Source organism: Pseudomonas sp. KBN10P06128 (assembly GCF_037574945.1).
GTDB lineage: Bacteria > Pseudomonadota > Gammaproteobacteria > Pseudomonadales > Pseudomonadaceae > Pseudomonas > Pseudomonas aeruginosa.
The window spans coordinates 4,390,950-4,445,070 of the sequence record NZ_JBBELR010000001.1 but is presented as its reverse complement, the minus strand read 5'-3'; the positions used below and the strand labels follow the sequence as shown (position 1 = coordinate 4,445,070).

The window sequence follows — 54,121 nt, the reverse complement described above, 5'->3', positions numbered from 1 at the left end:
GTGCGATCCTGGTGGAGAGCAACGACGAGCTGAACTCCCTGGCCGTGGCCAAGCTGCTCAAGGCCGTGGTCGACAAGGAGCAGCCGCAGCTGGTGATTCTCGGCAAGCAGGCCATCGACAGCGACAACAACCAGACCGGCCAGATGCTCGCCGCGCTGACCGGCTACGCCCAGGGCACCTTCGCCTCCAAGGTCGAGGTCGCTGGTGACAAGGTCAACGTGACCCGCGAGATCGATGGCGGTCTGCAGACCGTCGCGCTGAACCTGCCGGCCATCGTCACCACCGACCTGCGCCTGAACGAGCCGCGCTACGCGTCGCTGCCGAACATCATGAAAGCCAAGAAGAAGCCGCTGGACGTGGTGACCCCGGACGCCCTGGGCGTTTCCACCGCTTCCACCGTGAAGACCCTGAAGGTCGAGGCGCCGGCTGCACGCTCCGCTGGCATCAAGGTCAAGTCCGTGGCTGAACTGGTAGAGAAACTGAAGAACGAGGCGAAGGTAATCTAATGGCTATCCTGGTTATCGCTGAGCACAACAACGCGGCCCTGGCGGCTGCCACCCTGAACACCGTTGCCGCTGCCAAGGCCATTGGCGGCGACATCCACGTGCTGGTCGCCGGACAGAACGTTGCCGCCGTGGCCGAAGCCGCCGCCAAGGTCGAGGGCGTCTCCAAGGTGCTGGTCGCCGACAACGCCGCCTACGCCCACCAGCTGCCGGAAAACGTCGCGCCGCTGATCGCCGAGCTGGGCAAGAACTACAGCCACGTGCTGGCCCCGGCTACCACCAACGGCAAGAACTTCCTGCCGCGCGTCGCCGCGCTGCTGGACGTCGACCAGATCTCCGAGATCGTCGAAGTGGTCAGCCCCGACACCTTCAAGCGTCCGATCTACGCCGGTAACGCCATCGCTACCGTGCAGTCCTCGGCTGCGGTCAAGGTGATCACCGTGCGTACCACCGGCTTCGACGCCGTCGCCGCCGAAGGCGGTTCGGCTGCCGTCGAGCAGGTTTCCGGCCCGGCCGATGCCGGCAAGTCCGCCTTCGTCGGCGAAGAGCTGGCCAAGTCCGACCGTCCGGAACTGACCGCTGCCAAGATCGTGGTCTCCGGCGGCCGCGGCATGCAGAACGGCGACAACTTCAAGATCCTCTACGCCCTGGCCGACAAGCTGGGTGCCGCAGTCGGCGCTTCCCGCGCCGCGGTCGACGCCGGTTTCGTGCCGAACGACATGCAGGTCGGCCAGACCGGCAAGATCGTCGCCCCGCAGCTGTACATCGCGGTAGGTATCTCCGGTGCCATCCAGCACCTGGCGGGCATGAAGGACTCGAAGGTGATCGTCGCGATCAACAAGGACGAAGAGGCGCCGATCTTCCAGGTCGCCGACTACGGCCTGGTCGCCGACCTGTTCGACGCCGTACCGGAGCTGGAAAAGGCCGTCTGAGCCCGATTCCAAGCCGACAAGACCCGCTCCCCGGAGCGGGTTTTTTTATGTCCGGGCTGCGACGCGTGACCCTTTGGTCACGATTCCTGCCTTCGGTCCGCCCAAGCGGAGGTGTCTCATTTACAATGCGCGACGTCTCTAGCTCCTGAATGTGCTTTTCCGGCATCTAGCAACCGAGGTTTTCATGATCATCAAACCGCGCGTGCGTGGCTTCATCTGCGTCACTACCCATCCGGCAGGCTGCGAGGCCAACGTCAAGCAACAGATCGACTACGTCGAGGCCAAGGGCCTCGTCGTCAACGGACCGAAGAAGGTCCTGGTCATCGGTTCCTCCACCGGCTATGGCCTGGCTGCCCGCATCACCGCCGCGTTCGGTTCCGGCGCCGATACCCTCGGGGTGTTCTTCGAGCGTCCGGGCAGCGAGAGCAAGCCGGGCACCGCCGGCTGGTACAACTCGGCGGCCTTCGAGAAGTTCGCCCACGAGAAAGGCCTGTATGCCCGCAGCATCAATGGCGACGCTTTCTCCGACGAGGTGAAGCGGCTGACCATCGAGACCATCAAGCGCGATCTCGGCAAGGTCGACCTGGTGGTCTACAGCCTGGCCGCGCCGCGCCGTACCCATCCGAAGAGCGGCGAAGTGTTCTCCTCGACCCTCAAGCCGATCGGCAAGTCGGTCAGCTTCCGTGGCCTGGACACCGACAAGGAAGTGATCAAGGACGTCGTCCTGGAGGCGGCCAGCGATCAGGAGGTCGCCGATACCGTTGCGGTGATGGGCGGCGAGGACTGGCAGATGTGGATCGATGCGCTGCTGGAGGCCGACGTGCTGGCCGACGGCGCGAAGACCACCGCGTTCACCTACCTGGGCGAGAAGATCACCCACGACATCTACTGGAACGGTTCCATCGGCGCGGCCAAGAAGGATCTCGACCAGAAGGTCCTCGGTATCCGCGACAAGCTCGCCCCGCTGGGCGGCGATGCGCGCGTGTCGGTGCTCAAGGCGGTGGTGACCCAGGCCAGCTCGGCGATCCCGATGATGCCGCTGTACCTGTCGCTGCTGTTCAAGGTGATGAAGGAGCAGGGCACCCACGAAGGTTGCATCGAGCAGGTCGACGGCCTGTACCGGGAGAGCCTGTACGGCGCCGAGCCGCGCCTCGACGAGGAAGGCCGCCTGCGTGCCGACTACAAGGAACTGCAGCCGGAAGTGCAGTCCCGTGTCGAGGAGCTGTGGGACAAGGTAACCAACGAGAACCTTTACGAGTTGACCGACTTCGCCGGCTACAAGAGCGAGTTCCTCAACCTGTTCGGTTTCGAGGTCGCTGGGGTCGACTACGAGCAGGACGTCAACCCGGACGTGCAGATCGCCAACCTGATCCAGGCCTGAGGCCTGGATCCGAGCCGTCCTCGCGACGGCTCCCGCTCCCCCGAACCGGCGCCCAGGCGCCGGTTCGCGTTTTCAGCGACCGGCCACCTGGGCGTTCCGTACGCCGTCGAGGAAGGCCTGGTAGTGCTGCGCGGTTTCCTCCGGGCGTTCGACCATCGGCACGTGTCCGCAGTTTTCCATGATCACCACGCTGGGCCGCTTCAGCAGCGGACGCATCACCTCGATGCTGGAGACGTCCAGCACGCGGTCGCGGTCGCCCCATAGCAGCAGGGTCGGTGCCTCGATCTTCGGCAGTTCCGGCTCCAGCGGGATGTAGCGCTGGCGCAGTTGTTCGAATATCTGCGCGTTGAACGCCGACGCGGCTACCGCGCGTTCGCCGAGGTAGCGCTTGAGCGGCGCCGGCAGCGGCGGTTGCTGGACGAACACGAAGTCGAGCAGCTTCTGGAAGTCTTCCGGCTGGCGCACCACCAGGGGATTCTCGCCGCGCTCCAGGTCCTCGAACAGTTCGCTCTTGCGCGCCGGCATCACCCCGGCGTTGTCGATCAGCGCCAGCGATAGCACCTGTTCCGGATGGCGCGCCGCGTAGAGCGCGGCGATGTGCCCGCCCATGGAGTTGCCGGCCAGGTGCAGGCGGCGCACGCCGATGGCGGCGGCGAAATTGGCGACTCGCTCGGCCTGGGTGCCGACGTCGTAGCTGGCCTGTTGCGGCTTGCTGCTGTCGCCGAAGCCGGGCAGGTCGAGGGCGACCACATGGTAGCGTTCGGTCAGCGGCCGGGCGAAGCGCAGCCAGTTGTCCTTGTCGGCGCCGAAGCCGTGGATCAGCAACAGGGTCGGGTTCTTTTCCGAGCCGCCTTCCAGGTAGGCGATCTCCAGGTTGTCGACCTGCACGCTGTGCTCGCTGAGACCGGCGAGGCCGCGCTCGACGGTGCGTACGCTGGCGAGGAGGGTAGCCGGGACGAAGTAGAGGACGCCGGCGGCGACCGCCAGCAGCAGAACCAGACCGAGGAGGAATCGTTTCATGGGTGTCCGAAGGCTTCAGGAAAAAAGGGGCCAGCGCTGAACGCTAGCCGTGCCGGCCCGCTGTCGCAAGCCTTGCGACGAGTCTAGGCGTGCTGCCGGTGGTCGGCGCCGAACCTAAGGACGGCGGTTCATTCGCCGGGTCGATAGAGATGTCGATGCTCGGCGCGGTACAGCGAAGAGTCGGCGAAGCCTTCGGCGGCCAGCACCTCGCCGACCAGGATCAGCGCGGTGCGGCGGAAATTCCTGGCGGCGACCTTGGGCAGGATGTCGCCGAGGGTGCCGCGAACCTGTTCCTGGTCGGGCCAACTGGCCCGGTGGATCACCGCGACCGGGCAGTCGGCGCCGTAGTGCGGCAGCAGTTCCTCGACGATCTTCGCCAGGTGGGCGACGCCCAGGTGGATCGCCAGGGTCGCCCGGTGCCGCGCCAGGTTGCCCAGGCTCTCGCCTTCCGGCATCTTCGTGCGTGCGGCGTAGCGGGTCAGGATCAGCGTCTGGGACACTTCGGGCAGGGTCAGCTCGCAGCCGAGCAGGGCGGCACAGGCGGCGGTGGCGGTGACTCCGGGGACGATCTCATAGGGGATGCCGAGTTCGCGCAGGTGGCGGATCTGCTCGCCGATGGCGCCGTACAGGGAGGGATCGCCGGAATGCACGCGGGCTACGTCGAGGCCGCGGCGATGGGCTTGCGCGAGTAGCTCGACGATCTGTTCGAGGTCCAGCTCGGCGGTGTTCACCACCTGGCCGGCCTGGTGCCCCTCGAGCAGCGCTTGCGGAACCAGCGAGCCGGCGTAGAGGATCACCGGGCATTGGCGGATCAGGCGCTGCCCCTTGACGGTGATCAGGTCGGGGTCGCCGGGACCGGCGCCGATGAAATAGACGGTCATGGGAGTTCTCGTTCGGTGAGAAGACGTGCCAGGGCGATGCTCGCCCGATCATCGCTGCGTTTCGCCCCGAGCAGATCGGCGCGACCGCCACCCAGGCGTTCGGCCAGGGCCAGGGCGGCGGCCTCGGCGACGCTGGAGCAGCCGGTTTCGCGCAGCGCGACGGCGGAGGGGCTGAGCAGGCGCGGCTCGTAGTCGTGCAGGACGGCGGGTGCGAGGAAATGCACGGGGCGTTCGAGCAGCGTGGCCAGTTGCCGCAGGCCGGGTTCGTCGCGTTTGCCGTCGATGCTGGCGAGGGCGTCCAGGTCGGCCAGGCTGCGCCCGTGTTCGCCCAGCGTTCGCTCCAGCAGCGCGCGCAGATGCTCGGCGCTACAGCCTCGGCGGCAGCCGATGCCGGCGATCAGCAGGCTGGGGATGGGCAGGGGCATGCGCGGACCGGAGGAGATGGAAGGAGAGACACTATGGACCCGCGACCGGCAAGGGTCGCGGGTGGCAGGCGGTCAGGCGTCGACGCCGCCCCGGTTGCGCCGGAACAGCCAGGCAGCGGCCAGGCCGAGGGCGGCCCAGAACAGCGCATTGCTGACCAGCGAGGCGACCACGAAACGCTGGGCCAGGGCTTCCGGCGCCAGGCTGGCATGGACCTCGGGCTGCGGCGCGCCGAACAGGTGCGGCAGCGCCAGCAGGACGGCGCCGACCAGCTTCAGCGGCCAGTTGCCGCCGAACACCAGCAGGGCCAGGCCCACCGCGGTGGCGGCGGCAGTGGCGATCCACCAGTACTGGCGTTGCACCAGGTCGGCCGCGGCGGTACCCGGCAGCTCCGGCGGCAGGCCCAGCGACGGCGCAAGGCAGAACACCGCGTAGCCGGCCAGGCCCCAGAGCAGGCCCTGCCAGGTCTGGCCCGGCGCGCGCAGGGTGAAGAGGCCGGCGAGCATCAGGGCGAAGCCGACCGCCACCACCAGGTTGCCGCCGGTGGTGGAGAGGGTACGCTGCCAGCCGTCTTCCGGCTCCCAGGCCTCCTCGTCGTGGACATGGGCGGCGACGCCGGGGGCGTGTTCGTGGGGCTGGGCCGCGACCGGCTCGCTCTTCTCGTAGGTCTCCGCTTCGAGGATCAGCGGGGTGACCCAGAGAATCTGCAGCAGGGTCAGCAGCAGGGCGGCGAGCAGGCCGGCGAAGCCGGCGGTCTGGGCGATGCGCTTGATCATTCTGGTTCTCTCGCGACTCAGTGGCAGGGGAAGCCGGAGCTGTGCCGGGTATCGTGGGCGGCGTTGTGTACCGCGTCGATGTGCGAGAAACCGGCGAAATAGACCAGCAGCGCGCCGAGCAGGCCGGCGCCGATGGCCAGGCTCAGTCGCTTCGACAGGGAGGTGGTGGAGCTGGCGTGCGCCAGGGTGCTGCTGGACATGGTGCGTTCCCTCTGGATTGGCATGGGCGTGGCAGAGGAGTACGCACGAGGAACAGGCCCGGACGGCCCGCTTCACGCTTGCGCCCGCCCACCGCGGGTGAATCAAACGAAAGGTTCCAGGCCGGTCTCCGGGCTCGCGCGCGATGCGCTTACCGTTGCGGGGGCAGCGCCGGACTGGCTCGGAGAGCGTCACCGGCTTCCCGTTTCACCTCGTGCGCGCCGGCACGAGACACCTGGGACAACCCGCCTAGGACAGCATGAAGGACCGCCGGGCGTCAACCGGCCCGATTGACCCTGGCCCGCGCACTGCGTAGCCTTGCCGGTTCGAGGTTCCTCGCCGGCGACGGCGGGGCTAAGAGGGAACGCGGTCGATGCCGCGGCTGCCCCCGCAACTGTGAACGGCGATCGTTCCCCAATGCCACTGCGTGACGCGGGAAGGCGGGGAACCGGCGGAGACGCCAGACCGTGAGCCAGGAGACCTGCCTCGTCGATCCCGTGGCGCGATGCCCGGGGACAAGACTTCCATACAACCGGGCGGGGTGATCCGGTGGCGAATCCGTTGCGCGGCCCCTGCGTCCGCGCCACTCGTCCGCATGCCCGCCGAGCTGAACAAGGGCTGCCCATGAAAACCCTGGCGAAACTCCCCGTCACCATCGTCACCGGCTTCCTCGGCGCCGGCAAGACCACCTTGCTCCGGCACATGCTGGACAACGCCGAAGGCCGGCGCATCGCGGTGATCGTCAACGAGTTCGGCGAACTCGGCATCGACGGCGAGATCCTCAAGCAATGTTCCATCGGCTGCAGCGAAGAAGAGGCGCAGGGCCGCGTTTTCGAGCTGGCCAACGGTTGCCTGTGCTGCACCGTGCAGGAAGAGTTCTTCCCGGTGATGCGCGAGCTGGTGGCGCGCCGCGGCGACCTTGACCAGATCCTCATCGAGACCAGCGGCCTGGCCCTGCCCAAGCCGCTGGTGCAGGCTTTCCAGTGGCCGGAAATCCGCAACGCCTGCACGGTCGACGCGGTGATCACCGTGGTCGACAGCCCGGCGGTGGCGGCCGGCACCTTCGCCGCCCATCCCGAGCAGGTGGACCAGCAACGCCGCCAGGACCCCAACCTCGACCATGAATCACCGTTGCACGAACTGTTCGAGGACCAGTTGGCCAGCGCCGACCTGGTGATCCTGAACAAGGCCGACCAGCTCGACGCCGAGGCCCTGGCGCGGGTCCGCGCGGAGATCGCCAGGGAGCTGCCGGCGGCGGTGAAGATCGTCGAGGCGAGCCGGGGCGAGCTGCCGCTCCCGGTCTTGCTGGGTCTCAACGCCGAGGCCGAGCTGCACATCGACGGCCGGCCGACCCACCACGACCATGAAGGCCACGAGGACCACGACCACGACGAGTTCGACTCCTTCCACGTCGATCTCCCCGAGGTGGAGGAAGCTGCGCTGCTCGAGGCCCTCGGCGAGCTGGTGGAGCGTCACGACATACTTCGCATCAAGGGGTTCGCCGCCATTCCGGGCAAGCCCATGCGCCTGTTGGTGCAGGGCGTCGGCAAGCGCTTCGACAGGCATTTCGACCGCAAGTGGCTGGCCGACGAAGCCCGCAGCACCCGGCTGGTGGTGATCGGCCAGGAGCTGGACCAGGCCGCCATCGCCAACCAGCTGCGCACAGCGCTTGCCTGATCCGTGATCCCCGGCCGGGGCCGGCGATGGCGATTCGCCGGCCCCAGCTTCTTGCGTCCTACCGGTAGAACGTCCATGCACCTGTTGCGCACCCAACCTGGCGGCTTCGTTCCCGACGACGGCATCGCCCACCTGGCCCAGACTCCCGCCGAGCTGGTGATCCTCTGCAGCGGCGATTCGCACCTGGCATTGCTGGCCGAGGCCGCCCGTGCGCTGCCGGACGACTACCCGAGCCTGCGCCTGGCCAACCCCATGCAGTTGCAGAACCACGCCTCGGTGGACCTCTACGTCGAGGAAGTGCTGCGGCACGCACGGGTGATCCTGCTTTCGCTGCACGGCGGCATCGGCTACTGGCGCTACGGCGTGGAGCAACTGGTGGCGCTGGCCGAGCGCGGCGCGCTGCTGATCCCGGTGCCCGGCGACGACCGCCCCGACCCGGAGCTGAGCGCCCTCGGCAACCTGCCGGCGGAGCAGGCCGAGCGCTTCTGGCAATACTTGCGCCAGGGCGGCCTTGAGAACGCCGGGCAGTTCTACCGCTGCCTGGCCAGCCAGTGCCTCGGCCGCGACTACGCCTGGCGCGAACCGCAGGCGCTGCCGCGGGTGGCGCTGTTCCATCCACGGCATGCCGAGGCGACCCTGGAACACTGGCGTGCCGACTGGCAGGCCGGGTGTCCGGTGGTCGCGTTGCTGTTCTATCGCACCCACCTGCAGGCAGCCAACACCGCCTTCATCGCACGCTTTTGCGAACGCCTCGCGGCGCAGGGGCTCAACCCGTTGCCGATCGCGCTGGCCAGCCTCAAGGAAAGCGCCTGCCTGGCGCAGGTGGAAGACTGGCTGGAGCGCAGCGACGCCGCGCTGATCGTCAATACCACCGGTTTCGCCCAGTCCAATCCGGAGGCGCCCGAGTTGCGTCCGTTCCGTCGCGACGTGCCGGTGTTGCAGGCGATCTGCTCGCTGGACAACCGCCCGCTCTGGCTGGACAACCCGCAAGGCCTGGGGCCGCGCGACCTGGCCATGCACGTGGCGCTGCCGGAGCTGGACGGACGTATCGTCACCCGGCCGATCAGTTTCAAGGGCCTGGCCTGGCGCAGCGAACGCAGCGAGAGCGACGTGGTCTGCTACCTCGCCGACGACGAGCGCATGGATTTCGTCGCCGAACTGGCGCGGCGCTGGGCCGAGCTGGCGCGCAAGCCAAACGCGGAAAAACGGGTGGCGCTGGTGCTGGCCAACTACCCGACCCGCGATGGCCGGATCGGCAACGGCGTTGGCCTGGACACCCCGGCCGCGGCGCTGAACATCCTTCGTGCCCTGCGCCAGCAGGGCTACCCGGTCGACGGACTGCCCGCCAGCGGAACCGAGCTGATCCGCCAGTTGCTCGGCGGCGTCAGCAACGACCTGGAGCATCTCGACCTACGGCCCTGCGCCCAGAGCCTGGCGCTGGACGACTACCTGGCCTGCTTCGCACGCCTGCCGGAGCGCAATCGCCAGGCGGTGCTGGCGCGCTGGGGCGAGCCGCAGCAGGACCCGATGTTCCGCGACGGGCGGATGATGGTCGCCGGCCTGCGCTATGGCCTGACCTTCGTCGGCATCCAGCCGGCGCGCGGCTATCAGCTCGATCCGGCAGCGATCTACCACGATCCCGACCTGGTGCCGCCGCACGGCTACCTGGCGTTCTACTTCTGGCTGCGCCACGCCTACCGCGCCGATGCCCTGCTGCACGTCGGCAAGCACGGCAACCTGGAATGGCTGCCGGGCAAGGGAGTCGGCCTGTCCGCCGAATGCTGGCCGGACGCGTTGCTCGGTCCGCTGCCGAACATCTATCCGTTCATCGTCAACGACCCGGGGGAGGGCGCCCAGGCCAAGCGCCGCACCCAGGCGGTGATCATCGACCACCTGATGCCGCCGCTGACCCGCGCCGAGAGCTACGGCCCGTTGCGCGACCTGGAGCGCCTGGCCGACGAGTTCTACGATGCCTCGCTGCTCGACCCGCGCCGCGCCGAACAGTTGCGCGGCGAGATTCTCGTCCTCCTGCGCGACAACCGTCTCGACCGCGAGATCGGCTTGCAGCTCAGCGACGATCCGGACAGTTGGCTGCCGCAGCTGGACGCCTATCTCTGCGACCTGAAGGAGTCGCAGATCCGCGACGGCCTGCATGTGTTCGGCGAATCGCCGAGCGGGCGATTGCGCCTGGATACCCTGCTGGCGCTGCTGCGGGTTCCGCGCGGCGATGGCAAGGGCGCCAACGCCGGGTTGCTGAAGAGCCTGGCGGACGACCTTGGCCTGGGCTTCGATCCGCTGGCCTGTGACATGGGCGAGGCCTGGCAGGGCGCGCGGCCGGCCTGCCTGGAAGAGCGGGGCGGGGAGCCCTGGCGTACCCTCGGGGATACCCGCGAACGCCTGGAATTGCTGGCGTTGCACTGGATAGAACGCTGCCTGGGCGGCGAATCGCCGCCTGCCGCCTGGCGTGCCAGCGGCGAGGTGTTGCGCGGCTTGTGCGAACAGGTGGCACCGACCCTGGACGCCTGTGGCGCGGCCGAGATCGACGGGCTGCTGGCAGCCCTCGAAGGGCGCTTCGTACCGGCCGGTCCGAGCGGCGCGCCGAGTCGCGGGCGACTCGACGTGCTGCCCACCGGACGCAACTTCTTCTCGGTGGACGTGCGCAACCTGCCGACCCCGACCGCCTGGCGCATCGGCTTCCAGTCGGCCAACCTGCTGCTCGAGCGTCACCTGCAGGAACATGGCGATCACCTGCGCCAGCTCGGCCTCTCGGTGTGGGGCACGGCGACCATGCGCACCGGCGGCGACGACATCGCCCAGGCCCTGGCCCTGCTCGGCGTGCGACCGGTCTGGCAGGCCGGCAGCCAGCGCGTCGCCGATTTCGAGATCCTCCCGGTCTCCCTGCTGGACCGCCCGCGGGTCGACGTGACGCTGCGGGTCTCCGGGTTCTTCCGCGACGCCTTCGCCAACCTGATCCGCCTGTTCGATGCGGCGGTGCAGGCGGTCGCCGAGCTGGACGAGGCGGAGGAGCTGAACCCGCTGGCCGCTCGCGTACGCCTGGAACGCCAGCGCCTCGAGGCGCAGGGCACGGCGCCGGCGGAGGCGCGCCGGCAGGCCGGCTGGCGGATCTTCGGCGCCAAGCCGGGTGCCTACGGCGCCGGCGTGCAGGGCGCAATCGAAGAGCGGCTGTGGGAGACCCGCGCCGACCTTGCCGAGGTCTACCTGAACTGGGGCGGCTACGCCTACGGTGCCGCCGACGACGGCACGCCGGCGCGGGAACGCTTCGCCCAGCGCCTGGAACGCCTGCAGGCGGTGCTGCACAACCAGGACAACCGCGAGCACGACCTGCTTGATTCCAACGACTACTACCAGTTCCAGGGCGGCATGCTGGCCGCGGTGGAAACCCTGCGCGGCGCGCCGGTGGCCAGTTACCACGGCGACCACAGCCAGCCGGACAACCCGCGCATCCGCACGCTCAAGGAAGAACTCAACCGGGTGGTGCGGGCGCGGGCGGTGAATCCGAAGTGGATCGCCGGGATGAAGCGCCACGGCTACAAGGGCGCCTTCGAACTGGCGGCGACGGTGGACTACCTGTGCGCCTTCGATGCCACCAGCGAGCTGATCGACGACCACCAGTACGCGCTGCTGGCCGACGCCTACCTGCTCGACGCGGAGACCCGCGAGTTCGTCCGCCAGCACAATCCGCAAGCCTTGCGCGACATGGCCGAGCGCCTGGTGGAGGCGCAGCGGCGCGGGCTCTGGCAGGAGCCGGGGGCCTATCGCGAGGCCTTGGAGAACCTGCTGCTGGACGTCGAAGAGGAATAGCGGAGCGGCATGGCCGCTCGCGCCGCTTTCAGCGCCCCTCGGCGAGCCGCCGGGCGGCGTCGCGGAGAATCCGCTCGGTGCCTTCCCAGCCGAGGCAGCCGTCGGTGATCGAGACGCCGTAGCGCAGTTCGCCGCCGAGCGCCTGGCAACCGTCGAACAGGTGGCTTTCCAGCATTACCCCGACCAGGTCGCTGGCGCCGACCAGGCGCTGGTCCAGCACGCTGGCGAGGACGCCGGGCTGGTTCAGCGGGTTCTTGCCGCTGTTGGCGTGACTGCAATCGACCATCATCCGCGTGGCGATGCCCTGGCTTTCCAGGGCCTGGCGTACGGCCTGCACCTGCTCGGGACCGTAGTTCGAACCGTGGCGGCCGCCGCGCAGCACCACATGGGTGTCCGGATTGCCGCGGGTCTCGATCAGCGCCGGGTGACCGTGCGGGTCGAGGCCGAAATGGCGGTGGCCGTGGGCCGCCGAACGGATCGCGTCGCAGGCGATGCCGACGCCGCCGTCGGTGCCGTTCTTGAAGCCCACCGGCAGGCCGAGGCCGCTGACCAGCTCGCGGTGGATCTGCGATTCGCTGGTGCGCGCGCCGATCGCCGCCCAGCTCAGCAGGTCGTCGAAGTAGCCGGCGGCCAGCGGTTGCAGGAGTTCGGTGGCCAGCGGCAGGCCGAGGCGCAGCATGTCCAGCATCAGTTGCCGGGATAGCGCCAGGCCGGCGGCCATGTCGTCGCTGCCATCCAGGTGCGGGTCGTAGGCGAGGCCCTTCCAGCCCACCGTGGTGCGTGGCTTTTCCACGTAGGCGCGCATCACCAGGAGCAACTGGCCGTCGAGTTCGTCGCTCAGCGCGGCGAGGCGTTCGGCGTATTCGAGGGCGGAGCGGGGATCGTGGATCGAACAGGGACCGACTACCACCAGCAGGCGTGGGTCGTCGCCGTCGAGGATGGCGCGGATGGCGTCGCGGCTGGCGGCGACCTGGCTGGCCAGCTCCAGCGGCAACGGCTGGCGAGCCTTGAGTTCGAGCGGGCTGGGCAGGCGTTCCAGGGCGGTACGGGCGGTGGCGCTGGGCAGGGCGACGGCCTGGGCGTTCGGCGAAAGGGCGGTCAGTGCGGATACGGATGAGTTCATGGTCTGGCTTCCTGGGCTGGCGGCGGGCATCCCGCGCGCGTCGTGCCCTATCGAGGTGTTCGGCAATGTCGTGGGTTGGCGAGCGGCTGGCGGCCGTCGCTAAATCGCCAGGTGTTGAGCGGGTAGCCAGTGCGGTAGCGGTATGCGGTCATGATCGATGTCCTGTGCGTTGGTCTGTGGTTGTGGCCTTGTGGGCCGGAAAATCGGGCTGGAAAAACAAAACCCCCGGTCGGGGAGCCGACCGGGGGTTTGCGTGTGCAGGGTAGGCGTCCCGTATACCGTGGGCGCCGTTGGGGTATCAGGCGCCGGAGTGGCTAAACCAATACCCGAAGAAATACGCGGCACGGGGTGCCTGCGGCGCACGCGCGCGCAACGACAGGCCAGGGCGCGAGGCGCTGGAGTGCAGGTGCGGATGGCGGGTGTGCGGCATGGGTTTCTCCCGTGAACGAGTCCCGAGCTTACTGCAAGCGAGGCGGCCGGTTCAACGACTGTTTCACGGTTCGATACCGGCGCCGCCGGCCTGATAGACTTGGCGGTCCGTATTTCCGTCCGCCGCAGGAATCCCCATGAGCGCTACCGTGCATTACCCCCTGTCCGCCGTGGTCGCCGCCGACGAACTGAAGCTGGCGCTGTGCCTGGCCGCGGTCGATCCGGCGATCGGCGGGGTACTGATCGAGGGGCCGCGCGGAATGGCCAAGTCGACCCTGGCGCGGGGCGTCGCCGAACTGCTGCCGGCGGGCGAGTTCGTTACCCTGCCGCTGGGCGCCAGCGAGGAGCGCATCGTCGGCAGCCTCGACCTGGACGCCGCCCTCGGCGAAGGTCGCGCGCGGTTTTCCCCGGGCGTGCTGGCCAAGGCCGACGGCGGCGTGCTCTACGTCGACGAGGTGAACCTGCTACCGGACCACCTGGTGGATTTGTTGCTCGACGTCGCCGCCAGCGGCGTCAACCTGGTCGAGCGCGATGGCATTTCCCACCGGCATCCGGCGCGTTTCGTGCTGATCGGCACGATGAACCCGGAAGAGGGCGAACTGCGCCCGCAACTGCTCGACCGTTTCGGCCTCAACGTGCGCCTCGACACCCAGCCGCCGCCGGCCGAGCGGGCAGAGATCATCCGTCGCCGGCTGGCCTTCGATGCCGACCCGCAGGCCTTCGTCGAACGTTGGGAAGGCCAGCAGGACACCCTACGCCGCCGTTGCGCCGAGGCACGCCGGCAACTGGCGCGGATTCCCCTGGACGATGCGGCGCTGGACAGCATCGCCCGACGCTGCTTCGAGGCGGCTGTCGATGGCCTGCGCGCCGACCTGGTCTGGCTGCGCGCGGCGCGCGCCCATGCGGCCTGGCGCGGCGGCGAGCGGATCGAGGCGGAGGACATCGATGCGGTGGAACATTTCGCCCTGCTGCATCGCCGTCGCCAGTCGAGCCCGCCGCCATCGGCGGCCAATCCACCGCCACCGCCCGCGGCCCCTGCCGCGCTCCCGGAGCGCGCCGGCGACGGCGAAGGGCAGTGGGGCGAATTGCCGGCTCGGCCGGTGGCCATGGGGACCGCCCGCGAGCTGCCCCGCTGGCCAAAAAAGCCCTGAGCATCCGCCCGCGCTCGGTCATGGGTGCGGATGCCAGGAGCAGACCCGGAGCCCTGCGCGGCGGTCTTGGCGGCGCCCTGAGCCAGGGTGCGGAGGGCGCCATCCAATGGTTGCCGACCCTGCTGCGCGGACGTCCCCGACAGCGCCGCGACCTGCTTCGCCAGCCGCGCAGCCGGCACCCGGGCGAACTCTGGCTGGTGATCGTCGATGCCTCCGCCAGCACCCGCCGGTACGGCGCTCTGGCCCAGGCCAAGGGGTTGTTGGCGACGCTGTTCGAGGAGGCCTATCGGCAGCGCGTCCGCCTGGCCGTGCTGCACGCCACCGGGCAGCAGGCGCAATGGCTCTGGCAGGGGCAGAAGGCTTCGCGGGAGTTGCAGGACTGGCTACGCCAGCTGGGCGCCGGCGGCGGTACGCCGCTGCTCGACGCCCTGCACCAAGCCGCTGGCTGGCTGGCGCGCCGACAGCGGCAGAAACCCGCCGAGCATCAGCGTCTGCTGGTGCTTACCGACGGCCGCCTGCGCGACTGGCCGGCGCTGCCGGAGGCTGCCTGCCCGAGTCTGCTGATCGACCTCGAAAGCGGCCCGTTGCGCCTGGGCAAGGCCGAGCGCCTGGCCCGGGAGCTGGGGGCCGAGTATCGGCATATCAGTGAATTGAACGAAGTCTGAGGGCGTTTCGGCGAGCCCTGCGGCTTTTTCGGTCAAATTGTATTTCGACTGTCATTCAATAAATATTATGAGCGTAATATCTCCCTGCGATCCAGCCAATCCATCTCACGGAGATATCCTCATGTCGCCGATTTCAGTCGTTATCGCCGGTTACGCCCGTTCGCCGTTCCACTTCGCCAGGAAAGGCGCGCTGGTCGATATCCGCCCGGATGACCTGGCCGCCGCGGTGCTCAAGGGCCTGGTGGAGAAACTCGATCTCGACCCTGTTCTGCTGGAGGACGTGGTCATGGGCTGCGCCTATCCGGAGGCGGAACAGGGCATGAACATCGCGCGCATCGCCAGTTTCCGCGCCGGCTTCCCGCAGAGCCTCGGCGGCGCGACCCTCAACCGTTTCTGCGGTTCGTCCATGAGCGCTGTCCACTACGCCGCCGGGCAAGTCCTGCTGGGCGCCGGGGAGGCCTTCATCGCCGCCGGGGTGGAGTCGATGACCCGGGTGCCGATGGGCGGCTTCAACCTGTCGCCCAATCCCGCGTTGCTGCAGGACTATCCGGCGGTATACATGAGCATGGGGCAGACCGCCGAGAATGTCGCCGAGCGCTACGCCGTCAGCCGCGTCGAGCAGGAAGAGATGGCCGTACGCTCCCACGCCAAGGCAGTCGCCGCGCGCGAGGCCGGCTTGCTGCGCGAGGAGATCGTCGCCATCGACACCCCCGCCGGTCGGGTCGCCGAGGATGGCTGCATCCGCCCGGGTACCAACCTGGAGAGCCTGGCCCAACTGAAGCCGGCGTTCGGCGGCAGCGTCACCGCCGCCACCTCGTCGCCGCTCACCGATGGCAGCGCCGCGCTGCTGGTCTGTAGCGAGGAATTCGCGCGCCGCCACGGGCTGGCGATCCTGGCGCGGATCAAGGCGGTGGCGGTGGCCGGTTGTGCGCCGGAGGTCATGGGCATGGGCCCGGTGCAGGCGACGCGCAAGGTTCTGCAACGGGCCGGGCTGGGCATCGCCGACATCGACCTGGTGGAGATCAACGAGGCCTTCGCCAGCCAATCCATCGCCTGCATCCGTGAACTGGGGCTGGACATGGACAGGATCAACCTGGATGGCGGCGCCCTGGCCATCGGTCATCCGCTGGGCGCCACCGGCGCGCGGATCACCGGCAAGGCCGCTGCGTTGCTGCGGCGCACCGGCGGGCGCTATGCCATCGCCACCCAGTGCATCGCCGGCGGCCAGGGCGTGGCGACCCTGCTGGAAGCGGTGGAGTGATCGCGCGCCGATGAAAAAAGGCCCGGTGGATGAGCCGGGCCTGGATGGGGAACCTGCGCCGGCGGCCCGGCGCAGGGTAGTCGCGGTTACTTGATGAAGTCGTGACCCCAGCGTTCGATCTGGCTGGCGCTCTTCTGCATCTGCAGCGACCGCGATTGTGCTTTCTGGCCGGCGGCGGCGATCTCGTCGTCGACCACCTTGGTCGACAGCGACAGCCAACTGGTCACGAAGGCCATGGCGTCGCTGTGGATCTCCAGGGCGTCCTGGTTGATGTTGGTGATGCCGTCGCACTTGCTGTGGTAGCACTCGTCGTAGGCCTTGCCGGCGGTGCCGCCGTACTTCTGCGCCTGCTCTTCGGTCTTCAGGCCCTCGGCGCCGGTGAACAGGCCGCCGAAAGCGATGCCGCTGTTGAAGAACTCGGCGTAGTCGGAGCGGAAGTCGATCTCGGTGCCTTCCGATTGCTGGCCGCGCAGGCGGAAGTAGGCTTCGAACAGGCGCTCGATGGCGGCCGAGCCGGGCGGACCCTGGAGGCCGAAGTCGGAACCGTCGCCGTCATAGATGAAGTTGCCGAAGTTCGGCGAGCCGATCATGTCGAAGTTCAGGTAGGCCTTGATCTTCTTCTTCTCTTCCGGGGCGAGGTTCTGCACGTAGTGGGTCGAGCCCACCAGGCCGGCTTCCTCGGCGCCCCACCAGGCGAAGCGCACCTTGTTGACCGGCAGCGCCTTGGCCAGCAGCACGGCCATCTCCAGTTGGGCGGCGCTGCCCGAACCGTTGTCGTTGATACCGGGGCCTTCGAACACCGAGTCGAGGTGCGCGCCGACCATCACCACGTTGTTCGGGTTGCCGCGACGGGTCTCGGCGACCACGTTGTAGGTTTCGGTCTTCTTGCGTACCACGTCGACCACCAGGTGCAGCTGCAGGTCCGGGGTCTGCGACCAGGCCACGCCGTTGTCGTAGGTGGCGAAGATCACCGGGATGCCGCCCTCGTAGGACTCGCCCACGGTGACGTTCTCCAGGCCCTTGCGGTCGTCGGTGTTGCCCTGGTTGAAGATGATCACCCCGGCGGCGCCGGCGGCCGCGGCGTTCTCGGCCTTCTGCTCGAAGTTGCAGGTGCCGCGCTGGATCAGCGCGATCGAGCCGGCCGGGAAGTTGGCGAAGTCTTCCGCTTCGCAACCGCTGGTGGAGGTGTTGCCGGCGCCGAGGGACAGGTCCACCGGGACCACCTTGGCGGTGACGTCGCCTGCCTCGGTCTGCGACAGGTAGGTGAAATCCTTCTCCCATTCGTAGGTGACCGGCTGCGGCACGGTGGCGCTCAGGCTACCCGGGCCTTTCGGGTAATAGGCGGTGAACGGGAAGGGCTGCACGCTGACCTTGTAGCCGGCTTTCTGCAGGGTCTGCTTCACGTAGTCGACGGAGGCCTGGTAGCCCGGCGTGGCGGCGGCGCGGTTGCCGTCGTTGAGGCTGGCGATGTCTTCCAGCTTCTGCAGGCGCTTGACCACGTTGCTGGCTTGCAGGCAGCGCGGCAGGCCAAGCGGGGTGCTGACCAGCAACGGCGATTTGCAGATCGACGGGTTGGGTTTGCCGGGGGTCCAGAACTCGGTGAACTGTTGCGCTTCCGAAGGTGCCGCCAGGGATGCGGCGGAAACCGAGAGGGCGAGGGCGCCGAGTGCGTATCTGAGATTGTTCTTGTTGCTCATGAGACTCCGTTCCTTGTGAGGCGATGATCGATAAGCCGTTGATGGCATGGCGCTATTGCCCGAAATGTCGCCTCGGGCACGGCCTGACTGCCAGACTAGGAGCGCTTTCCAGGCTGTCCTGGCGTAATTCCTGAAATGTGAATTTCATCAACTTTTCGCGGAAGAATTGCTGATAGCTCGCTGGCGGGATGGAGGGCGGCTTTCTATCGTTAATGCCCTTCGGCGCGGGCCCATGGCCGTTGGTCGGGGCTGGGAGGATGGCGCAGCAGGAAGGAAACCGTCTGGCGCGCGGATAAGCGCGCGAGTGAAGGTGATCGGCGGCAGCGCTGTCACAGATTTGTTGGAATTTTTGTATACATTCTTCTGGATATTTTCGGATCGAATTGTCTACAGTGTGCGCACAACAATAAAAGCGAGAACAGCGCACCATGAAAACGACGTCCTCCGGAACCCCATCCGTTCCACGGCCTGAAGACGAGAACCTCGGTGTCGGCGCCAACATGGCCTACGGCCTGCAACATGTGCTGACCATGTATGGCGGTATCGTCGCGGTCCCCCTGATCCTCGGCCAGGCCGCCGGCCTCGCACCCGGCGACATCGGCCTGCTGATCGCCGCTTCGCTGTTCGCCGGCGGCCTGGCGACCCTGCTGCAAACCCTCGGCGTGCCGTTCTTCGGCTGTCAGTTGCCGCTGGTCCAGGGGGTGTCCTTCGCTGGCGTGGCGACCATGGTGGCGATCATCGGCAGCGGTGGCAGTGGCGGCATTCCCGCAGTGCTCGGCGCGGTGATGGCGGCCTCGCTGATCGGGTTGCTGATCACGCCGATCTTTTCGCGCATCACCAAATTCTTCCCGCCGCTGGTGACCGGCATCGTCATCACCACCATCGGCCTGACCCTGATGCCGGTCGCCGCGCGCTGGGCGATGGGCGGCAACAGCCACGCGCCGGACTTCGGCAGCATGGCCAACATCGGCCTGGCGGCAATCACCCTGGTCATCGTGCTGCTGCTGAGCAAGCTCGGCAGCGCCTCGATCTCGCGCCTGTCGATCCTCCTGGCGATGGTCATCGGCACCGTCATCGCGGTGTTCCTCGGCATGGCCGACTTCTCCAAGGTCACCGAAGGCCCGCTGGTGGCGTTTCCCTCGCCGTTCCACTTCGGCATGCCGACCTTCCAGGTCGCCGCGATCATCTCGATGTGCATCGTGATCATGGTGACCCTGGTGGAAACCTCGGCGGACATCCTCGCGGTAGGCGAGATCATCGACACCAAGGTCGACTCGCGGCGCCTGGGCAACGGCCTGCGCGCGGACATGTTCTCCAGCATGCTGGCGCCGATCTTCGGCTCCTTCACCCAGAGCGCCTTCGCCCAGAACGTCGGCCTGGTGGCGGTGACCGGGATCAAGAGCCGCTACGTGGTCGCCACCGGCGGGTTGTTCCTGGTGATCCTCGGCCTGCTGCCGGTGATGGGCCGGGTGATCGCCGCGGTGCCCACCGCCGTGCTCGGCGGCGCCGGCATCGTGTTGTTCGGCACGGTCGCCGCCAGCGGCATCCGCACCCTGTCGAAGGTGGACTACCGCAACAACATGAACCTGATCATCGTCGCCACTTCGATCGGCTTCGGCATGATCCCGATCGCCGCGCCGACGTTCTACGATCACTTCCCCAGTTGGTTCGCCACCATCTTCCATTCCGGCATCAGTTCCTCGGCGATCATGGCGATCCTGCTCAACCTGGCGTTCAACCACTTCACTGCCGGCAACTCCGACCAGCAGTCGGTGTTCGTCGCCGCCAGCGAGCGGACCCTGCGCTACCAGGACATCGCCGCCCTGCACGAAGGCGACTATTTCCTCGACGGCAAGCTGTACGACGCCCAGGGCAACGAAGTGCCGCTGGCCGGCGACGACAGCCATGGCGCGCCGCCGCGACGGCGCAGCGAAACCGCTGAAGCCGGCAGCGCCTGAGCCGCGCCGCGATGAACGACGGCCCTCCTTGCGAGGGCCGTTTTCGTTGTGCGCTTCAGAACAGCGCCTTGCCGCGGTCCAGGCGCTGGTCCACCAGCCATTTGCCGTGGGCGATGGAGGCGCGCTGGGCGTTTTCCAGGTCGGCGAGGAAGGCGAAGCGCACGGGCAGGGCGATGCGCTTGCTGGTGTGGCCTTCGGGATCGGTGATGTGGCAGCCGCCGGCCCAGGGCGTGGGAATGCCCGGATGCTCGACGACGTCGGCGGTGATGGTGTAGCTGCGGTGCTGGCAGTGCAGGCTGGCCATGGCATGCTCCTCTCTGTCGGAGGCCGACCCGGCTACCTGCGCGACGCCTGTGGTTGCCACGGAGGAGCCTCGGGGCGGCGAGGTTTTCCCTGCGTGTCCCTACCTCTATAGCAGATCGTCGCCGAGCCGCCGCGAGAGCCGACGAAGGGCCCCGCTCAGCGGCGCTGGCGACGGCCGAGCATGCGCTCCAGGGTGCCGTCGCGGCGGACCCACTGGTGGTAGCCGGCGGCGAGCGCATGGAGCAGCACCACCGAGGTGCTCAGCCACAGGCCGACCACGCGGTGAACGGCGTCGAAGGGCTTCTCGAACGCCTCCCAGTTCAGGTTCCAGGTTTGCGAAATCCAGGCGAACAGCGCGGTGTCCTTGAAGCTGGGTACCACGAACAGGCCGAAGTCGGTGGGCAGGCGGGTGCCGACGTAGCCGGTGAGCGGCATCACCAGCATCAAGGCATACAGCGACAGGTGCGCGTAGTGCGCCAGGCGGTGCTCCAGCGGCGTGCCGGGGACCGCTGGCAGGCGCGGCTCGCGCAGCCGCGAGACGATCCGTGGGATCAGCAGCAGGCCGACCAGCAGGCCCAGCACCCAGTGCAGGTTGAGTACCGGCAGGCGCTGCGGGTGGTCGTGGCCGAGCACCCAGATGACGAAATAGGCCAGCACGATCGCGCCGATGAAACAGAACGCCATGCTCCAGTGCAGCAGGCGGGTGGACAGGCTGTAGACGGTCGCTGGATGCGTCACGGGAATGCCTCGCAGAGAGTGAAGGCGTGCAATCTATGAAACGTCCGGAGAGCGATCAAACGTATTTATGGATAATCGATAACGGAAAACTTAATCGAAACTTTCACATGTGACGTTATTGCACCGAAACAGTGCTGCGAATCGCTTTTTTCCGAAACGGAGCCCACTTGGCGGAATAATTCCGGGTCGGGATCATTGTAAGTGGGTTTTTCCTTCGCCGAGGCTATTCCTCACGCTGGGAGAGCCTGGGGGCGGCGCGCGGCAGACCCCGCAAGCATTATCGGGAAATATATTCCGTTGTCTTTCCGCTGACGTTTTGCCGACAGCAAGCTGACACAGATGTAATTGAACTCGATCGCTTCGTTTCTATAGTCTTCGAACACTTCGCCGTGCACTTTCAAGGACGGCAAGTGCATATCCTGCGTCTTTTCCGCCATGACGATTCTCGAGGTGAGAGCATGAGTAGTGAGCACGATGGCAAGGACCAGGACGACCTGTTCTCCCCGTTGCCTTACCTGCTGGTTTCCGGCGCTGTCGTGCTCATGACCCTGCTGCTGCGCTGCCTGTTCTGCCCGGGCGAGCAGTTCTGATCGCCCGGACCGGGACGACTCAGCGACCGCGGCTGAGGAAGTCGATCACCAGGCGATTCATCGGCGCGGCGCACTCTTCCGGCAGCCAGTGGCCGCAGCCGGGCAGGACATGGCCTTCGACGTCGTCCGCATAGGCTTTCATCTGCTCCAGCTGGAACGTGCCCATGCCGCCGTGGCCGCCGCCGGCGAGGGTCATGGTCGGCATCTGCAGGCGGGTCTTCGCCAGTTCGGCGTTCTGCCGCACGCTCTCGTTCAACGCGCGGTAGTACTCGAACGAGGCGTTCAGGCTGTGCGGCTTGGCGTACGACCTGGCGTACAGGTCCAGCAGGCGCTCGCTGAACACCTCGGTGTTGCTGGCATGGGACTTGATGAAGTGCTCGAGGAAGAAGCGCTCCTTGCCGGCGATCAGGGTTTCCGCCAGGCGGTCGTCGGCGGCGAAGAAACTGAAGTGCCAGACCAGCGACTCGCCCTGGGCGGTGAAGGCCGGGAAGCGGTAGATCCGCGCGTCCGGGATCGGCGCTTCCATGTACACCAGGCGGGCGATGTCGGCCTGGTTCTTCACCACCATCGGGTAGGTGTTCCAGATACCGATGTCATGGGCCACCAGGTCGAACGGGCGATCCGGGCTGAATTGCCGGGCCAGCTTGTGCAGGTAGACGGCGACCTGTTCGCCGCTGTAGCCGGTCTTCGGCGGCTCGGACTGGCCGAGGCCGGGCAGGTCCGGCGCGATCACGGTGAAGCGCTTGGCCAGTTCCGGCATCAGTTGGTGCCATTCGTACCAGGTCTGGCCGAAGCCGTGCACCAGCATCACCAGCGGCCCCTGGCCGCCTTTCACGTAGTGCAGCTTCACGCCGTCGACTTCCCGGTAGGCGCTTTCGAAGCCATTCGGGACGGGGAATTCCTCGGCGGCGAAGCCGCCCAGGGAGAAGGTCAGGGCGATGCCGGCCAGGAGGCCGCGGCAGAGTCTATCGAGGATCATGGTTGTGCTTCCTTGGTGGGGTCAGTGAGGGATGTGGCCGCCGAGGGACGGCTCGGTGGCAGCTTGGCGTGGCGCCAGCATCAGCAGCAGGGCCACGGCCATCGCCGCCAGGCAGACCAGCGCGCCGACCTCGCCGAGCGGCGCCAGGCCGCTGCCGTCGATCACCCGGCTGCCGGCGAGGGCGCCGATGCCGATCCCGGCGTTGCAGGCGGAGATGTTCAGCGAGGCGGCGAACGCCGGGGCCCGCGGCGCGGACTTCATCACCCGCACCTGGCCGACGATGAACAGTGCTGCCTGGGCCACGCCCCAGGTCGCCAGGGTGGCGGCGAGCAGCCAGGCGTTGCCGAGGGTCGGCACCAGGGCGAGCATGCCCAGCGCCATCAGCAGGACGAACAGCAGGGTTGCGCCCAGTGGGCTGCGATCCACCAGGCGCCCGCCGAGCCAGTTGCCGAGCAGGCCTACCGCGCCGAAGCCCATCAGCGTCCAGCCGACCAGCGAACCGCTGAAGCCGGCCAGGCGCTGGAGGATGTCGGCCAGGTAGGTGTAGGGGGTGAACATGCCGGTGAAGACCAGCAGCGACAGCAACAGGTGGCCGAGCACCAGCGGTTGGCGCAACACGCTCGCCTGGCTGCGCAGCGAGACGCCCGGCCGTCCGGGAATGCGCGGCAGCCAGGCGGCCAGCAGCAGCGCCTTGGCCAGGGCCAGCGCGGCGAGTGCGGCGAATGCCAGGCGCCAACCCCAGGCGTCGGCGATCAGCGTGCCGATGGGAATGCCGAGCACGGTGGCGGCGACGATGCCGAAGAACACCAGCGCCACGGCGCGCCCTTCGCGCGAGGGGCCGGCCAGGTGCGCGGCGGTTTCGCTGGCCATGGCCCAGAACACCGGGAGCGCCAGGGCCGGGACGAAGCGCGCCACGGCCATCGTCCAGATATCGCCGGCCACGGCGGCCAGCGCATTGGCCGCGGCGAACAGCAGCAGGCAGGCGACGAACAGCCGCTTGCGTTCGACGCCCGCCAGCGCGGCGGTGAGGAACGGACCGAAGGCGGCGACGCTGAAGGCGAACAGGCTGACCAGCAGGCCGGCCTGGGCGACGCTGACCTGGAGGTCTGCGGCAAGCGCCGGGAGCAGGCCGACGATGACGAACTCGGTGGTCAGGATGGTGAAGCCGGCGGCGGCCAGCAGGAGGATCGGCAATAGCACGGCAAGACTCCTCCGCGAGCGCAGCCGTGGCCGCGCCCGGGAACGATGCATGGGAGGGAAGGGAATCAGGCCGTAGCGGACTGGCCGAGGGTCGGGTAATCGGTGTAGCCGGCGGCGTCGCCACCGTAGAACCGCGCCTGGTTGGCCTCGGCCAGCGGCGCGCCGAGACGGATCCGCTCGACCAGGTCGGGGTTGGCGATGAACGGCCGGCCGATCGCCACCGCGTCGGCCAGTCCGGCCTGGAGTATCGCTTCGGCGCGCTCGGCGTCGTAGTTGCCGCAGACGATCAGCGGCGCGCGGAAGCGTTCGCGCAGGCGCTCGCGGAAGCCTTGCGGGTAGGCCGGGCCGCCGCTCCATTCCCACTCGGCCAGGTGCAGGTAGGCGATGCCGCGTCGCTGCAGGGCTTCGGCGAGGTAAAGGGTCATCGCTTCCGGCTCGTCGTCGTGCATGTCGTTGATCGTGCCCCAGGGCGACAGGCGCAGGCCGACGCGCTCGGCACCGACCGCGGCGACCAGCGCGTCGACGATCTCCAGCAGGAACCGCGCGCGGTTCTCCAGGCTACCGCCGTAGGCATCGCTGCGCCGGTTGCTGGCGCTGGCGAGGAACTGGTCGATCAGGTAGCCATTGGCGCCATGCAGCTCGACCAGGTCGAAGCCGGCGTCGAGCGCGTTGCGTGCGGCGCGGACGAATTCGTCGCGGACCCGGCGGATGTCTTCCAGGGTCATTTCCCGCGGCGCGTCGGCGGGCGCCATGGACCCGCCGCCCTGGCCATCGGCGATGAACACCTGGGCCTTGGCCTGGATCGGCGAGGGCGCGATCGGCGCCTCGCCGCCGGCCTGCAGCGAGCGATGCGACATGCGCCCGACATGCCAGAGCTGCGCGGCGATCAGTCCGCCGGCGGCGTGCACCGCCTCGGTGACCTGGCGCCAGCCGGCCAGTTGCGCCTCGCTGTAGATACCGGGGGTGTAGGCGTAGCCCTGGCCGAGGCGGGAAATCTGCGTGCCCTCGCTGACGATCAGCCCGGCGCCGGCGCGCTGCGCATAGTAGAGAGCGTTCAGGGCGGTCGGCACGTCGCCCGGCTGTTGCGCCCGGGAGCGGGTCATCGGCGCCATGACGATGCGGTTGCGCAAGGTCAGGTTGCCTACGGCGAGCGGGGAGAGGAGCAGGTTGGACATGGTCTTTTCCTTTCGAAGGCGGCAGGGAGATGGCTTGAATATCTGTATCGGTCGCTAAATAATATGGCGATGGCAACGCTCGTCAAGTAAATTTATAGTGATCGATACAAATAATGGAGGTCAGGATGGCAGCGCGAGGCAGGCCACGGGCATTCGACAGGGACACCGCCCTGCAGCGAGCCATGGATGTGTTCTGGGTGCGTGGCTACGAAGGCGCTTCGCTGGCGGCCCTGACCGAGGCGATGGAAATCAGGCCGCCCAGCCTGTACGCCGCCTTCGGCAGCAAGGAAGGGCTGTTCCGCGAAGCCCTGGCCCACTATCTCGGCCAGCACGGCCGCTATCGCCGGGATGTCCTCGATGGCGCGCCGAGCGCCCGCGAGGGCGTGGCCGAGCTGCTCCGCGAGACCGTCGCGCGCTTCTGTTCCGACGAGTTCCCGCGCGGTTGCCTGGTGGTGCTCGCGGCGCTGACCGGAACCCCGGAAAGCGAGGCGGTGCGGGACGCGTTGAGCGCCGAGCGCGGCGAGTCGATCCGCCTGTTCCGTGAGCGCATGCGGCGCGGCATCGCTGACGGCGACCTGGCGGCGGACACCGACGTGGAGGAGTTGGCGACCTTCTATGCCACCGTGCTGTTCGGCCTCAGCGTGCAGGCCAAGGACCGGGTGCCTTGCGAGCGCCTGCTGGCGGTGGTCGAACGGGCGCTGCGCGCCTGGCCCTGAGCGGGCCGCATCAGGCCGCCGCGCTGCGGCGCAGCCATTCCAGCAGCAGGGTGGCAGGCTCTCCGGCCTGCAACGGTCGCGGGGTCAGCAGGTGATAGCTGCTGCCGTCGGCGAGGAATCCCAGCGGCGCCGCCAACAGGCCGGCGGCGAGGTCGTCGCGCACCAGTTGCCAGGGGCCGATGGCTACGCCGAGTCCGGCGCCGGCCGCCTGCAGGCTCAGGTAGAAGTGCTCGAAGCGCTGCCCTTCGGTCGTCGCCGGCGCCTGTCCGGCGAGACGGGTCCAGGTGTTCCAGGCTTGCGGGCGGGTCGCCGTGTGCAGGCGCGGTGCGACGGCGCGAAGCCCGGGCGGGCCTGCATCGAGGTGGAAATGCCGTTCGACGTCGCTCGCCCGGCAGACCGGCCCGACCTGCTCGTCGAACAGCCAGTGGGCATGGCTGCCGGGCGGCCAGGGGAAGTCGTTGCGGCGGATCGCCAGGTCGATGCCGCGGCCGAAGGCGAACGGCCCGCCGCCGGCGACCAGTTGGATCGACAGTCGTGGCTGTTCCTGCATGAATCCGGCGATCCGCGGGATCAGCCAGCGCATCAGCAAGGTCGGTTCGCAGGACAGCACCAGCGCGGTGGGTCCGGCCTCCGCGCGCAGGGCCTCGCCGGTGCGCTCGATCAGGTCGAGGGCCGGGCCGGTGCCGGCGAGCAGGCGCCTGCCGGCCTCGCTGAGGAAAACCCGCTGGCCGCGGCGTTCGAAGAGCGCACAACCGAGTTCCTCCTCCAGGGTCCGCACGGCGCGGCTGATGGCGCCGTGGGTCAGGCACAGGGCCTCGGCGGCACGGGAAAAGTTCTCCAGGCGGGCGGCGGCCTCGAAGCAGCGCAGGGCGTTCAGCGAGGGCAGGCGGCGGCGCCTGAATGGTGAGTTTTCCTCACCATGATTGTCAGTATTCATCGTTCTCGATCGGCGCTGGAGACCGGTAGATTGTGCCATCCATTCTACCTTGGAGCCTTCCAGGCATGACAGAGTTGCTAGCTTTCCTGACCATCACCGTGCTTGCGGTGATCAGCCCCGGCGCCGATTTCGCCATGGTCTCGCGCAACAGCCTGCTGTATTCCCGCCGCGCCGGCCTGCTCACCGCGCTGGGCATCGGCGCGGGGGTGACGGTACATGTCGGCTACAGCATCCTCGGCGTCGGCGTGCTGGTGCGCGAGTCGCTGGCGCTGTTCACCGCGCTGAAGCTGGCGGGCGCCGCCTACCTGGTGTTCCTCGGCCTGCGCATGCTGCTGGCGCGAGAGGACACGGTGGCGGAGGAGGCGGCGGGCGGCGCCGGGGTTTCGTCCTGGGCGATGTTGCGCAGCGGCTTCCTGACCAATGCGCTCAATCCGAAGACCTGCCTGTTCGTGGTCAGCCTGTTCATGCAGGTGATCGATCCGCATACCGCGTTGCCGGCGCAACTAGGCTACGGGGCCTTCATCGCGCTCGCCCACGTGGCCTGGTTCGGCCTGGTCGCCTGCTTTCTCTCGAGCCCGGCGGTGCGCGGCCGGCTCCTGCGTTTCCGCCGGCGCATCGACCAGTTCTTTGGCGCCCTGCTGGTCGGTTTCGGCGTCCTGCTGGGGGCGAAAAGCCCATGAGCATGGATCACTGATGGCCGCTTGCCGCCTTTGAAGCGAGGCCGGCGGCTCCCTAGAATGCGCCGTTCATGCCGTCGCCAGTTGAGGGACGGTCCCAGGATCGCGGGACGCACGGGAGTTGCATGAAGAAGGGAGCGACGCTTTTCGCCGTCCTCTGGGCGGTACTCGGCCTGGGCCTGCTGGTCGGTTTGCCGGTGGCCATCCATTTCATTCTCGGCCAGTACGACGAGGCCGGGTTCAGCGGGCCGCAACTGGTCTTCGAGGAACAGGGCCATTCCTACCTGGCGTTCACCCTCGACGATTATCGCGCCAACGAAGTGGACAACGGCGTGGTGCATGGCAGCAGCCGCAGCTATGCCCAGGTGGTCGATCTCGAGGACGGCAGCCTGCGCTGGAGCGCGCGCCTGGATGCCGACAACGAGCGCGGCGACGACTGGGGCTCCGGCGAACTGCTGGGCCAGTCGTCGCGCTACCTGTTCTTCCTGCGCAACGAACTCTACGTACTCGACCGGCGCGACGCTGCCCCTGCGCTGGCGTTCGACGAGCTGGAGCGGCGCACTGGCGGCCTGCCGTTGAAGTCGGCGCCCTGGGGGAAGGACGCCTATCGCTACGACGAAGGCCGGGGCGGATTGCTGATGCTCGCGCTGGACGGCCGCGTCTGGTTCCTCGACGGCGACAGCCTGGCTCTGCGCGAAGCTCCGGAAGTCGATGCCGCGCGGTATTTCCAGGGCGACCCGCCGCCGCCGGCGAGTGCCGGGATCGCTTGGCAGGCGCCGGGCCTGACGCGCCTGCCCGACGGACGCCTGCTGATCCTCGCCAGCGATCACGAGGCCCGCGCGCTGGAGCGTGGCGAGGCGCTGCCGGCAGCGAACCAACGGGCGCGACGCCAGCGCCTGTCACTGGGCACCCTGGATTGGCGGTCGCCGGCAGAGAACCGACTGCGTCCGCTGCTCGACGCGGCCTTCCTGCAGGCTGGCCTGCTGCCCGATCCAGCCGCTGCCGAAGAGCCGCAGCGGCTGCTCGAGCGACCGTCCGAGCGGCAGCGCCAGCATCCGTCGCTGCCGTCCGAGCCGCAGCCGCCGGAAGAGTTCGACGAGCGCGTGGAGCGTTTTCCCAGTACCCGTGCGTTCCTTGCGGCGCGCGACGCCTACCGCCAGGAACGGCGACGCTGGATCGCCGCGCACGACGCCTGGCGGGAACGGGTCGCCGACCTGGAGGCGGCGGCGGATGCCGAGTACCGTCGCCGGCGCGACGAGCAGACGCGCGAGGAGGCGTTGTACCGTCGCTATGCCTCGGCGCTGCCGGGCGGCGATTCCAGGTTGGCGCGCCGTCCCTGGCGAGTCGACGGCAACTGGCTGGTGCTGCACCGGCGCAGCCTGGCCGAGCGTAGCGAACTGCTGCTCAGCTCGGTGTCTGCCGACGGCAGCTTGCTCTGGACCCTGGGGCTGCCCATCGAGCGTCCCGAACGGCTGTTCCGCCTGGATGCCCGCAACCTGCTTCTCAGCGGCCGTGGAGAGGACGGCGGACGGTTGGTGCGGGTCGATCTGCGCCGGGGCAGCGGCATCGTCCATCGCCTCGGGCGCGGCGGCGCGCCATTGCAGCGGGTCGAGTGGCCCGAAGGCCAACCGTGATCGCCTGCGCCCGGCCTGGGTGGCTGCCCAGCGGGGGGCCGGGCGCCGATTCAGGGGTTCCTGAAGACGAATACGCCGCTGTCCACCAGGCGCGTCAGGCGGATGCGCAGCAGCAGGGTGCGGTGGGCGGCGAGGAAGCGCGGCACCTGCGCCAGCGGAATCGCCAGGCCTTCGCTGTCGCCGGGGCCCACCGCGGTATAGCCGACCGGCTGGCGCGGCGGATCGAACGGCGGCTGGGCCGACACGCTGAGCGACAGGGTGTCCACGGCGAAGCCGGCGAGCAGGTCGTCGAGGGACTCGATCGACAGGTACAGCGAGCGGTAGGCGGGGTTGTCCTCGTAGGGATGGACGTCGGCGATGACCTGCTCGTAGAAGCGCTGCTCGAAACGCCGGTCGCTGTTCAGCTTGCGGAAGAACTGGATGAAGTAGTCGCGCACCTCCTGGTCGAGGTCGTCGCAGACGTGGCTGACCAGGTTCAGGTAGCGCGGCGAGCGGCGCTCGATGCCGGGGTCGAGCTGATCGATGCGGCGCTGCCAGGGGAAGCTTGCGCCGCTGCTCCGGTAATCGGCGTCCTCGACCTCCAGTGCGGCGCGGATCAGCTCCAGGGTATGCGGGTTCTTCGGCCCGCGGTCCTTCAGCGCCACGCTGGCGTGGTTCTCGCCGTCGACGATGGCGAAGGCGATCTCGCCGCGCGATTCTTCCAGGCGCCAGCCGGGCCTGGCGCGCTGGCGGACATCCAGTTCGAGGCTCAGGCGGCAGGCGTTGAGGTTCGCCGTGGCGATCCGCACCGTGCCGTCGCCGCCGACTTCGTTGGCGATGGCTTCGACGCCGCTGTAGCCGACATTGCCCACCAGTACCGTGGCGAGCAGGCGGCCGGCGCCGTACCAGGCCTCGGCGCCGAACAGGTCGCGCTCGGCGAGTTGCCAGGAGTACGGCGAGCCCAGCTCCAGTCCCTTCAGCACCTGGGTGCCGGTCTGCCCGACGAAGCGGTTCCAGCCTTTCAGCACGCGACCGATGAAGGAGCGTCCCTTGTGCGCCAGCGGCGAGCCGAAGTTGGCCGGGGCGAGCATCAGGAAGCGCTTGACCGGCGCGCTGGCGGGGTCGAAGTGGCGGGTCAGCCAGTCGCGCAGCACCAGGGCGCCGGTGCTGTGCACCACCACGTCCACCGTGCGCGGTGCCCGCGACAGTCCCTGGGCGGTCCAGGCGCGATCCAGGGCGGCGGCGAGATCGGCGTAGGTGACGTCGTCCTGCAGGGAGATCCAGTCGGCGAGGCGGATCTGCGTCGGCGCGCTGCCGAACCAGGCTTCCAGCTGCTCGGCGAGGCGGCGGAACGACTTCGAATCGTCGCTCCAGCCGTGGACGATGACGATCGAACGGGGCATGTCCGGCATCCTCTGGGGCTGATCCGGGCGACTATAGATCATGCGCCGCTGCGACGTGCCCTGACCTGTGAAAACGTCTAGGATGCGGCGGTCGCCCCCGACTGCCGCCGGCGCGGCATCGCCAGCGCGTTGCTGCGGCAGGCGCGGGACGACTGTCGCGGCGACCGCCTGTTCACTTCCTGCAACCGCTCCAACCTGCCGATGCGGCGCCTGCTGGAGCGCGAGGGATTCCAGCCGAGCGGGGTGATCGACAACCTCGACGAAGGCGATCCGGAGCTGGTCTTCGTGCGTTTCCTCGCGCCGTCGCGCTGAGTCCCGGGCTCATTTCAGGTTGCCGGCGAGGAACTGGCGCAGGCGCTCGCTGCGCGGCGCGCCGAACACCTGGTCCGGCGTCCCTTGCTCTTCGATCACGCCCTGGTGGAGGAAGATCACATGGCTGGAAACCTGGCGGGCGAAGGCCATCTCGTGGGTGACCAGGACCATGGTGCGACCTTCCTCGGCCAACTGCTGCATGACTTTCAGCACTTCGCCGACCAGTTCCGGATCGAGCGCCGAGGTCGGTTCGTCGAACAGCATCACCTGCGGCTCCATGGCCAGGGCGCGGGCGATCGCCACGCGCTGTTGCTGGCCGCCGGAGAGTTCGCAGGGATACTGCCGTTCGACCTTCTCCGCCAGGCCGACCTTGGCCAGGTAGTGGCGCGCGCGGGCCACGGCGTCGTCGCGGTTCATTCTCAGGACGTTGACCGGGCACTCGACCACGTTCTCCAGCACCGTCAGGTGGCTCCACAGGTTGAAATGCTGGAAGACCATCGCCAGCCGGCTGCGGATCCTCTGCAACTGCCGGGGATCGGCGGCGCGCAGCTCGCCCAGGGCGCCGGGACGGGTGCGCAGTTCCTCGTCGCCGACGCGGATGCGCCCGGCACAGGGCTTTTCCAGGAAGTTGACGCAGCGCAGGAAGGTGCTCTTGCCCGAGCCGGAGGAGCCGATGATGCTGATCACGTCTCCCTTGCCGGCCCTGAGCGAAACGCCCCTGAGCACCTCATGGCTGCCGTAGCGCTTGTGGATGTCTTCGACCTGCAGGCTGTACATGCGCGTGTCTCCGGGAGAGGTCAGTGGGTTTGCGGTCTGAGGTAGGCCAGCCAGCGCAGCTCGCCGCGGCGGAACAGCCAGATCAGCAGGAAGGCGGTGCCGGCGTAGAGCGCGCCGGCGATGCCGAAGGACAGGAACGGCGCATAGGTGGCGGAATTGACGTCGCGGGCCACCTTGAGCAGGTCCGGCACGGTGGCGGTGAACGCCACCGAGGTGGAGTGCAGCATCAGGATCACTTCGTTGCTGAAGTACGGCAGTGCCCGGCGCAGCGCCGAGGGCAGGACGATGCGCCGGTAGAGGGTGAAGCCGCCCATGCCGTAGGCGCGCGCCGCTTCCACTTCGCCGTGGGGCGTGTTCCTGATCGCGCCGGCGAAGATTTCCGTCATGTAGGCGCAGGTGTTGAGGACGAAGGCCAGCACCGTGCAGTTGAAGCCGTCGCGGAAGAACGCGTTGAGAAAGTCCTGGGCGCGTATGGCATTCAGGCTGTAGACGCCGGTGTAGAAGAACAGCAACTGGATGTACAGCGGGGTGCCGCGGAACACGTAGGTGTAGAGCCAGACCGGGTAGCGCAGCAGCGGGTTGCCGCAGGTCCGCGCCACCGCCAGCGGGATGGCCAGCAGGAAGCCAAGCGCCACGGCGAGGATCAGCAGCCACAGGGTCATCGCCAGTCCGGTCAGTTGCAGGCCGTCGGTCCACAGGTAGGCCTGCCAGTATTCGTCGAGTACCGCGTTCATGGCAGCGGCCTCCTGACGCCCAGCGAGCTGCGCCGCTCCAGCCACAGCAGCGCGGCGTTGGAGATTGCGGTGATGGCCAGGTAGATCAGCCCGCAGACCAGGGTGAAGTGGAAGAACTGCAGGGTGCCCTTGCCGGCGTCTTGGGTGGCCTTGACCAGGTCGCCGAGACCGATGATCGAGACCAGCGCGGTGGACTTGACCAGCACCTGCCAGTTGTTGCCGATGCCCGGCAGGGCGTAGCGCAGCATCTGCGGCAGGAGTACCCGGCGGAACACTCGCCAGCGCCCCATGCCGTAGGCTTGCGCGGCTTCGACCTGGCCGGCCGGGACCGCCTGGAAGGCGCCGCGGAAGGTTTCCGTGAAGTAGGCGCCATAGATGAACGCCAGGGTGACGCAGCCGGCGGCGAACGGGTCGATGTCGACCTGGCCGATGCCGAGGGCGTCGGTGACGCGGTTGAGGAGGATCTGCAGGCTGAAGAACAGCAACAGCATGATGACCAGGTCGGGGACGCTGCGGATCAGCGTCGTATAGCCGCTGGCCAGGGCGCGCAGCGGGCGGTTGGCGGCGAGCTTGGCGCTGGCGCCGAGGAGGCCGATGAGCACGGCGCCGAGCAGGGAGCCCAGCGCCAGTTTCAGGGTCACCAGGGTGCCGGCGAGTATCTGCGGGCCGAAGCCGTCGAGGAACATTTCACTCTCCATTGCTTGTTGTTGTCGGTCGAGGTGAAAAACGGCCGGACGCCGTTCAGGGCGCGCCGTAGAGGTCGAAATCGAAGTAGCGGGCGTTGATTCGCGCGTAGGTCCCGTTGGCGCGGATCGTCGCCAGCGCCTTGTTCAGGTCCTCGCGCAGCGCCACGTCTTCCTTGCGCAGGCCGATGCCGTCGCCGACCCCGAAGTAGCGGGGGTCGTCCAGCACCGCTCCGGCCAGTTCGAAATCCTTGCCGACCGGCTTGTCGAGGAAGCCGTAGCTGGCCTGCACCGCGCCTTGCAGCGAGGCGTCGAGGCGGCCCATGACGAGGTCGGCGTAGACCTGGTCCTGGTTCTGGTAGGAGACGACCCGCAGCCCCTTGGCGGCCCATTCGGCCTTGGCGTAGGCCTCCTGGTTGGAGCCCTGGCCGACCCCCACGCGCTTGCCGCGCAGGCTCTCGGCGTCGGGCAGGAGCGCCGAGCCACGGCGTACCACCAGGCGGCTCGGTGCGTTGGAGACGCGGTCGGTGAAGGCGATGTGCTGTGCGCGTTTCGGCGTGATGGTCATCGACGAGACGATGGCGTCGATCTTGCGCGACAGCAGCGCCGGGATGATGCCGTCCCAGTTGCTTTCGACCCATTCGCAGCGGGCTCGCAGCTCCGCGCAGAGGGCTTCGCCGATCTCGATGCCGAAGCCTGCCAGGTGGCCGTCCGGCTGCTTGTATTCGAGCGGTGGGTAGGTCGGGTCGACGCCCAGGCGCAGGACCTTGCCGGTCCAGTCGGCGGCGCCGGCCGGTGCGGCGAGGAGGAGGGAGAGGGCGATGCTGCCGAGGGTTCTTGTCATTGTGGTTGTCCTCTGTCGATCCGCGCGCGCCAGGCCGCGCGCCCGTTGAAAACCCTGGCTCAGGCCAGGAAGCGCTCGGCCAGTCGCACCCAGTAGCTGGCGCCGACGGCCAGGCAGTCGTCGTTGAAGTCGTAGCCGGGGTTGTGCAACTGGCAGCTGCTCTCGCCCTGGCCGTTGCCGATCACCAGGTAGCTGCCGGGACAGCGTTCGAGGATGAAGGCGAAATCCTCGCTGGCGGTGAACGGCCGCAGTCCGTCGATCAGGCATTCCTCGCCCAGCCAGTCGCGGGCCACCTCGCGGGCGAACGCGGTCTGCCCGGGATGGTTGACCAGCACCGGATGGCAATGCCGGTAGTCGACCTCCGCCCGCGCGCCGAAGCTGGCGGCCTGGCCGCGGGCCAGTTCGCCGATGCGGCGCTCCAGCAGGGCACGGGTTTCCGCGGTCAGGGCGCGGACGCTGAGGATCATTTCGGCGCTGGCCGGGATCACGTTGGAGACCGTCCCGGCATGGATCGCGCCGACGCTGACGATCGCGGTGTCCTGCGGATCGACGTTGCGCGAGACGATGCTCTGCAAGGCCAGCACGATGGCGGAGCAGACCACCACCGGGTCGACGGTGCGCTGCGGCACCGCGCCGTGGCCGCCGCTGCCGATCACGCGGATGACCACGGTGTCGGCCGAGGCCATGAAGGGGCCGGGATGGAAACCCAGGTGGCCGACGGGGTATCCCGGGACGTTGTGCATGGCGAAGATGGCGTCGCAGGGGAAGCGCTCCAGCAGCCCGTCGTCGAGCATCGCGCGGGCACCGCCGAGGCCCTCTTCGGCAGGCTGGAAGATCAGTTGCAGGGTGCCGCGCCAGTGCGGCGACTCGACCAGGTGCCTGGCCGCGGCGAGGAGCATCGCGGTGTGGCCGTCGTGGCCGCAGGCGTGCATCACGCCGTCCACCTGGCTGGCGTAGGGCAGGCCGGTGGCTTCCTGGATCGGCAGCGCGTCCATGTCGGCGCGCAGGCCCAGCGCGGGGCCCTCGCCGCGGCACAGGGTGCCGACCACGCCGGTGCGACCCACCCCACGGCTGACCTGGTAGCCCCAGGCCTCCAGGCATTCGGCGACCAGCGCGGCGGTTCGCCGTTCCTCGAAACCCAGCTCCGGGTGGGCATGGATGTGGCGGCGCAAGGTAACCATCTCTTCCCGCAGCGCCGCGATGGCGGGCAGGACGGCAGGCTCGGTCATTCTTCTTGTTCTCCTCAAGGGCTCCGACCGGTGGGCGGCAGGGTGTTGTCGAAGCCGATGGTAGGCAAGCGGGGGACTGGCGGGGAGGCTCGCTTTGGCTATGATGACAACCTTTCGTTGTCACCTCGGTAAGCCCGTGAAACTCCACCAGTTGCAAGCCCTGGTCGCCAGTGCCGACGCCGGCGGCATCCGCGCCGCCGCCCGCGCCCTGGGGATTTCCCAGGCGGCCGTGACCCGCGCGCTGCGCGAACTGGAAACCGAACAGCATCTGCCGCTGTTCGTCCGCACGCCCAGCGGCCTGACCTTCACCGAATACGGCAAGGCGCTGCTGATCCACGCCCGGCTGGTGCTCAAGCAACTGGAGCACGCGCAGGTCGAACTCGACCACCTGCGTGGCCAGGCCAGCGGCCGGCTGTGCATCGGGGTGACGCCTTGGGTGGCGCTGACCTTCCTCTCGGAGGCGGTGCAGGCGTTCCGCGAGCGCATGCCGGAGGTGCGCCTGGAGCTTTTCGAAAGCCTGATGGCGGTGGCCCAGCCATTGCTTCGCGACGGCAGCATGGATTTCGCCATCGGCCCGCTGCACGGCGCCCAGGCGGCCCAGGAATTCGCCTGCGAGAAGCTGCTCGACTACGACACCGCGGTGCTGGTCCGCCAGGGGCATCCGCTGGCGGGTTGCGGCTCGATCCACGAACTGCTGGAACAGGATTGGGCGTTGAACTACACCGGCGACGGCCACGACACCCTGATGCGCGAGCTGTTCTGGCGCCACGGCGCCTTGATCGACGAGCGGCGCATCGTCCGTGCGCACTCCGTGGCGATCCTGCAGACCCTGGTGGAGCAGGCCGACATGTGCACCTGGGTGCCGGCGATCATCGGCGCCGCCCCGCCGTTGCTCGGCCGGGTAGTGCCGCTGGCGCTGCGGGAAACCTTCGAGCCACGGCGGCTGGGCATCATCACCCGGCGCGGCGGCGCCCTCAGCAATCCGGCGCAATGCTTCGTCGAGTGCCTGCTGCAGGTGATCCGCCGCCACGCCCGCTCGGCGAAGAAGGATGACCGGCGCCTGTTCGAAACCCTGCGCCTGCTAGTCTGATTCCTACTGGCACGGACGTACGGTCGCTCAAGATCGGTCGTGCTGCGACCGATAGCCTGGAAAGCCACGAGCGAGGATGCCGGCATGCTGCAATGGTTCGCTAACCTATCGTTCCGCAGGAAAATCGCCCTGCCGATCCTCTTGCTGGCGGTGCTTCTGCTGCTGGTGGGCGCGCTCGGCGTGCATGGCATCGCCCAGCAGAACGAATCCAACCAGCGCCTGGGCAAGCGTTTTCTCCCCGGCATCGCCCTGCTGCTCAACGCCGACCGCGATCTCTACCAGGCCTTCGTCGCCGAGCGCAGCCTGCTCGATAGCCTCCTGAACGCCGAGCAGATCGCCGGCCTGAGGAACGATCACGCGGAAAACCTGCAGCAGGCCCTGGATCGGGTGCGCCAGTACGCGGCGATGCAGCCGGGCGAGGCGGAACTGGCCAAGGTCGCCGAGTTCGAGCGCGGCTATGCCCTCTGGAGCGCGACCTCGGCGCGGGTGCTGAGCCTGGCGGCCAGCGATCCGAGCGCCGCGGCGCAGCTCAGCTACGGTGACAGCGATCGCCAGTTCGGGGCGATGCGCGAGGTGATCAACCAGCTCGACGAGATGGAAGAGGCGGCCGCGGCCGCCGACGGCGAGGCGTCCTCCGCGCTGGGCGAGCGGCACCGCTGGCAGCAGGTGGCGCTGGTGGCGTTCGGCCTGCTGGTGTGCCTGTCGCTGGTGCTGGTGTTCCCCGGCCTGGTGACCCGTCCGTTGCAGCGCCTGCTGCAACGCCTGGAAGAGATCGCCAACGGCGATGGCGACCTGCGCGTGCGCCTGGAGGTCACTTCGCGCGACGAACCCGGCCGCCTCGGCAGCGCCTTCAACGCCTTCCTCGACAAGTTGCAGCCGCTGATCCGCGAGGTCGGCCGGGTCACCGGCGAGGTCGCCGATTCCGCCGGTTCGCTGGCCGGCATGACCGCCGCTAACGATCGTCTGATCAACAGCGAGCACGCGTCGGTGGACCAGGTCAGCACCGCCGCGACGCAGATGAGCAGCGCCGTCCACGAGGTGGCGCGCAACGCCCAGAGCGCCGCGCAGGTGGCCCATGACGCCCGCCGGCAGGCGCGCGAGGGCGCCAACGTGGTGGAGGCGACCATCGAGGTGATCCGCCAGTTGGCGCAGGAAGTGGAGAGCAGTTCCGAGAGCATCCAGCAACTGGCCCAGGAAACCGCCAGCATCGACGCGGTGCTGACAGTGATCAAGGGCATCGCCGAACAGACCAACCTGCTTGCCCTCAACGCCGCCATCGAGGCCGCGCGGGCCGGCGAGCAGGGTCGCGGTTTCGCCGTGGTGGCCGACGAGGTGCGGGCGCTGGCGGCGCGCACCCAGGATTCGACCAAGGACATCCAGGCGCGCATCGAGCGCCTCCAGGCCGGGGTGCAGAACGCCGTGCGGGCCATGCAGTCGGGCAGCCTCAAGGCGCGCGACAGCGTCGAGCGCGCCGCCGGGGTCGACGGCGTGCTGGCGGCCACCGGCGACGCGGTGGGGCGGATCAACGACCTCGCCGCGCAGATCGCCTCGGCCTGCGAGGAGCAGAGCCGGGTGATCGACGAAATCGCCCGCAACATCAGCGAGGTGCGCGAGCTTTCCGCCCAGGCGGCGGAACATTCGGAGCAGGGTACCGGGGCCAGCCGCCGGCTGTCCGAGCTGTCCTCGGAACTGGCGCGGCTGGTCGGGCGTTTCCGCGTCTGAAGCGCCGCCGCCTAGCGCGGCGCCAGCCAGATCGCCACGCCGGCCAGTGCCGCCGGGACCAGGAAGACCAGCAGCAGGATCGGCAGTTCTTCGCGCAAGCCGTAGCCGGCGTGCTGGACGCCGACCCACAGGTTGACCAGCGCGACGGCCAGCCAGGTCGGCAGGAACAGGCCGGCAGCGGGCGCCGGTCCGGCCTCCCAGAGTTCGCCGAAGAGCAGGAACAGGCCGAGCAGGATGATCCCGCCGGCGATTACCAGGGTCACGTGCATGGGGTCTTTCCCGGACAGGTGCCGGTCGCCGTGGCGGCGACCGGGACGCTGGGTCACTTGGTGGTGTAGCCGCCGTTGATGAGGATGGTCTGGCCGGTGATCCACCAGCCTTCGCTGACCAGGTGGCGGATGAACGGCACCACGTCCTCGATGTCGGTCAGGCCGGTCCTGGAGAAGGGCGACAGCGCCGCTGCGGTCTTGTGGTAGGCCACCGCGTCGGCGCCCTCGGCGGGATAGAAGAAGGGCGTGTCCATCGGACCCGGGCCGACCGCGGTGACCGAAATGCCGCGCGCGCCGAATTCCTTGGAGGCGGCGCGGGTGAAGTGCTCCACCGGCGCCTTGGTGCCGGCATAGGCGGCGTAGTACGGGGTATAGGCGCCAAGCAGGGAGGTCACCAGGGTGCAGATCTTGCCGTTGTCGTTGACGTGCTTGCCGGCTTCGCGCAGGAAGAAGAACGCAGATTTGGCATTGACCGCGCTCATCTCGTCGTATTCGGCCTCGCTGATCTCGGTGAAAGGCTTCTTCAACACCTTGCCGACGGTGTTGATGGCGATGTCCGGCTTGCCCACCGCGGCGATGGCGTCGGCGAACAGCTTTTCCATGGCCGCGGCGCTGGTGAGATCGCCCTGCAGCGCTACCGCCTTGGCCCCGGCTGCCTGCAGCGCGGCGACGGTGGCGTCGGCGTCGGCCTTGCTCGCGGCGCTGTTGTAGTGGATGGCGATGGCCTTCGCGCCGTGGGCGGCGAGATCGCGGGCGATCAGCCCACCCAGGTTCTTGGCGCCGCCGGTGACGAGGACGGTCTTGCCTTTGATGGAGTGGTCGACCATGGGGTGTTTCTCCTGCGGTGAGTGGAGAACCCAGTCTAGGGAGGGCGGCCTTGCGGAGTAATCGCGGCGGCCTGGATAGATTGTCCAGAAACGCCGATCAATTCCCGCCTCCGGAGGAGCGCAGCCGGCTGCACGAATCTTCTAGAACCCCGGGACGGGCGCGTTATAGTCGCGACGACGAAACCAACGAGTGGGAAGACCTGACGCACGATGGGCAGCCGAGACTGGATCGACCTGGCCCGCGACGCCGAGACCGGGATCGAGACCCTGCGCGCCCATTTCGAGGGCCACGCCTACGATCCGCATTGGCACGACAGCTACCTGATCGGCTACACCGAGATCGGCGTGCAGCAATTCAACTGCCGCCGACGCCGACACGACAGCACCGCCGGCCAGGTATTCCTGGTCGAGCCGGGGGAGATCCACGACGGCCGCGCGCCGATCGCCGGCGGCTTCACCTACTCGATGCTGTACCTGCAGCCGGACTGGTTGCGGCGCGAACTGCGGGCGACCTTCGACGACGCGCCCAGCGACCGCGATCCCGGCTTCCACGCCAACCTCACCGAAGACCCGCGCCTGACCCTGGCCATCGCCCAGGCCTTCCGCGTCCTGCATGGCCGCGAGCTGCGACTGCTGCGGCAGACCGCCCTGGAGCTGGTGCTGGAGCGGCTGCGCGTGCACCTCGGCTGGCGCGAGGCGAAGCCGTTCGATCCGCGCCTGCCGCTGGTGGCGCAGAAAGCCCGCGACTACCTGCATGCGCACTTCTACCAGGACATCGGCCTGGACGAGCTGGCCAGCGCCTGCGGTACCGACCGCTTCCGCCTGAACCGTGCATTCAAGGCCGCCTACGGCTTGCCACCCTACGCCTACCTGGTCCAGTTGCGGCTGGCCAAGGCGCGGCAGATGCTCGCTGTCGGCGGGCAACCGGCGGACCTCGCCAGCGCCCTCGGCTTCGCCGACCAGAGCCATCTCGGCCGCTGGTTCCGGCGCGCCTACGGGATGACTCCGGCGGCCTACCGCAGGCAGTGCACCCAGCTTCCAGACTGAGGCCCGGTGCGCCGCCAGGATGAAGGCTCCCCCGCCACAGGAGCCCGTCCATGCAATCCCTCGCGCCCTTCCTGCTGTTCGCCGTCGTCGCCTCGATCACCCCCGGACCGACCAACATCCTGGTCCTGAGCAACAGCCAGCGCCACGGCCTGGCCGCCGCCTGGCCGATCGTGCTCGGCGCCTGCGCGGCGGTGGCGGCGCTGATCCTGCTGCTCGGGCTCGGCCTGGGCGAGCTGCTGCGGCGCCACCCGTTGCTCCAGCAGGGGCTCGCCTGGCTTGGCGTCGGCTGGCTCAGCTACCTGGCCTGGAGCCTGTTCCGCAGCGCGGGCGGCATCGACGGCGCGGAGCCGCCGCGGCGCCTCGGCGTGCTCGGCGGCGCGGCGTTGCAACTGGTCAATCCCAAGGCCTGGATGATGGCCCTCGCCGCGCTGGCGCTGTTCGCCGGGGAAGGCGCCGGACAGGCCGGGCGGATCGGCCTGCTGGCGTTGCTGTTCTTCCTGGTTTCGCTGCCGTGCCTGGCCAGCTGGGCCTTGCTCGGCGTCGGCAGCGCGCGGCTGCTGCGCTCGCCGTCGCTGATGAAGCGCTTCAACCAGGGCATGGCGCTGTTGCTGCTGGCCTCGGCCTGGGCCGCCCTGCTGCTCTGAGGCGGTCCGGTAGCTTCCTGACAAACCTGTGGGTTGGTACGCCGGGCCCGGGTTGGCTATGGTGGGACGATCCGTAGCCATGGCGCGGTCGCCGTCAGCACGCCGCGCAAGGAACCTCCATGTTGAAACCCGACATCACTGCCTTCTTCGACCCGGCCACCTCCACCTACAGCTATGTGGTGCGCGACCCGTCCAGCCGCGCCTGCGCCATCGTCGACCCGGTGCTCGACTACGACCCGGCCGCCGGGCGTACCAGCCATGCCAGCGCCGAACGCCTGATCGGCCACGTTCGCCAGCACGACCTGCAGGTGGAATGGCTGCTGGAGACCCACGTGCACGCCGACCACCTGTCGGCGGCCATCTTCCTGCAGCGCGAACTGGGCGGGCGCCTGGCCATCGGCGCGCGAATCACCCAGGTGCAGGCGAAATTCTCCGGCCTGTTCAACCTGGGCGAGGCGTTCCCGGTGGACGGCCGCCAGTTCGAGCACCTGTTCGAGGACGGCGAGTCGTTCCGCATCGGCGCCCTGGAATGCCGCGCGCTGCATACCCCGGGGCATACCCCGGCGTGCATGACCTACCTGGTCGGCGACAGCGCCTTCGTCGGCGATACCCTGTTCATGCCCGACTACGGCACCGCCCGCTGCGATTTCCCCGGCGGCGACGCGCGCCAGCTGTATCGCTCGATCCAGCGCCTGTTCGCGCTACCCGACGCGACCCGCCTGTTCATGTGCCACGACTACACGGCTCCCGGCCGCGACGAGCACCGCTGCGAAACCAGCGTCGGCGAGCAGCGCCGGCACAACGTGCACGTCCGCGAAGGCGTCGACGAGGAGGCGTTCGTCGCCATGCGCCAGCAGCGCGATGCCACCCTCGGCATGCCGTCCCTGATGCTGCCGGCGATCCAGGTCAACATGCGCGGCGGCAACCTGCCGCCGGTGGAAGGCAACGGGGTGCGTTACCTGAAGATCCCGCTGGATCTGTTCTGATCAGCTGCGGCGACGCAGCAGGAGAATGAAGAACAGCCCACCGATGGCCGCGGTGGCGATGCCGATGGGCAGGTCCTGGGGGGCGATCAGGGTGCGCGCGGCGACATCCATCCAGACCAGGAACAGCGCGCCGAGCAGGGCGCACACCGGCAGCAGTCGGCGGTGCTCGGCGCCCACCAGCAGGCGCGCGGCGTGCGGCAGCATGAGACCGACGAAGCCGATGGCGCCGCTCACCGAGACCAGCACGCCGGTCAGCAGCGAGCAGCAGACGAAGACCCACAGGCGTACGCGACGGGCGTCCAGGCCGAGGGTCACGGCGGTCTGTTCGCCGGCCATCAGCGCGTTCAGCGCACGGCCCAGCCCGAGCAGTACCAGCAGGCCGCCGGCCACGCACAGCGCCGGCAGCCAGATCAACGACCAGCGCGCCAGGCCGAGGCCGCCGAGCATCCAGAACAGCACCGAGGAGGCGGCGCGGTGGTCGCCGAGGAACAGCAGCAGGTTGGCCAGCGCCAGGAGCACGAACGACACCGCGACCCCCGCCAGCAACAGCCGGTCGCTGCCCAGGCGGCCGCCGCGGCTGGCCACGCCGAGCACCAGTAGCATGCTGCCGAGGGCGCCGAGGAAGGCCGCCAGCGGCAGGGTCAGCAGGCCGATCACCTCGCCGATGTAGAGCACCACCAGCACCGCGCCGAGGGTCGCGCCGGAGGTGGCGCCGAGCAGGTGCGGATCGGCCAGCGGATTGCGCGTGACCGCCTGCAGCGCCGCCCCCACCAGCGCCAGGCCGGCGCCGACGCAAGCGCCGAGCAGTACCCGCGGGGCGCGGATCAGCCAGACGATGTGCTCCTGGCCAGCGCTCCAGGCGCCGGGCTCCGCCGCCACGCCGAACAGGCTCTGGAGGACGATGCGGCCGACCAGGCCGCTGTCCAGTCGCGCCGGACCGAAGCCGAGGGCGAGAACGCAGGACAGGCCGAGCAACAGGACCAGGCTGCCCAGCAACAGGCAATAGGCGCGAGGGCTGCGGAACAGGGTCATGGACGTGGCGCCCGAGGGTGGAGGCCGGCGACCAGGGTTTCTATCGCCGCGGCGTTGCCGATGCCTGGCGTGGCCTGGTTATAGGGCAGGACGATGAAGCGTCGCTCGCGGATCGCGGTCAGGCTGCGCAGCGCCGGGTTCTCTTCGAGGAAACGCTGCTTCTGCGCGGCGCTGGTCTCGCCGTAGTCGACGATGACGATGACCTGCGGATCGCGGGCGACCACGCTTTCCCAGTTGACCTGGGTCCAGCTGGCCGCCACGTCGTCGGTCACGCTGCGACCGCCGGCGGCCTCGATCAGCGCCTGCGGCATGCCCAGGCGGCCAGAGGTGAAGGGGCGGTCCTCGCCGCTGTCGTAGAGGAACACCCGCGGCGCCTCGGCGTTCGCCGGGATGCCGGCGCGGGCGCGCTGGATGCGTGCCTGGAGGCTGGCGACCAGGCGCTCGGCGCGCGGTTCGACGTCGAAGATCCGTCCCAGGTTGCGCAGGTCGCGGTACAGCTCGTCGAGGCTGGCGCGGCGCGGCTCGCCGATCTGCGCGCAGGATTCGCTCAGCTCGTAGACCTTCACCCCCAGCGGCTCCAGGCTGGCCGGAGTGAGGTCGCCGCCGACGCGCATGCCGTAGCCCCAACCGGCGAAGAAGAAGTCGGCGTCGACATCGAGCAGGGTTTCCGCCGTGGGGTAGCGCGCCACCAGCTCGGGCAGCGGCTTGAGCGCGGCGATCAATCCGGGATCGGCATTCTTCCACCAGCCGCTGATGCCGGTATAGCCGACCATGCGCGTCTGCAGACCGAGGGCGACCATCATCTCGGTGAGGTTGATGTCGTGGCTGACCGCGCGCGACGGCGCGCGCTCGAACGTCACTTCGCGCTCGCAACTGCGCACGCTGAGCGGGTAGCGCTCGGCCAGCGCGGCATCGGCGCAGGCGAGCAGGGCGCCGAGCAGCAGGTGGTGCAGGATCGGGTGCTTCATGCTTGGGTAATCCAGGTCAGGCGCGGGTGGTCGGCGAGGGGGTGGCGGTCGACCAGGGCGCGGACGCCGAACACCCGCCACAGCAGGTCGGCGTCGAGCACCTCGGTCGGCGTGCCCTGGGCGACGATGCGCCCGCCGTCGAGCACGTAGAGGCGGTCGCAGAAGGCCGCCGCCAGGTTGAGGTCGTGGAAGCTCGCCAGGGTGCTCAGGCCGAGGCCGCGCAGCAGGCGCAGAAGCTCCAGCTGGTAGCGCGGGTCGAGGTGGTTGGTCGGTTCGTCAAGGATCAGCAGGCGCGGTTCCTGGACCAGCGCGCGAGCCAGCAGGGCGCGCTGCTTCTCGCCACCGGAGAGGCTGGCGAAGGGGCTCGCGGCACGCCCTTCGAGACCGACCTGGAGCAGCGCCTGGCGGACCCGCTGGCGGTCGTCCGCGCCGTGGCCGTCGAACAGGCCCTTGTGCGGCGTGCGGCCCATGGCGACCACGTCCTCGACGGCGAGGCCGAAGTCCTCGGGGAATTCCTGCAACACCACCGCGATGCGCCGGGCGGCCCAGCGCGGCGGCTGGCGCCAGAGGTCGTCGCCGTCGAGCACCACCCGGCCGCGCTGCGGTCGCGCATAGCGGAAGGCGCAGCGCAGCAGGCTGGTCTTGCCGCTGCCGTTGGGGCCGATCAGGCCGACGAAACTGCCGGCCGGGACTTCCAGGTGCACGCCGCGCAGCAACTCGGTGGAGGCGTCGGGCGACCAGTGCAGGGCATCGAGGTGAAGGGACGACATGGCTACTCGCAGGTCCGGTGGTTCAGCAGAGACGATTGCCGCGGCGCCGGCTTCAGAAACTGAAGTCGGCGGTGACGTTGAACGAGCGCGGCTGGCCCATGATCCATTGCTGGCCGTTGTTGTTGTCAGCCAGGGCGTACTGGCGGTCGAACAGGTTGTACAGCTCAAGGCCGAGGGTCAGGTCCGGCCGTACCTGCCAGCCCAGGTTGGCGTCGACCACCGTGTAGCCGGGCAGGCTGGCCTGGTTGGCGGCGTCGGCGTAGCGCCGGTCGACGTAGCGCAGCCCGGCGCCGACGCGCAGGGTATCGGCGAAGGACTTGTCCAGCCAGAGGTTGGCGGTGCGCCGTGGCACGTTCCTGGGGCGGTTGCCGTTGCGCGAGTAGGTCTGCTTGTCGATCGTTTCGTCGAAGTCGTCGTATTCGGCACGCACCAGCGCGGCGTTCGCTGACAGCCGCCAGTCCTGGGCCAGGTTCAGTTCCAGGCTGGCCTCCAGGCCGTCCGAACTCTGCTGGCCGACCTGCTGCGCGTCGTGCGGCGGCAGCGGGTTGGCGCTGAGCAGCTTCTTCTTGACGATATGGTAGGCGGCCAGGGTCCATTCGCCGCGACCGTCCGGGAACAGTTGCTTGAGGCCGACCTCGGTCTGCTTCGAGTGGGTCAGGTCCATTTGCTGCTGGGCCGCGTTGAGGGTGATCAGGTTGCTCACGCCGTCCTCGCTGGTGGAGTACTGGCCGTACAGCGACAGTTCCGGGGTCAGCGCGAAGACCAGCCCGGCGCGCCAGTTGCCGCCCTGCAGGCTGCGGTCGCTGCGGGTGCCGGCGCGCAGGTCGTCGCGGTCGATATGGTTCTGGTCGCGGCGCACGCCGGTCACCAGCGACAGGCGCTCGTTGAGTTGCAGGCGGTTCTCGGCGAACAGGGCGAAGGTGCGGGTCTGGCTGCGCGAGTGCGGCCGGTAGGGCGAGCGGCTTTCGAAGTAGCCGGGCGCGGGGTGCCAGGGGTCGATGTAGTCGCCGCCGACATCGGTATAGGGCGAGTTGTTGGTCAGGCGGAAGCGGATGCGGTTGTACTCGGCGCCGACCAGGGTGCGGCTGTCGAGGCCGAACAGGGCGTGCTGGAAGGCGAAGGTCTGGCGGTCGCCGATCTGCTCCTGCTCGTGGCTGATGCGCAGGTAGTCCCTGCGCAACAGCTCTTCGCGCGGGACGTCCCATTCGTAGGTTTCGGCGTTGCGCCAGTGACGGCGGGCCTTGATGTAGTACAGCTGGTTGCTCGCGGTGACGCTGTCGGAAAGGCTCCAGTCGCTGGTCAGGCGGGTCCACTGGTCGTTGTAGCGCTGCACGTCGTTGCGCACGTTGTAGTTCTTCTCGCGCAGGCGCTTGTGGTACTTGCTGCCGACCAGCGGGGTGCCGAAGTCGTTCATCGGCTCCTGGTCGCCATAGTCGTGGGCGAGGGTGAAGGCCAGATCGTCGCTGGCCTGCCAGCGCAGCGCCGCGCTGATGCCCAGGTTGCGCGAGTCGCCACGGTCGATCCAGCCGTGGCTCTGCTGCTGGTTCAGGTTGAGCCGGTAGCTGAGGCTGTCGGTCAGCGAGCCGCCGCTGTCCAGGGCCAACTGGCGGTTGTCGTAGGAGCCGTAGCCGAGGCGCAGGTGGTTGCGGATCTCGCCGGCGAAAGGCTTCTTCGGCACCACGTTGATCACCGCGCCGGTGGCGCCTTCGCCGTACAGCACCGAGGCCGGGCCGCGGATCACGTCGATGCGCTCGACCATCCACGGATCGCTGGGGAAGTTCACCGTGCCCATGCCGGTGTACAGGCGCGTGCCGTCGAACAGTTGCATCACCGATGCGTGGCCGCTGAAGCCGCGCGCCGAGAGGCCGGTACCGCCATCTCCGGGGGTGCCGATGAAGCTGATGCCGGGGCTGCGGGTGACGGCGGCCTGGACGCTGGGGTTGTTGCGTCGGCGAACTTCCTCGCCGCTGATGCTGCTGGTGCTCGCCGGGGTGTCCAGGGCGCTGAGGCCCAGGCGCGAACCGGCACTGACCGGCGTGGCGAGATCGATGTGGTCGAGTTCGGCGGGGTCCTGGCGAACGCTGACCAACTGGCTGGGCAGGGCGAGGGCGGCTTCCTCGGTTTCGGCGAGGGCGGGCGGTACCAGCAGCAGGCTGGTGGATAGGCCGAGGGCGAAAGGCTCGGTGCGCAAACGGCTGAAGCGGGGCATGGGCGTTCCATCTCATGACCGGGCAGGACGGAACGCGCAGGAAATCGCAGGCGCGACAGCGCCTCGAACAACCGGCTCGCTCCCGCCCACCGCGGGTGTGCCAACAGGGCGTTGCAGGCCGGTCTCCGGGCTTGCGAGGGTCGTGAAATCCTCGCCTTCCCATGCCGGAGCACAGTGGCCTGAAGAGGATTTCGCTCGCTTACCGTTGCGGGGGCAGCGCCGGACTGATCACTGAAGTGACGCACCGGCTTCCCGTTTCACCTCCTGCGCGGCGGCAGGAGGCACCTGGAACGGGCCGGATGGGAACATCCGCACCGTTTCCAGTCAAGCCTTGAACGATCTGGATTGAATAAAATGTTATACTATAACAATTCGCTTGTGCAGTCTTTCTTCGCCGGACCCCACGCCCTGGCGCAGCTTCCCGGGTCATCACATTTTCTTCACGCCGGCCTGCTATGCTGCCGGCCTTCCTTGGGGAGTAGCCTGCCGTCACCCGTTGACGGCGCGCTGGTCAACATTCTTGGCAACCTGCCATGGCCAGCGCATCCAACCGGATTGGTGAGACCAACGACATTCCTGCGCCAAAGCCGGGCCGCGGGGTCATGTCGTTGACTCATGCCCGGCTGGAGTATCCGCGTGAATCCCGTTTCCCTGATCTTCCTCGCCTTCGCCATGTCCACCGATGCCTTCGCCGCGGCCATCGGCAAGGGCTCCAGCCTGGATCGGCCGCGCCTGTCGGAGGCGCTGCGCACCGGGATAATCTTCGGCGTGATCGAGGCCATCACCCCTCTGGTCGGCTGGCTGCTTGGCCAGGCCGCCAGCCAGTTCGTCGCCGACTGGGACCACTGGATCGCCTTCGTCCTGCTGGTGCTGCTCGGCCTGCACATGATCCACAACGGCCTGCGCGCGGATCATGCGACGGAACAGGAAAAGCCCGGCCAGCATTCGTTCTGGATTCTCGCGGTGACGGCGCTGGCCACCAGCATCGACGCGCTGGCGGTGGGCGTCGGCCTGGCCTTCGTCGATGTCAACATCTTCCTCGCCGCCGGTGCCATCGGCCTGGCCACCATGACCATGGTCACCCTCGGCACCATGCTCGGCCGGGCGCTCGGCGCAGTGACCGGCAAGCGCGCGGAGATGGTCGGCGGGGTGGTGCTGATCCTGGTCGGTGCGACCATTCTCTACGAGCATCTCAGCGCGGCGTGAGCGGCATCGGAGACGGGGCGGGACAGGTCGCGGCGAGTGGGTGGGCGTTCGCTTCAGGCGCTTTCCCAATCGCGGATTGCCGCCAGCAGCGCCTCGCCGTCGGCGAACTCGCGGTCCGCCGGCGGCAGCGGCGGACGTGCCAGGACCAGCACCGGCAGGCCCATTTCCCGCGCCACCTGGAGCTTCGGCTCGGTGGCCTGGCTACCGCTGTTCTTGCTCACCAGCACGTCGCAGGCGAGGCGCTCGAACAACGCCCGTTCGCCATCCAGGCTGAACGGCCCGCGCGCGCCGATCACCTCGGCGCGCGGCGCGGCCGGCTGGCCTTGCAGGCAGCGCACGGTCCAGTGCTGGTGCGGCGGGACCTGGCCGAGATGCTCCAGCGGTTCGCGGCCGAGGGTGAACAGCGGACGGCGGAAGGGTGCGAGGGCGGCGATCAGCTCGCGCCAGTCGGCTACCTCGCGCCAGTCGTCGCCGGGCCCGGCCTGCCAGCCGGGCCGGCGCAGCGCCCAGCAGGGCACTCCGGCCAGTCGCGCGGCGCGCACGGCGTTCCGGCTGATCCGTGCGGCGTAGGGGTGGGTGGCGTCCACCAGCAGGTCGAAGCCCTGCTCGTCGATGAACGCCGCCAGCCCTTCGGCGCCGCCGTAGCCGCCGACCCGGACCTGGCAGGCCAGGTCGCCGGGCACCTTGCCCAGCCCAGCGAGGCTGTAGAGATGCGCCGGGCCGAGCCGGCGGGCGAGGGCCAGGGCCTCGCCGATCCCGCCGAGCAGCAACAGGCGTTTCATCGGCGCTCCTCGCAGGCCTGGCCGACCAGGTTGCCCTGGCGGTCGATGGCGAAGACTTCCAGCGCCACCTCGGTGGGCACGATGCTGCGGGCGAAGCGCAGGGCGTGGGCGCAGACCGCATCGCCCAGGGCCACGCCTTCGGCGTGTGCCTGGGCCAGCGCCTGCTGGCTGGTGTTGGCGGCGCGCATGCAGTCCTGTAGCGCGGCGCTGGCGCCGAGCGCGGCGGCCCAGCCGGCCAATTGCGGCAGGTCGATGCTGGAATGGCGGCTGTGCAGGTCGAGGTGGCCGCCGGCGAGCTTGCTGATCTTGCCGAAGCCGCCGCACAGGCTGAGCTTTTCCACCGGTGCCTTGCGCAGGTGCTTGAGCACCGCGCCGGCGAAGTCGCCCATCTCGATCAGGGCGATCTCCGGCAGCCCATAGCGCCGGCGCATGGCGTCCTCGCTGGCGTTGCCGGTACAGGCGGCGATGTGGCGGACGCCGTTGGCGCGAGCGACATCGATGCCCTGATGGATCGAGGCGATATAGGCCGAGCAGGAGAACGGCCGGACGATGCCGCTGGTGCCGAGGATCGACAGCCCGCCGAGGATGCCCAGGCGCGGGTTCATGGTCTTCAGCGCCAGCTCGGCGCCGCCCTCCACGCCGATGGCGACCTCGAAGCCGCCGGCGTAGCCCCGTTCGGCGGCGAGCTGGGCGAGGTGGCGTTCGATCATCTGTCGCGGCACCGGATTGATCGCCGGCTCGCCGACCGCCAGGGTCAGCCCCGGGCGGGTCACCGTACCGACCCCGGGGCCGGCATGGAAGCGCACGCCAGGCTCGGCGCCCAGGCGCACCCGGGCGAACACCAGGGCGCCGTGGGTGACGTCGGGATCGTCGCCGGCATCCTTGAGGGTGCCGGCTTCCGCGCCGTTTTCCCAGGCGCGGCAGAATTCCAGGCGCATCAGCACCTGCTGGCCCTTGGGCAGGACGATCTGCACCGCGTCGCTGATCGTGCCGCCCAGCAGCAGGCGCGCCGCCGCCAGGCTGGTGGCGGTGGCGCAACTGCCGGTGGTGTAGCCGCTGCGCAACGGCGCGGGCTGCTCGGGGGTTTCCTCACGCATCGCGGGGAGGCTTCCTGGCGGCGGGTTTGCGCAATTCCAGCAGGGTGATCGGCAAGGCCTGGCGCCAGGTGTCGAAACCGCCCAGCGGTCGCGCGTGGGCGACGCCGAGGCGGGTGAGGTCGCCCCCCAGGCGTTGCTGCCAGTCGAGCAGCACCCGTTCGCTCTGCAGGGTGACGGCGTTGGCGAGCAGGCGGCCGCCGGGCCGCAGGCGCTCCCAGCAGGTCTCCAGCACGCCCTCGGCGGTGACCCCGCCGCCGATGAAGATGGCGTCCGGCTCGGGCAGTTCCAGCAGCGCCTCCGGGGCGCTGCCGGCGACCAGGTGCAGGGTCGGTACGCCGAGGGCGTCGCGGTTGTGGCGGATATGTTCCTGGCGCTCGTCGTTGGCTTCGATGGCGATCGCCCGGCAACTGGGGTGCGCGCGCATCCATTCGATGCCGATGGAGCCGCAACCGGCGCCGACGTCCCAGAGCAGCTCGCCGGGGCAGGGCGCCAGGCGCGCCAGGGTCACGGCGCGGACGTCGCGCTTGGTCAACTGGCCGTCGTGGCGATAGGCTTCGTCGGCCAGGCCCGGGGTCAGCGGCAGGCGCACGGCGTCGGTGCCGGCGCGGCATTCCACCGCCACCAGGTTGAGATCGGCGGCGCGCGGCAGCGACCAGTCGCCGGCGAGGCCGTCGAGACGGCGCTCGAGCGGCCCGCCGAGGTGTTCCAGCACGCTCAGGCGACTGGCGCCGAAGCCACGGGCGTTCAACAGGCGGGCGATGGCGGCCGGGCTGTCGCCGTCATTGCTGAGGACCAGCAGGCGCCGGCCGTCGTGGACCTGTGCCTGCAGCGCCGCCAGCGGACGCGCCACCAGTGACAGGCAGGCGACTTCCTGCAGGGCCCAGCCGAGGCGGGCGGCGGCCAGCGAGAGGGAGGAGGGCGCCGGCAGGACCCGCAGTTCGGTCGCCGGCAGTTGCCGGGCGAGACTGGCGCCGACGCCGAACAGCATCGGGTCGCCGCTGGCCAGCACGCAGGTCGGCTGGCCGCGCCGGGCCAGCAATGGTTCCAGGGAGAACGGCGTCGGCCAGGTTTCGCGGGCGGCGCCGATGCACGGCGGCAGCAGTTCCAGCTGGCGCGCCGCGCCGACGATCCGGCTGGCTTGTAGCAGGGCACGCCGGGCCTGCTTGCCGAGGCCGGGATAACCGTCCTCGCCGATGCCCACCAGGGTCAGCCAGGGCGGCGTCGAGTCTGCCGATGACACGGTTCCGATACTCCTGAAATGCGTCTGTGAAGGGCCCGCGACGGCTTCCGGACGGAATGGGTTTTCCCGGCCCCGGGCTGGGCGGCATAATAGCGCGTTCGTCGGTGCCCGGCCCTTTCGCGTTAGCGCGGGGCCAACGAGGGCCGAAGAGGGAACACGGAGCCGCGGTCTTTTCGAAGCCCGGGCCTAGCCGTGGCTGCCCCCGCAACTGTATGCAGCCTGTATTCGCGCCATTCGCCACTGGATTACCGGGAAGGCGGCGTGAAGCGGAGGTTCCTCCCCCGGGTGGAACGCCGGGCTGCGAGCCAGGAGACCTGCCGCCGAAACCAGTCGCGAGTGCCAACATCGGGCGGGGTGTACCGATGCCGTGGTCTGTCCCTGGGGGACAGCGGTGCGGTCGCCGCGACGCCGATTCGAGTAGCGTTTTTGAACGACGACCAGACCCCGGCGCCCCTGCCCGTACCACGTCCGTCGCCCTGTCCCGGCCTGCTGCGTATCGTCCAGGCGCTGGACGGCGGCATCTGCCGCATCAAGCTCGATGCCGGTCGCCTGGACGCCGCCCAGGCACGCGCCGTGGCGGCCGCGGCGCGGGATTGCGCCAGCGGCGTGATCGAGGCGACCAACCGTTCCAACCTGCAATTGCGTGGCGTCCGTCGCGGCGAGGAAGAGCGGCTTGTCCGCCGCCTGCTGGACGCCGGCCTCGGTCCCCGGCATGGGTCCCTGGCCGGCGCCGACGACGTGCGCAACCTGATGCTCAGCCCGGCCGCCGGGCTCGATCCGCACCTGTCGCTGGACGTGCGCCCGCTGGCTGCTCGGCTGTTGCTGCGGCTCCAGGCGGACAGCCGCTACCACGCGCTGTCGGCCAAGTTCGCCATCCAGCTGGACGGCGGCGAAGACCTGGCGATGCTCGAACATCCCCATGACATCTGGCTCTCGCCGATGCCTGCGGCGCCGACCGCGACGCTGGTCTTCGGACTCGCCGGCTGCCCGGCCCGCGACCGCCCCCTGGCGGCGTTGCCGGCGGAGCGGGGCGAGTCCCTGGTGCTGGCGCTGCTCGACCTGTTCCTCGAACGCGCCCAGCCGCAACAGACGCGGATGCGCCACCTGTTGCAGGAGCTGGCCGGAGAACCCTTGCTGGAGGCCTTGCAGGCGCGCCTGGATTTCCCTCTGCGGCGTGACGAGCGGGTGGCGGCCTGGCGGCGTCCGCCGGGGCGTGCGTGGAGTCATCTCGGCGTCCAGCCGCAACGCCAGCCGGGCCTGGTGATGGTCGGCGCGGCGGCGCCGCTCGGCCGGCTCGACAGCGCTTGCCTGGAAGGCCTGGCCGAGCTGGTCGAGCGCCATGGCGACGGCAGCCTGCGCCTGACCCCCTGGCAAGGCGTGCTCCTGCCGAACCTGGCGCAGGCCGAGGCCCACCAGGCGCTGCTCGGCCTGCGCGGACTCGGCCTGCTGACCGAGCCCGACGCGCCGTTGGCGCGGCTGATCGCCTGCAGCGGTTCCAGCGCCTGCGCCAGGGGCTTGGCCGACACCAAGGGCGACGCCTTGCGCCTGGCCGAACGCCTCGGCCCGCGCAGCGACCTGCCGCAACTGCACCTGTGCGGCTGCGAACGGTCCTGCGCCGCTGCCCACCGCGCGCCGCTCACCCTGCTGGCGCGCAGCGGCGGGTTCTACGACCTGTACCGGCGCGACCCATGCCACCCCGGATTCGGCCAGTTGCTGGCCAGCCGCCTGACTTTCGCCACGGCCGCCGATTACCTGGCGGCCCTGCCTTCCCAGCCCACTTCCGGAAAACCCGCATGATTGACTACATCCGCGATGGCCAGGCGATCTATCGCCAGTCGTTCGCCACCATCCGCGCCGAAGCGAACCTCGCCGGCATCCCGGCCGACCTGGAAAAGCTCGCGGTCAGGGTGATCCACGCCTGCGGCATGGTCGACGTGGTCGACGACCTGCGCTTCTCGCCCGGCGCCGGCGCCGCCGGCCGCGCCGCGCTGGCCGCCGGCGCGGCGATCCTCTGCGACGCGCGGATGGTCGCCGAAGGCGTGACCCGCTCGCGGCTGCCCGCCGCCAACCGGGTGATCTGCACCCTCAACGAAGCGGACGTGCCGGCGCTCGCCACGGAACTCGGCAATACCCGCTCGGCGGTGGCCCTGGAGCACTGGCGCGAGCACCTGGAGGGCAGCGTGGTGGTGATCGGCAACGCGCCGACCGCGCTGTTCTACCTGCTGGAAATGCTCGACGCCGGCGCGCCGAAACCGGCGCTGATCCTGGGCTTCCCGGTCGGCTTCGTCGGCGCCGCGGAATCCAAGGAGATGCTCGCCGCCGATAGCCGCGGGGTGCCCTACGTGATCGTCCGCGGTCGCCGTGGCGGCAGCGCCATGGCCGCCGCGGCGGTGAACGCCCTGGCCACGGAGCGCGAATGATGAGTGTCGTGAAGGGCCGCCTGCTGGGCCTGGGCGTCGGGCCCGGCGATCCCGAACTGATCACCCTCAAGGCCCTGCGCCTGCTGCGCGCGGCGCCGGTGGTCGGCTATTTCGTGGCCAAGGGCAAGAAGGGCAACGCCTTCGGCATCATCGAGGCGCACCTGGACCAGGCCCAAGTGCGCCTGCCGCTGGTCTATCCGGTGACCACCGAGAAGCTGGAACCGCCGCTGTGCTACGAGACCATCATCAGCGATTTCTACGACACCGCCGCCGAACAGCTGGCCGCGCACCTGGACGCCGGCCGCGACGTGGCGGTGATCTGCGAGGGCGACCCGTTCTTCTACGGTTCCTACATGTACCTGCACGACCGCCTGGCGACGCGCTACGAAAGCGAAGTGGTGCCTGGCGTTTGCTCGATGCTCGGCGGCGCGGCGGTGCTCGGTGCGCCGCTGGTGTACCGCAACCAGAGCCTCTCGGTGCTCTCCGGAGTGCTGCCCGAGGAGGAGTTGCGCCGGCGCCTGGCGGATGCCGACGCGGCGGTGGTGATGAAGCTCGGCCGCAATTTCGACAAGGTCCGCCGCGTGCTGGTCGAGCTTGGCCTCGAGCGCCGCGCGCTGTACGTCGAGCGGGCGACCATGGCCAACCAGCGGATCGTGCCGTTGGAACGGGTGGAGCCGATGGCCTCGCCGTACTTCTCGCTGATCGTCGTCCCCGGCGACAAGTGGCAGGGAGGGGCCGGCGGTGAGTGACGCCCAGCAGGTTCCGGCCATCGTCATCCTCGGCCAGGGTGCGCTGGATACCGCGCGGCGGGTCCAGGCGCGCTATCCCGGGGCGCTGGTCCACGGGCTCGCCGGGCGGGTCGAGGCCGACCGTTCCTATACGGACTTCGGCGACACCCTGCGCGAACTGTATTGCGCCGACCGCCCGATCGTCGCCCTGTGCGCCGCCGGCATCGTCATTCGCAGCCTGGCGCCGTTGTTGCAACGCAAGGGAGCGGAGCCGCCG

At 69.0% G+C, this 54,121-nt stretch carries 51 protein-coding genes, 1 pseudogene and 5 riboswitches (2 of these 57 only partly in view); of the genes and pseudogenes, 24 read left to right on the top strand and 28 right to left on the bottom strand.

Annotation, left to right across the window (positions count from 1 at the left end):
* The 3 genes from VQ065_RS20780 to fabV form a co-directional block, all read left to right on the top strand.
* Window positions 1-506 carry the 3' portion of an electron transfer flavoprotein subunit beta/FixA family protein gene (locus tag VQ065_RS20780; protein ID WP_003091107.1) on the top strand. It extends 244 nt beyond the left edge of the window, so the window shows 506 of its 750 coding nt (coding positions 245-750); its start codon lies beyond the left edge, outside the window; it ends in the stop codon at window positions 504-506.
* Window positions 506-1,435 (top strand): electron transfer flavoprotein subunit alpha/FixB family protein, encoded by a 930-nt coding sequence (locus VQ065_RS20775; protein WP_003091099.1) that lies wholly within the window; start codon window positions 506-508, stop codon window positions 1,433-1,435. Before VQ065_RS20780 ends, VQ065_RS20775 begins: the two co-directional genes overlap by 1 nt.
* Window positions 1,436-1,619: 184 nt before the next feature.
* Complete coding sequence (fabV, locus tag VQ065_RS20770) at window positions 1,620-2,816, top strand: enoyl-ACP reductase FabV (protein ID WP_003091088.1); 1,197 nt, start codon at window positions 1,620-1,622, stop codon at window positions 2,814-2,816.
* 72 nt (window positions 2,817-2,888) lie between these two features.
* On the opposite strand, the gene VQ065_RS20765 is transcribed toward fabV, so the two are convergent.
* From VQ065_RS20765 to VQ065_RS20745, 5 genes are all read right to left on the bottom strand, one after another.
* Window positions 2,889-3,836, bottom strand: coding sequence for an alpha/beta fold hydrolase (locus VQ065_RS20765; RefSeq protein ID WP_003091085.1), 948 nt, complete (start codon window positions 3,834-3,836; stop codon window positions 2,889-2,891).
* 128 nt (window positions 3,837-3,964) lie between these two features.
* Window positions 3,965-4,717 (bottom strand): precorrin-4 C(11)-methyltransferase, encoded by a 753-nt coding sequence (gene cobM / locus VQ065_RS20760; protein WP_003091066.1) that lies wholly within the window; start codon window positions 4,715-4,717, stop codon window positions 3,965-3,967.
* Window positions 4,714-5,142 carry a cobalamin biosynthesis protein gene (locus VQ065_RS20755; protein ID WP_003091063.1) on the bottom strand — a complete coding sequence of 143 codons (429 nt, stop codon included), beginning with the start codon at window positions 5,140-5,142 and terminating at the stop codon, window positions 4,714-4,716. The genes cobM and VQ065_RS20755 overlap by 4 nt, the downstream gene beginning before the upstream one ends.
* A 72-nt stretch (window positions 5,143-5,214) precedes the next feature.
* Window positions 5,215-5,916 carry a CbtA family protein gene (locus VQ065_RS20750; protein WP_003091061.1) on the bottom strand — a complete coding sequence of 234 codons (702 nt, stop codon included), beginning with the start codon at window positions 5,914-5,916 and terminating at the stop codon, window positions 5,215-5,217.
* Between the two features lie 17 nt (window positions 5,917-5,933).
* Window positions 5,934-6,116 carry a CbtB domain-containing protein gene (locus VQ065_RS20745; protein ID WP_003091059.1) on the bottom strand — a complete coding sequence of 61 codons (183 nt, stop codon included), beginning with the start codon at window positions 6,114-6,116 and terminating at the stop codon, window positions 5,934-5,936.
* A 102-nt stretch (window positions 6,117-6,218) separates the two neighbouring features.
* A riboswitch (cobalamin riboswitch) is annotated at window positions 6,219-6,368 on the bottom strand.
* Between the two features lie 58 nt (window positions 6,369-6,426).
* A riboswitch (cobalamin riboswitch) is annotated at window positions 6,427-6,617 on the top strand.
* Window positions 6,618-6,738: 121 nt separating this feature from the next.
* Here VQ065_RS20745 and cobW point away from each other — a divergent pair.
* Window positions 6,739-7,791: a cobalamin biosynthesis protein CobW gene (cobW, locus tag VQ065_RS20740; protein ID WP_003091057.1), complete on the top strand. Its 1,053-nt coding sequence runs from the start codon at window positions 6,739-6,741 to the stop codon at window positions 7,789-7,791.
* Between the two features lie 75 nt (window positions 7,792-7,866).
* Window positions 7,867-11,613, top strand: a complete 3,747-nt coding sequence (gene cobN, locus VQ065_RS20735) for a cobaltochelatase subunit CobN (RefSeq protein WP_003091056.1) — start codon at window positions 7,867-7,869, stop codon at window positions 11,611-11,613.
* 28 nt (window positions 11,614-11,641) lie between these two features.
* Here the strand turns inward: cobN and VQ065_RS20730 are convergent, their stop codons facing one another.
* Window positions 11,642-12,736: a 3-deoxy-7-phosphoheptulonate synthase gene (locus VQ065_RS20730; protein ID WP_003091055.1), complete on the bottom strand. Its 1,095-nt coding sequence runs from the start codon at window positions 12,734-12,736 to the stop codon at window positions 11,642-11,644.
* Window positions 12,737-13,302: 566 nt separating this feature from the next.
* Here VQ065_RS20730 and VQ065_RS20725 point away from each other — a divergent pair.
* From VQ065_RS20725 to VQ065_RS20715, 3 genes are all read left to right on the top strand, one after another.
* The gene (locus tag VQ065_RS20725) at window positions 13,303-14,316 is read left to right on the top strand and encodes an ATP-binding protein (RefSeq protein ID WP_003130733.1); all 1,014 of its coding nucleotides are present in this window, start codon (window positions 13,303-13,305) and stop codon (window positions 14,314-14,316) included.
* Between the two features lie 20 nt (window positions 14,317-14,336).
* Window positions 14,337-14,981 carry a vWA domain-containing protein gene (locus VQ065_RS20720; protein WP_009313843.1) on the top strand — a complete coding sequence of 215 codons (645 nt, stop codon included), beginning with the start codon at window positions 14,337-14,339 and terminating at the stop codon, window positions 14,979-14,981.
* 121 nt (window positions 14,982-15,102) lie between these two features.
* Window positions 15,103-16,242, top strand: a complete 1,140-nt coding sequence (locus tag VQ065_RS20715) for a thiolase family protein (RefSeq protein ID WP_003091051.1) — start codon at window positions 15,103-15,105, stop codon at window positions 16,240-16,242.
* 86 nt (window positions 16,243-16,328) lie between these two features.
* On the opposite strand, the gene paaP is transcribed toward VQ065_RS20715, so the two are convergent.
* The gene (gene paaP / locus VQ065_RS20710) at window positions 16,329-17,939 is read right to left on the bottom strand and encodes an aminopeptidase PaaP (protein WP_003091050.1); all 1,611 of its coding nucleotides are present in this window, start codon (window positions 17,937-17,939) and stop codon (window positions 16,329-16,331) included.
* A gap of 428 nt (window positions 17,940-18,367) precedes the next feature.
* Between paaP and VQ065_RS20705 the strand changes: the two genes are divergently transcribed.
* Window positions 18,368-19,897 (top strand): nucleobase:cation symporter-2 family protein, encoded by a 1,530-nt coding sequence (locus VQ065_RS20705; RefSeq protein ID WP_003091049.1) that lies wholly within the window; start codon window positions 18,368-18,370, stop codon window positions 19,895-19,897.
* A gap of 55 nt (window positions 19,898-19,952) precedes the next feature.
* Here VQ065_RS20705 and VQ065_RS20700 read toward each other — a convergent pair whose 3' ends face one another.
* Window positions 19,953-20,201 (bottom strand): hypothetical protein, encoded by a 249-nt coding sequence (locus VQ065_RS20700; protein WP_003091048.1) that lies wholly within the window; start codon window positions 20,199-20,201, stop codon window positions 19,953-19,955.
* A 155-nt stretch (window positions 20,202-20,356) separates the two neighbouring features.
* Complete coding sequence (locus VQ065_RS20695; protein WP_003091047.1) at window positions 20,357-20,938, bottom strand: cytochrome b; 582 nt, start codon at window positions 20,936-20,938, stop codon at window positions 20,357-20,359.
* A 458-nt stretch (window positions 20,939-21,396) separates the two neighbouring features.
* Between VQ065_RS20695 and VQ065_RS20690 the strand changes: the two genes are divergently transcribed.
* Window positions 21,397-21,528 carry a hypothetical protein gene (locus VQ065_RS20690; protein WP_003091046.1) on the top strand — a complete coding sequence of 44 codons (132 nt, stop codon included), beginning with the start codon at window positions 21,397-21,399 and terminating at the stop codon, window positions 21,526-21,528.
* Window positions 21,529-21,547: 19 nt separating this feature from the next.
* On the opposite strand, the gene cif is transcribed toward VQ065_RS20690, so the two are convergent.
* The 3 genes from cif to VQ065_RS20675 form a co-directional block, all read right to left on the bottom strand.
* Window positions 21,548-22,507 (bottom strand): CFTR inhibitory factor Cif, encoded by a 960-nt coding sequence (gene cif / locus VQ065_RS20685; protein ID WP_003091045.1) that lies wholly within the window; start codon window positions 22,505-22,507, stop codon window positions 21,548-21,550.
* A 21-nt stretch (window positions 22,508-22,528) separates the two neighbouring features.
* Window positions 22,529-23,707: an MFS transporter gene (locus tag VQ065_RS20680; protein ID WP_003091044.1), complete on the bottom strand. Its 1,179-nt coding sequence runs from the start codon at window positions 23,705-23,707 to the stop codon at window positions 22,529-22,531.
* A gap of 65 nt (window positions 23,708-23,772) precedes the next feature.
* On the bottom strand, window positions 23,773-24,882 hold the full coding sequence (locus tag VQ065_RS20675; RefSeq protein WP_003091043.1) for an alkene reductase: 1,110 nt from the start codon (window positions 24,880-24,882) through the stop codon (window positions 23,773-23,775).
* Window positions 24,883-25,007: 125 nt separating this feature from the next.
* On the opposite strand from VQ065_RS20675, the gene VQ065_RS20670 reads away from it, so the two are divergent.
* Entirely contained in the window at window positions 25,008-25,598 is a 591-nt protein-coding gene (locus tag VQ065_RS20670; protein ID WP_003091042.1) for a TetR/AcrR family transcriptional regulator, read from the top strand.
* 10 nt (window positions 25,599-25,608) lie between these two features.
* Here the strand turns inward: VQ065_RS20670 and VQ065_RS20665 are convergent, their stop codons facing one another.
* On the bottom strand, window positions 25,609-26,535 hold the full coding sequence (locus VQ065_RS20665; protein WP_003091041.1) for a LysR family transcriptional regulator: 927 nt from the start codon (window positions 26,533-26,535) through the stop codon (window positions 25,609-25,611).
* Between the two features lie 65 nt (window positions 26,536-26,600).
* On the opposite strand from VQ065_RS20665, the gene VQ065_RS20660 reads away from it, so the two are divergent.
* Both VQ065_RS20660 and VQ065_RS20655 read left to right on the top strand, forming a co-directional pair.
* Window positions 26,601-27,215, top strand: a complete 615-nt coding sequence (locus VQ065_RS20660; protein WP_003091040.1) for a LysE family transporter — start codon at window positions 26,601-26,603, stop codon at window positions 27,213-27,215.
* Window positions 27,216-27,337: 122 nt separating this feature from the next.
* A complete protein-coding gene (locus tag VQ065_RS20655; protein ID WP_014603925.1) occupies window positions 27,338-28,846 on the top strand; it encodes a PA2928 family protein in 1,509 nt (502 codons plus the stop codon).
* A gap of 50 nt (window positions 28,847-28,896) precedes the next feature.
* Here the strand turns inward: VQ065_RS20655 and VQ065_RS20650 are convergent, their stop codons facing one another.
* Window positions 28,897-30,228 carry an esterase/lipase family protein gene (locus VQ065_RS20650; protein WP_003091038.1) on the bottom strand — a complete coding sequence of 444 codons (1,332 nt, stop codon included), beginning with the start codon at window positions 30,226-30,228 and terminating at the stop codon, window positions 28,897-28,899.
* A 99-nt stretch (window positions 30,229-30,327) separates the two neighbouring features.
* On the opposite strand from VQ065_RS20650, the pseudogene VQ065_RS20645 reads away from it, so the two are divergent.
* Window positions 30,328-30,540 (top strand): annotated as a pseudogene (locus tag VQ065_RS20645) (GNAT family N-acetyltransferase); the annotation flags it as partial.
* A gap of 9 nt (window positions 30,541-30,549) precedes the next feature.
* On the opposite strand, the gene VQ065_RS20640 reads toward VQ065_RS20645, so the two are convergent.
* Genes VQ065_RS20640 through VQ065_RS20620 form a run of 5 tightly spaced genes read right to left on the bottom strand, consistent with a single transcriptional unit; the run spans window position 30,550 to window position 34,807 of the window.
* Window positions 30,550-31,317, bottom strand: a complete 768-nt coding sequence (locus VQ065_RS20640) for an ABC transporter ATP-binding protein (RefSeq protein WP_003091036.1) — start codon at window positions 31,315-31,317, stop codon at window positions 30,550-30,552.
* A gap of 20 nt (window positions 31,318-31,337) precedes the next feature.
* The gene (locus VQ065_RS20635) at window positions 31,338-32,051 is read right to left on the bottom strand and encodes an ABC transporter permease (RefSeq protein ID WP_003091035.1); all 714 of its coding nucleotides are present in this window, start codon (window positions 32,049-32,051) and stop codon (window positions 31,338-31,340) included.
* On the bottom strand, window positions 32,048-32,737 hold the full coding sequence (locus VQ065_RS20630; protein ID WP_003091034.1) for an ABC transporter permease: 690 nt from the start codon (window positions 32,735-32,737) through the stop codon (window positions 32,048-32,050). The genes VQ065_RS20635 and VQ065_RS20630 overlap by 4 nt, the downstream gene beginning before the upstream one ends.
* Before the next feature lie 55 nt (window positions 32,738-32,792).
* Entirely contained in the window at window positions 32,793-33,578 is a 786-nt protein-coding gene (locus tag VQ065_RS20625) for an ABC transporter substrate-binding protein (protein ID WP_003091033.1), read from the bottom strand.
* Window positions 33,579-33,637: 59 nt separating this feature from the next.
* On the bottom strand, window positions 33,638-34,807 hold the full coding sequence (locus VQ065_RS20620) for a M20 aminoacylase family protein (protein WP_003091032.1): 1,170 nt from the start codon (window positions 34,805-34,807) through the stop codon (window positions 33,638-33,640).
* 100 nt (window positions 34,808-34,907) lie between these two features.
* Here VQ065_RS20620 and VQ065_RS20615 point away from each other — a divergent pair, with 100 nt between their 5' ends.
* Both VQ065_RS20615 and VQ065_RS20610 read left to right on the top strand, forming a co-directional pair.
* Window positions 34,908-35,897, top strand: coding sequence for a LysR family transcriptional regulator (locus VQ065_RS20615; RefSeq protein WP_003130750.1), 990 nt, complete (start codon window positions 34,908-34,910; stop codon window positions 35,895-35,897).
* Window positions 35,898-35,981: 84 nt separating this feature from the next.
* Window positions 35,982-37,619: a methyl-accepting chemotaxis protein gene (locus tag VQ065_RS20610; RefSeq protein ID WP_003091029.1), complete on the top strand. Its 1,638-nt coding sequence runs from the start codon at window positions 35,982-35,984 to the stop codon at window positions 37,617-37,619.
* Window positions 37,620-37,630: 11 nt separating this feature from the next.
* Here the strand turns inward: VQ065_RS20610 and VQ065_RS20605 are convergent, their stop codons facing one another.
* Window positions 37,631-37,888 (bottom strand): hypothetical protein, encoded by a 258-nt coding sequence (locus tag VQ065_RS20605; RefSeq protein ID WP_003091028.1) that lies wholly within the window; start codon window positions 37,886-37,888, stop codon window positions 37,631-37,633.
* 53 nt (window positions 37,889-37,941) lie between these two features.
* Window positions 37,942-38,715, bottom strand: a complete 774-nt coding sequence (locus tag VQ065_RS20600; RefSeq protein ID WP_003091027.1) for an SDR family oxidoreductase — start codon at window positions 38,713-38,715, stop codon at window positions 37,942-37,944.
* 210 nt (window positions 38,716-38,925) lie between these two features.
* Between VQ065_RS20600 and VQ065_RS20595 the strand changes: the two genes are divergently transcribed.
* From VQ065_RS20595 to VQ065_RS20585, 3 genes are all read left to right on the top strand, one after another.
* On the top strand, window positions 38,926-39,762 hold the full coding sequence (locus tag VQ065_RS20595; RefSeq protein WP_003091026.1) for an AraC family transcriptional regulator: 837 nt from the start codon (window positions 38,926-38,928) through the stop codon (window positions 39,760-39,762).
* Between the two features lie 50 nt (window positions 39,763-39,812).
* Entirely contained in the window at window positions 39,813-40,406 is a 594-nt protein-coding gene (locus tag VQ065_RS20590) for a LysE family translocator (protein ID WP_014603924.1), read from the top strand.
* Window positions 40,407-40,525: 119 nt separating this feature from the next.
* Window positions 40,526-41,392, top strand: coding sequence for an MBL fold metallo-hydrolase (locus VQ065_RS20585; RefSeq protein WP_003091024.1), 867 nt, complete (start codon window positions 40,526-40,528; stop codon window positions 41,390-41,392).
* On the opposite strand, the gene VQ065_RS20580 is transcribed toward VQ065_RS20585, so the two are convergent.
* Genes VQ065_RS20580 through VQ065_RS20565 form a run of 4 tightly spaced genes read right to left on the bottom strand, consistent with a single transcriptional unit; the run spans window position 41,393 to window position 46,371 of the window.
* Window positions 41,393-42,424 (bottom strand): FecCD family ABC transporter permease, encoded by a 1,032-nt coding sequence (locus VQ065_RS20580; RefSeq protein WP_014603923.1) that lies wholly within the window; start codon window positions 42,422-42,424, stop codon window positions 41,393-41,395.
* Window positions 42,421-43,392 (bottom strand): ABC transporter substrate-binding protein, encoded by a 972-nt coding sequence (locus tag VQ065_RS20575; RefSeq protein ID WP_003091020.1) that lies wholly within the window; start codon window positions 43,390-43,392, stop codon window positions 42,421-42,423. The genes VQ065_RS20580 and VQ065_RS20575 overlap by 4 nt, the downstream gene beginning before the upstream one ends.
* The gene (locus VQ065_RS20570; RefSeq protein ID WP_003091019.1) at window positions 43,389-44,162 is read right to left on the bottom strand and encodes an ABC transporter ATP-binding protein; all 774 of its coding nucleotides are present in this window, start codon (window positions 44,160-44,162) and stop codon (window positions 43,389-43,391) included. Before VQ065_RS20570 ends, VQ065_RS20575 begins: the two co-directional genes overlap by 4 nt.
* Before the next feature lie 52 nt (window positions 44,163-44,214).
* Window positions 44,215-46,371, bottom strand: a complete 2,157-nt coding sequence (locus tag VQ065_RS20565) for a TonB-dependent receptor (protein WP_003091018.1) — start codon at window positions 46,369-46,371, stop codon at window positions 44,215-44,217.
* Between the two features lie 99 nt (window positions 46,372-46,470).
* Window positions 46,471-46,675: riboswitch (cobalamin riboswitch) on the bottom strand.
* 157 nt (window positions 46,676-46,832) lie between these two features.
* Window positions 46,833-47,001, top strand: a riboswitch (yybP-ykoY riboswitch).
* A 6-nt stretch (window positions 47,002-47,007) separates the two neighbouring features.
* On the opposite strand from VQ065_RS20565, the gene mntP reads away from it, so the two are divergent.
* Window positions 47,008-47,577 (top strand): manganese efflux pump MntP, encoded by a 570-nt coding sequence (gene mntP, locus VQ065_RS20560; RefSeq protein ID WP_003091017.1) that lies wholly within the window; start codon window positions 47,008-47,010, stop codon window positions 47,575-47,577.
* Window positions 47,578-47,630: 53 nt separating this feature from the next.
* On the opposite strand, the gene VQ065_RS20555 is transcribed toward mntP, so the two are convergent.
* From VQ065_RS20555 to VQ065_RS20545, 3 genes are read right to left on the bottom strand one after another with little or no spacing between them, the layout of a single operon-like run.
* On the bottom strand, window positions 47,631-48,359 hold the full coding sequence (locus VQ065_RS20555) for a cobalt-precorrin-6A reductase (RefSeq protein ID WP_023095406.1): 729 nt from the start codon (window positions 48,357-48,359) through the stop codon (window positions 47,631-47,633).
* Window positions 48,356-49,456, bottom strand: a complete 1,101-nt coding sequence (locus tag VQ065_RS20550; protein ID WP_003091014.1) for a cobalt-precorrin-5B (C(1))-methyltransferase — start codon at window positions 49,454-49,456, stop codon at window positions 48,356-48,358. The genes VQ065_RS20555 and VQ065_RS20550 overlap by 4 nt, the downstream gene beginning before the upstream one ends.
* A complete protein-coding gene (locus VQ065_RS20545; RefSeq protein WP_014603921.1) occupies window positions 49,449-50,696 on the bottom strand; it encodes a bifunctional cobalt-precorrin-7 (C(5))-methyltransferase/cobalt-precorrin-6B (C(15))-methyltransferase in 1,248 nt (415 codons plus the stop codon). Before VQ065_RS20545 ends, VQ065_RS20550 begins: the two co-directional genes overlap by 8 nt.
* A gap of 85 nt (window positions 50,697-50,781) precedes the next feature.
* Window positions 50,782-51,032, top strand: a riboswitch (cobalamin riboswitch).
* Window positions 51,033-51,122: 90 nt separating this feature from the next.
* Here VQ065_RS20545 and cobG point away from each other — a divergent pair.
* The 4 genes in view from cobG to cobJ are tightly spaced (each overlapping or abutting the next) and all read left to right on the top strand, a layout consistent with a single transcriptional unit that may run on beyond the window.
* A complete protein-coding gene (cobG, locus tag VQ065_RS20540) occupies window positions 51,123-52,493 on the top strand; it encodes a precorrin-3B synthase (protein WP_014603920.1) in 1,371 nt (456 codons plus the stop codon).
* A complete protein-coding gene (locus VQ065_RS20535) occupies window positions 52,490-53,116 on the top strand; it encodes a precorrin-8X methylmutase (RefSeq protein ID WP_003107929.1) in 627 nt (208 codons plus the stop codon). The genes cobG and VQ065_RS20535 overlap by 4 nt, the downstream gene beginning before the upstream one ends.
* Window positions 53,113-53,865, top strand: a complete 753-nt coding sequence (locus VQ065_RS20530) for a precorrin-2 C(20)-methyltransferase (RefSeq protein WP_003091011.1) — start codon at window positions 53,113-53,115, stop codon at window positions 53,863-53,865. Before VQ065_RS20535 ends, VQ065_RS20530 begins: the two co-directional genes overlap by 4 nt.
* Window positions 53,858-54,121, top strand: the start of a protein-coding gene (cobJ, locus tag VQ065_RS20525; RefSeq protein WP_023098509.1) for a precorrin-3B C(17)-methyltransferase. It continues 1,416 nt past the right edge of the window; only the first 264 of its 1,680 coding nucleotides appear in the window; the start codon lies at window positions 53,858-53,860; the stop codon falls past the right edge of the window. The genes VQ065_RS20530 and cobJ overlap by 8 nt, the downstream gene beginning before the upstream one ends.

Bases quoted from the DNA above. Each gene is read 5' to 3' on its own strand.
- VQ065_RS20630 (WP_003091034.1), bottom strand. From the start codon at position 32,737: ATGTTCCTCGACGGCTTCGGCCCGCAGATACTCGCCGGCACCCTGGTG.
- VQ065_RS20750 (WP_003091061.1), bottom strand. From the start codon at position 5,916: ATGATCAAGCGCATCGCCCAGACCGCCGGCTTCGCCGGCCTGCTCGCC.
- VQ065_RS20650 (WP_003091038.1), bottom strand. From the start codon at position 30,228: ATGCCCCGTTCGATCGTCATCGTCCACGGCTGGAGCGACGATTCGAAG.
- VQ065_RS20620 (WP_003091032.1), bottom strand. From the start codon at position 34,807: ATGACCGAGCCTGCCGTCCTGCCCGCCATCGCGGCGCTGCGGGAAGAG.
- VQ065_RS20675 (WP_003091043.1), bottom strand. From the start codon at position 24,882: ATGTCCAACCTGCTCCTCTCCCCGCTCGCCGTAGGCAACCTGACCTTG.
- VQ065_RS20665 (WP_003091041.1), bottom strand. From the start codon at position 26,535: ATGAATACTGACAATCATGGTGAGGAAAACTCACCATTCAGGCGCCGC.
- cobN (WP_003091056.1), top strand. From the start codon at position 7,867: ATGCACCTGTTGCGCACCCAACCTGGCGGCTTCGTTCCCGACGACGGC.
- VQ065_RS20660 (WP_003091040.1), top strand. From the start codon at position 26,601: ATGACAGAGTTGCTAGCTTTCCTGACCATCACCGTGCTTGCGGTGATC.
- VQ065_RS20575 (WP_003091020.1), bottom strand. From the start codon at position 43,392: ATGAAGCACCCGATCCTGCACCACCTGCTGCTCGGCGCCCTGCTCGCC.
- VQ065_RS20625 (WP_003091033.1), bottom strand. From the start codon at position 33,578: ATGACAAGAACCCTCGGCAGCATCGCCCTCTCCCTCCTCCTCGCCGCA.
- VQ065_RS20690 (WP_003091046.1), top strand. From the start codon at position 21,397: ATGAGTAGTGAGCACGATGGCAAGGACCAGGACGACCTGTTCTCCCCG.
- VQ065_RS20700 (WP_003091048.1), bottom strand. From the start codon at position 20,201: ATGGCCAGCCTGCACTGCCAGCACCGCAGCTACACCATCACCGCCGAC.
- VQ065_RS20635 (WP_003091035.1), bottom strand. From the start codon at position 32,051: ATGAACGCGGTACTCGACGAATACTGGCAGGCCTACCTGTGGACCGAC.
- VQ065_RS20725 (WP_003130733.1), top strand. From the start codon at position 13,303: ATGAGCGCTACCGTGCATTACCCCCTGTCCGCCGTGGTCGCCGCCGAC.
- VQ065_RS20590 (WP_014603924.1), top strand. From the start codon at position 39,813: ATGCAATCCCTCGCGCCCTTCCTGCTGTTCGCCGTCGTCGCCTCGATC.
- cobM (WP_003091066.1), bottom strand. From the start codon at position 4,717: ATGACCGTCTATTTCATCGGCGCCGGTCCCGGCGACCCCGACCTGATC.
- VQ065_RS20615 (WP_003130750.1), top strand. From the start codon at position 34,908: ATGATGACAACCTTTCGTTGTCACCTCGGTAAGCCCGTGAAACTCCAC.
- VQ065_RS20730 (WP_003091055.1), bottom strand. From the start codon at position 12,736: ATGAACTCATCCGTATCCGCACTGACCGCCCTTTCGCCGAACGCCCAG.
- VQ065_RS20570 (WP_003091019.1), bottom strand. From the start codon at position 44,162: ATGTCGTCCCTTCACCTCGATGCCCTGCACTGGTCGCCCGACGCCTCC.
- fabV (WP_003091088.1), top strand. From the start codon at position 1,620: ATGATCATCAAACCGCGCGTGCGTGGCTTCATCTGCGTCACTACCCAT.
- VQ065_RS20580 (WP_014603923.1), bottom strand. From the start codon at position 42,424: ATGACCCTGTTCCGCAGCCCTCGCGCCTATTGCCTGTTGCTGGGCAGC.
- VQ065_RS20550 (WP_003091014.1), bottom strand. From the start codon at position 49,456: ATGCGTGAGGAAACCCCCGAGCAGCCCGCGCCGTTGCGCAGCGGCTAC.
- VQ065_RS20595 (WP_003091026.1), top strand. From the start codon at position 38,926: ATGGGCAGCCGAGACTGGATCGACCTGGCCCGCGACGCCGAGACCGGG.
- VQ065_RS20610 (WP_003091029.1), top strand. From the start codon at position 35,982: ATGCTGCAATGGTTCGCTAACCTATCGTTCCGCAGGAAAATCGCCCTG.
- VQ065_RS20670 (WP_003091042.1), top strand. From the start codon at position 25,008: ATGGCAGCGCGAGGCAGGCCACGGGCATTCGACAGGGACACCGCCCTG.
- VQ065_RS20655 (WP_014603925.1), top strand. From the start codon at position 27,338: ATGAAGAAGGGAGCGACGCTTTTCGCCGTCCTCTGGGCGGTACTCGGC.
- VQ065_RS20755 (WP_003091063.1), bottom strand. From the start codon at position 5,142: ATGCCCCTGCCCATCCCCAGCCTGCTGATCGCCGGCATCGGCTGCCGC.
- VQ065_RS20640 (WP_003091036.1), bottom strand. From the start codon at position 31,317: ATGTACAGCCTGCAGGTCGAAGACATCCACAAGCGCTACGGCAGCCAT.
- VQ065_RS20765 (WP_003091085.1), bottom strand. From the start codon at position 3,836: ATGAAACGATTCCTCCTCGGTCTGGTTCTGCTGCTGGCGGTCGCCGCC.
- VQ065_RS20555 (WP_023095406.1), bottom strand. From the start codon at position 48,359: ATGAAACGCCTGTTGCTGCTCGGCGGGATCGGCGAGGCCCTGGCCCTC.
- paaP (WP_003091050.1), bottom strand. From the start codon at position 17,939: ATGAGCAACAAGAACAATCTCAGATACGCACTCGGCGCCCTCGCCCTC.
- VQ065_RS20530 (WP_003091011.1), top strand. From the start codon at position 53,113: ATGATGAGTGTCGTGAAGGGCCGCCTGCTGGGCCTGGGCGTCGGGCCC.
- VQ065_RS20705 (WP_003091049.1), top strand. From the start codon at position 18,368: ATGAAAACGACGTCCTCCGGAACCCCATCCGTTCCACGGCCTGAAGAC.
- VQ065_RS20715 (WP_003091051.1), top strand. From the start codon at position 15,103: ATGTCGCCGATTTCAGTCGTTATCGCCGGTTACGCCCGTTCGCCGTTC.
- VQ065_RS20605 (WP_003091028.1), bottom strand. From the start codon at position 37,888: ATGCACGTGACCCTGGTAATCGCCGGCGGGATCATCCTGCTCGGCCTG.
- VQ065_RS20565 (WP_003091018.1), bottom strand. From the start codon at position 46,371: ATGCCCCGCTTCAGCCGTTTGCGCACCGAGCCTTTCGCCCTCGGCCTA.
- VQ065_RS20600 (WP_003091027.1), bottom strand. From the start codon at position 38,715: ATGGTCGACCACTCCATCAAAGGCAAGACCGTCCTCGTCACCGGCGGC.
- VQ065_RS20775 (WP_003091099.1), top strand. From the start codon at position 506: ATGGCTATCCTGGTTATCGCTGAGCACAACAACGCGGCCCTGGCGGCT.
- VQ065_RS20535 (WP_003107929.1), top strand. From the start codon at position 52,490: ATGATTGACTACATCCGCGATGGCCAGGCGATCTATCGCCAGTCGTTC.
- VQ065_RS20585 (WP_003091024.1), top strand. From the start codon at position 40,526: ATGTTGAAACCCGACATCACTGCCTTCTTCGACCCGGCCACCTCCACC.
- VQ065_RS20720 (WP_009313843.1), top strand. From the start codon at position 14,337: ATGGGTGCGGATGCCAGGAGCAGACCCGGAGCCCTGCGCGGCGGTCTT.
- cif (WP_003091045.1), bottom strand. From the start codon at position 22,507: ATGATCCTCGATAGACTCTGCCGCGGCCTCCTGGCCGGCATCGCCCTG.
- cobW (WP_003091057.1), top strand. From the start codon at position 6,739: ATGAAAACCCTGGCGAAACTCCCCGTCACCATCGTCACCGGCTTCCTC.
- VQ065_RS20745 (WP_003091059.1), bottom strand. From the start codon at position 6,116: ATGTCCAGCAGCACCCTGGCGCACGCCAGCTCCACCACCTCCCTGTCG.